Annotated in this window: 30 protein-coding genes and 10 tRNA genes; 16 read left to right on the top strand and 24 right to left on the bottom strand. The window is 38.0% G+C overall.

Going from position 1 to position 41,868, the window contains the following annotated elements; genetic code table 11:
- Nucleotides 1-622 precede the first annotated feature (622 nt).
- From H4J59_RS02220 to H4J59_RS02285, 14 genes are all read right to left on the bottom strand, one after another.
- Nucleotides 623-1,315, bottom strand: coding sequence for a glycerophosphodiester phosphodiesterase family protein (locus H4J59_RS02220; RefSeq protein ID WP_220469695.1), 693 nt, complete (start codon nt 1,313-1,315; stop codon nt 623-625).
- A 145-nt stretch (nt 1,316-1,460) separates the two neighbouring features.
- On the bottom strand, nt 1,461-3,440 hold the full coding sequence (locus H4J59_RS02225; protein WP_182236475.1) for a tetratricopeptide repeat-containing sulfotransferase family protein: 1,980 nt from the start codon (nt 3,438-3,440) through the stop codon (nt 1,461-1,463).
- Nucleotides 3,441-3,592: 152 nt separating this feature from the next.
- The gene (locus H4J59_RS02230; protein WP_182236476.1) at nt 3,593-5,992 is read right to left on the bottom strand and encodes a TonB-dependent receptor; all 2,400 of its coding nucleotides are present in this window, start codon (nt 5,990-5,992) and stop codon (nt 3,593-3,595) included.
- A 387-nt stretch (nt 5,993-6,379) separates the two neighbouring features.
- Entirely contained in the window at nt 6,380-7,729 is a 1,350-nt protein-coding gene (locus tag H4J59_RS02235; RefSeq protein ID WP_182236478.1) for an MFS transporter, read from the bottom strand.
- A 547-nt stretch (nt 7,730-8,276) separates the two neighbouring features.
- Nucleotides 8,277-8,363, bottom strand: a tRNA-Leu gene (locus H4J59_RS02240).
- 62 nt (nt 8,364-8,425) lie between these two features.
- Nucleotides 8,426-8,501, bottom strand: a tRNA-Gly gene (locus H4J59_RS02245).
- A 69-nt stretch (nt 8,502-8,570) separates the two neighbouring features.
- A tRNA-Gly gene (locus H4J59_RS02250) sits at nt 8,571-8,646 on the bottom strand.
- Between the two features lie 64 nt (nt 8,647-8,710).
- Nucleotides 8,711-8,797, bottom strand: a tRNA-Leu gene (locus H4J59_RS02255).
- Between the two features lie 4 nt (nt 8,798-8,801).
- Nucleotides 8,802-8,875: transfer RNA gene (locus H4J59_RS02260), tRNA-Cys, on the bottom strand.
- A 71-nt stretch (nt 8,876-8,946) separates the two neighbouring features.
- Nucleotides 8,947-9,022 (bottom strand) — tRNA-Gly (locus H4J59_RS02265).
- 142 nt (nt 9,023-9,164) lie between these two features.
- The gene (gene pgsA, locus H4J59_RS02270; protein ID WP_182234639.1) at nt 9,165-9,749 is read right to left on the bottom strand and encodes a CDP-diacylglycerol--glycerol-3-phosphate 3-phosphatidyltransferase; all 585 of its coding nucleotides are present in this window, start codon (nt 9,747-9,749) and stop codon (nt 9,165-9,167) included.
- 74 nt (nt 9,750-9,823) lie between these two features.
- Nucleotides 9,824-11,677 (bottom strand): excinuclease ABC subunit UvrC, encoded by a 1,854-nt coding sequence (uvrC, locus tag H4J59_RS02275; protein WP_259369357.1) that lies wholly within the window; start codon nt 11,675-11,677, stop codon nt 9,824-9,826.
- Nucleotides 11,678-11,679: 2 nt separating this feature from the next.
- Entirely contained in the window at nt 11,680-12,324 is a 645-nt protein-coding gene (gene uvrY, locus H4J59_RS02280; RefSeq protein WP_182188848.1) for a UvrY/SirA/GacA family response regulator transcription factor, read from the bottom strand.
- A gap of 136 nt (nt 12,325-12,460) precedes the next feature.
- A complete protein-coding gene (locus tag H4J59_RS02285) occupies nt 12,461-12,715 on the bottom strand; it encodes a hypothetical protein (protein WP_182236479.1) in 255 nt (84 codons plus the stop codon).
- Between the two features lie 176 nt (nt 12,716-12,891).
- On the opposite strand from H4J59_RS02285, the gene fabA reads away from it, so the two are divergent.
- A complete protein-coding gene (gene fabA, locus H4J59_RS02290) occupies nt 12,892-13,407 on the top strand; it encodes a 3-hydroxyacyl-[acyl-carrier-protein] dehydratase FabA (RefSeq protein WP_182137993.1) in 516 nt (171 codons plus the stop codon).
- Nucleotides 13,408-13,798: 391 nt separating this feature from the next.
- Here fabA and gltX read toward each other — a convergent pair whose 3' ends face one another.
- Nucleotides 13,799-15,211 carry a glutamate--tRNA ligase gene (gltX, locus tag H4J59_RS02295; RefSeq protein ID WP_182236481.1) on the bottom strand — a complete coding sequence of 471 codons (1,413 nt, stop codon included), beginning with the start codon at nt 15,209-15,211 and terminating at the stop codon, nt 13,799-13,801.
- A 278-nt stretch (nt 15,212-15,489) separates the two neighbouring features.
- Here gltX and H4J59_RS02300 point away from each other — a divergent pair.
- The 4 genes from H4J59_RS02300 to H4J59_RS02315 all read left to right on the top strand — a co-directional run bounded on the left by H4J59_RS02300 (nt 15,490) and on the right by H4J59_RS02315 (nt 15,914).
- Nucleotides 15,490-15,565 (top strand) — tRNA-Val (locus H4J59_RS02300).
- A gap of 57 nt (nt 15,566-15,622) precedes the next feature.
- Nucleotides 15,623-15,698, top strand: a tRNA-Val gene (locus H4J59_RS02305).
- A 32-nt stretch (nt 15,699-15,730) separates the two neighbouring features.
- Nucleotides 15,731-15,806: transfer RNA gene (locus tag H4J59_RS02310), tRNA-Val, on the top strand.
- A 32-nt stretch (nt 15,807-15,838) separates the two neighbouring features.
- Nucleotides 15,839-15,914: transfer RNA gene (locus H4J59_RS02315), tRNA-Val, on the top strand.
- A gap of 488 nt (nt 15,915-16,402) precedes the next feature.
- Here H4J59_RS02315 and H4J59_RS02320 read toward each other — a convergent pair.
- Nucleotides 16,403-17,974 (bottom strand): tetratricopeptide repeat-containing sulfotransferase family protein, encoded by a 1,572-nt coding sequence (locus tag H4J59_RS02320; protein WP_182236482.1) that lies wholly within the window; start codon nt 17,972-17,974, stop codon nt 16,403-16,405.
- A 389-nt stretch (nt 17,975-18,363) separates the two neighbouring features.
- Nucleotides 18,364-20,832 (bottom strand): TonB-dependent receptor domain-containing protein, encoded by a 2,469-nt coding sequence (locus H4J59_RS02325; protein WP_182236505.1) that lies wholly within the window; start codon nt 20,830-20,832, stop codon nt 18,364-18,366.
- 504 nt (nt 20,833-21,336) lie between these two features.
- Between H4J59_RS02325 and H4J59_RS02330 the strand changes: the two genes are divergently transcribed.
- Nucleotides 21,337-21,732 (top strand): RNA-binding S4 domain-containing protein, encoded by a 396-nt coding sequence (locus H4J59_RS02330; protein ID WP_182188853.1) that lies wholly within the window; start codon nt 21,337-21,339, stop codon nt 21,730-21,732.
- A gap of 352 nt (nt 21,733-22,084) precedes the next feature.
- Here the strand turns inward: H4J59_RS02330 and H4J59_RS02335 are convergent, their stop codons facing one another.
- Complete coding sequence (locus tag H4J59_RS02335; protein ID WP_182236484.1) at nt 22,085-24,979, bottom strand: TonB-dependent receptor domain-containing protein; 2,895 nt, start codon at nt 24,977-24,979, stop codon at nt 22,085-22,087.
- A gap of 401 nt (nt 24,980-25,380) precedes the next feature.
- Here H4J59_RS02335 and H4J59_RS02340 point away from each other — a divergent pair, with 401 nt between their 5' ends.
- From H4J59_RS02340 to H4J59_RS02370, 7 genes are all read left to right on the top strand, one after another.
- Nucleotides 25,381-26,463, top strand: coding sequence for a kelch repeat-containing protein (locus H4J59_RS02340; RefSeq protein WP_259369358.1), 1,083 nt, complete (start codon nt 25,381-25,383; stop codon nt 26,461-26,463).
- Between the two features lie 117 nt (nt 26,464-26,580).
- Nucleotides 26,581-28,290, top strand: a complete 1,710-nt coding sequence (locus tag H4J59_RS02345) for a proline--tRNA ligase (protein ID WP_182236486.1) — start codon at nt 26,581-26,583, stop codon at nt 28,288-28,290.
- Between the two features lie 647 nt (nt 28,291-28,937).
- Entirely contained in the window at nt 28,938-30,164 is a 1,227-nt protein-coding gene (locus H4J59_RS02350) for a pyridoxal phosphate-dependent aminotransferase (RefSeq protein ID WP_182236487.1), read from the top strand.
- 9 nt (nt 30,165-30,173) lie between these two features.
- Complete coding sequence (gene yfbR / locus H4J59_RS02355) at nt 30,174-30,779, top strand: 5'-deoxynucleotidase (RefSeq protein WP_182236489.1); 606 nt, start codon at nt 30,174-30,176, stop codon at nt 30,777-30,779.
- 87 nt (nt 30,780-30,866) lie between these two features.
- The gene (locus H4J59_RS02360; RefSeq protein WP_220469699.1) at nt 30,867-31,475 is read left to right on the top strand and encodes a paraquat-inducible protein A; all 609 of its coding nucleotides are present in this window, start codon (nt 30,867-30,869) and stop codon (nt 31,473-31,475) included.
- A gap of 69 nt (nt 31,476-31,544) precedes the next feature.
- Nucleotides 31,545-31,778 carry a DUF2789 domain-containing protein gene (locus H4J59_RS02365; RefSeq protein ID WP_182236490.1) on the top strand — a complete coding sequence of 78 codons (234 nt, stop codon included), beginning with the start codon at nt 31,545-31,547 and terminating at the stop codon, nt 31,776-31,778.
- Between the two features lie 479 nt (nt 31,779-32,257).
- On the top strand, nt 32,258-32,971 hold the full coding sequence (locus tag H4J59_RS02370; protein ID WP_182236491.1) for an ABC transporter substrate-binding protein: 714 nt from the start codon (nt 32,258-32,260) through the stop codon (nt 32,969-32,971).
- A 177-nt stretch (nt 32,972-33,148) separates the two neighbouring features.
- Here H4J59_RS02370 and H4J59_RS02375 read toward each other — a convergent pair whose 3' ends face one another.
- The 5 genes from H4J59_RS02375 to H4J59_RS02395 form a co-directional block, all read right to left on the bottom strand.
- Nucleotides 33,149-34,039, bottom strand: coding sequence for a cation diffusion facilitator family transporter (locus tag H4J59_RS02375; RefSeq protein WP_182236492.1), 891 nt, complete (start codon nt 34,037-34,039; stop codon nt 33,149-33,151).
- A 161-nt stretch (nt 34,040-34,200) separates the two neighbouring features.
- Complete coding sequence (locus H4J59_RS02380; RefSeq protein ID WP_182236493.1) at nt 34,201-35,505, bottom strand: inosine/guanosine kinase; 1,305 nt, start codon at nt 35,503-35,505, stop codon at nt 34,201-34,203.
- A gap of 211 nt (nt 35,506-35,716) precedes the next feature.
- Nucleotides 35,717-35,893, bottom strand: a complete 177-nt coding sequence (locus tag H4J59_RS02385) for a DUF3545 family protein (RefSeq protein ID WP_182236494.1) — start codon at nt 35,891-35,893, stop codon at nt 35,717-35,719.
- 817 nt (nt 35,894-36,710) lie between these two features.
- Nucleotides 36,711-37,208: an EF-hand domain-containing protein gene (locus H4J59_RS02390; protein ID WP_182236495.1), complete on the bottom strand. Its 498-nt coding sequence runs from the start codon at nt 37,206-37,208 to the stop codon at nt 36,711-36,713.
- A 477-nt stretch (nt 37,209-37,685) separates the two neighbouring features.
- Complete coding sequence (locus H4J59_RS02395) at nt 37,686-38,567, bottom strand: LysR substrate-binding domain-containing protein (RefSeq protein ID WP_182236496.1); 882 nt, start codon at nt 38,565-38,567, stop codon at nt 37,686-37,688.
- A gap of 142 nt (nt 38,568-38,709) precedes the next feature.
- Between H4J59_RS02395 and H4J59_RS02400 the strand changes: the two genes are divergently transcribed.
- Complete coding sequence (locus H4J59_RS02400) at nt 38,710-39,045, top strand: hypothetical protein (protein ID WP_182236497.1); 336 nt, start codon at nt 38,710-38,712, stop codon at nt 39,043-39,045.
- A gap of 823 nt (nt 39,046-39,868) precedes the next feature.
- On the opposite strand, the gene H4J59_RS02405 is transcribed toward H4J59_RS02400, so the two are convergent.
- Nucleotides 39,869-40,192 (bottom strand): ribonuclease E inhibitor RraB, encoded by a 324-nt coding sequence (locus tag H4J59_RS02405; protein WP_182198131.1) that lies wholly within the window; start codon nt 40,190-40,192, stop codon nt 39,869-39,871.
- Nucleotides 40,193-40,537: 345 nt separating this feature from the next.
- Between H4J59_RS02405 and H4J59_RS02410 the strand changes: the two genes are divergently transcribed.
- Entirely contained in the window at nt 40,538-41,146 is a 609-nt protein-coding gene (locus H4J59_RS02410) for a hypothetical protein (protein ID WP_182236498.1), read from the top strand.
- 30 nt (nt 41,147-41,176) lie between these two features.
- Nucleotides 41,177-41,868: IS256 family transposase (locus H4J59_RS02415; protein WP_182236500.1), on the top strand; the 692-nt coding region annotated here is incomplete at its 3' end.

A 41,868-nucleotide genomic window follows, 5' to 3' on the forward strand; every position in this document is an offset into this window, starting at 1 on the left:
ATATTTATTCAAATTAATATACATAACTTAATATTAACATTCAACACGTTAATTTTACTTTTTGAATATAGCGATGTAGAAAGACAGATTAAATCCCGCTTTATACATAAAAGCGGGATATGAAGGCATACTGTATGTATGTACAGTATTAATTTAAAATTAATACTGAATAATTACGAAATCTGAATTTCTCTCGCATTTCAAAGAAACTATGTGGACAGTATGCTTCGCCAAGTCGTAAAACCAACGAATATAGGTTTGTTGAATTATCATTTAAAAGTTTCGTACTTGCATGCAGTCAAGTAACTGTTGTCTGAGTGGTGTCATATAACTTGCCTCCAAAAAGGGTTGAGTAGCAAGTTAAGTGTGGCTGGAATACAGAGAAATTGCAGGAAGCTGCACTCCCCGCCAATCGGTTTAGTTCAACAGCTTATTATCGATACGTATCAACAACACACGCACCATGAGCAACATTTAATTAAATGTTAATTTCATGCTTTCAAAGCATTAGAAACTAGTAATGCTAACTCACATGTATATTAGGACGTGTTAATAAGACCTCTCAGTAATACACCCTGAAAAAAATAAAATAATTTAAATTCAGATAGTTAAGTGGCTTTGTTTATTGTAACCTTTCTGGAAAATTACAAAAAATACCATCAATATTCAGTTTTTCCATTTCGGCAATATCATCATAATCATTAACCGTATACACATAAACTTTTAAACCGTTGTTATGGGCGTGATTAACAAAGTCCTGGTTAATAAAATCTACACTTAAATTTATCGACTGCGCATTAAGTTGAACCGCACAATCGGAATAAGAAAGTGGTATGCCGTCAAGTAAGGCACCAATAGGTATTTGGGGAGCTAGCTGTTTAAATTTATTTAATTCATGATGATCGAATGAAGAAACCATAAAATCAAGCGCTGACCAAGCATGTTTTTTAATATATTTATCTATCACTTGATACGTTGCAATGGCTGTATTTCTTCCCTTTAGCTCTATGTTTACCATCACTCTTTTATCAACAAAGTCTAAAACCTCTTCGAGTGTTGGGATAAGTTCACCTTTACCGGCATCTAATTGTCTTAATTGTGCAAACGTTTTATCTTGGGTATAGCCAACACCATTAGTGGTTCTGTCTACTTTATCGTCATGGATAACGACAAGCTCACCTGTCTTGCATACGTATACATCTAACTCTATCGCATCAACATTTAATTCTATTGCTTTTTTAAAAGACCTTATGGTGTTTTCTGGCTCATGTCCCATTGCACCACGATGTCCAATTTTTAGTATTTTTTTAGCCAAGATTGATTCCTTTATATTTTAGATATGATGATAGTTAACGGGTGCTAAAAGCTGCTGGTTAATTGCAGACACCGCAGTGTCTTTATTGACCGTTAATGCCAATAAAGAAAATGCAGCGCTTACTTATTTAAGGCTTATTTGAGGCTTACTTAGCATTGCTTAATGCTTTTTTCAGTGGCCCTAGATGCGATTCATAGTTGCGCCACTGTTCAAGACCACTTTGATAAATAGGTTGGCGCACCTGCTCAGAGCTTGGTGTACGAACAGCACGTTTATTGGTGTGAAAATCAATACAGGCTTGTTCAAAAGGCAAGCCACAGTAGTCCAATATACGCCGAACTTGAGTGCCTAAATCAGCAACCACATCTTCATATTGTACCCGTAAAATTTTGCCTGGTAATACTTTGTCCCAGTGGTCCATTATTTCAACATAGTTGCGATAATAATTACCAATGTCCTCAAGATTATAAGAAAACTGTTGGCCTTCGCCAAATAGTTGTTTATAACCGCTAAAACAACAAGATAAGGCGTCACGTCTGGCATCAATAATTTTAGCGTTAGGGAGGATCAGATTGATAAGAGCGATATGTCTAAAATTGTTTGGCATCTTATCGATGAAAAAAATCGCTCCTTGGCGATGATGCTGAGTGTCTTCAATATAACGTTCGCCCATTTTAGTCAGCTCATCAGCTGATAACTCTTTTAGGATACTGGGATATCTCGGCTCATCCTCCTGCTTGGCTTGTCGTCCATTCAACCGGTGTGCTAAGCCGATGATATTAGCCAATTCCATCGTGCCATCAACCTGTGAGTGTGAAGCAAGAATTTGTTCTAAAAGTGTTGAACCCGCGCGTGGTAGTCCAACAATAAATATCGGATCAGGGGCAGAACAACCGGCCAGTTTATTACGTTCGAAAAACTCGGCATCAAAATTATTTTTCTGAAATTCAAACGATAATTCTAGAGATTTACTATCAAATTGGTCTTGTTCGCTTTTTAGCTTATTGCCGCGATGGTAAAAAAAGAAGGCTTCGTCAAAGTGTTCGCTATCTTCCAAATCTTTACCTAGGGCAAAGCAGAAATGAATTTTATCATTAATCGAGGTTGTCGGGCTTGCTTCTTGATCCCGCATTTGCTGACGTTCATTGGCAGTAAATCGGTAAGTTTTTAAATTGGCCAAACTCCAGAACGCATCGCCAAAATCAGGTTTGATACTATAGCTTTTACGGTACGCTGTAATAGCGTCGTCAACACGGCCCATTGTTTTTAAAGCATGGCCTAGGGTTAGGTAGATTGAATTATTGGTGGCGTTGTTATGCAGTACACTTTCAAAGGTGCTAATAGCCGCTTCAAAATCTCCGGTTGCCTGTTGCGCATTACCAAGACCAATTTTAAAGTTTGAATTTTTTGGGTCTGAATCTAACAGAATTTTTGCTTGCTCAAGTGCCTTTTGAAATTTTTGTCGCTTATGCAACACATGAACATAGTCCAAACGAGCCCTTTTATAGTTTGGTTCAAATTCAAGGCAGCTAGCTAATAAGAATTCTGCGTCGTCAAGAATTTGAAACTTTGTCCCTAACTCAGCCAGTAAGCGCATAGCTTCTGGTTGATGTGGATTGTCTTTGAGGAAGTGACGACAGAGCCATTCTGCGCGATGTAATTGTTTTTGGTATATTAGGCTAGAAACAGAAACTAATGCCGGTGGCAGGCTAGAGAGCCATTCAACACGCTGCTTAGCTTCTTCACGCATTGGATAGTCAGGCTCTGCAGCAAGTACACGCCAACTGCCAAACAATGCTGGGTTTAAGGTAACGGCTTTTTCAAAAGACGCTATGGCTTGGGTAGTGTTTGCCATTGCTTTGTGAATATAACCTTGCTCTTGATGAGCTCTGCCGTGCTCAGGCATTGTTACTAGAATTTGATCAAGACTCGCCATGGCTTGGCTATGCTTTTGTTGTTTACGCTGACAAACTGCAAGACAATAAACACCTTCAATATGTCCTGGATTTTCCACTAACATATCTTCAAGATTTGCAGATGCTTGGCTTAAGTGGCCTTTCTTAATCAAGAGTTGACACTGTTTAATCACTTGGTCAGGTTGGAGGTTTTTCAATTGATTTGGCAAAATAATCTCTCGCTAAATATCAAGATACCATTGATATTATCTATAAAGGTCCAGAATCTATAAAGGTCCAGAAAAAAATAGGTCGGCGTGATTAAACGCCGACCCTAACCTATCTTAAAATACTTTAAAATACTTTAAAATAATGTCAAATGCTAATAATCATAGCTTATTCTAAAGCCAATAGTACGAGGTCTTGTCGGTGAAACCCTATAAACATTATCGGCTGAACCTGCGGCAACTTGTCCAAGAGAGTCGGTAGCATTGTCAACAAAGAACGTTGCTTTCCAGTCATCTTTGCCAATAGAGGCTGACAGGTTAACCTGAGTATAAGACGGTAATTCAACACGGTCAGCATCAACTAGACTATTAAAACGTGAGTCTGTCCATTTGAATACGCCTTGGAAAACAGCAGAAAAATCACCGATTTCTTGATAGTAACGTCCGCCAATAACGCCTTCACTTTCTGGTGCGTAAGGCAGGTTTGACCCTACCGGTGTGATATTCACCAGCGTATTTGGAATATAGGTCAATTCTGAATCGATATAGCTAAATGAGCCAAAAAGATCAACATTATCAGTCGCAGCCCAATTAAGTTCAGATTCAAGACCATTGATTTCAGACGATCCAACATTGTCAAAGAATGAGTTGTTGGCGATACTAAGATCTAGAACACCTTGCTGCATATCACTGAAGTCAACATTATATATAGCGCCGTTAAAACGTAATGTATTGTCAAGCCAAGCTGTTTTCCAGCCAAATTCAACACTGACGACAGTATCGGTATCAAAGGTCGCTGGAATGCCACCCGTGCCAGCTGAACGATTGAATCCACCGCCTCTAAAGCCTTCTGAATACGTGCCATAAAACATCGCATCAGCATTCATTTTCCAGCGTATATTGGCTTTGTAAATAGTTCCTGATATCGTTGCAGGAGTCAAACCGGCCAGTCTTGAATCGACATTGGTTCCGTTAGCAGCTTCTGGTCCAGATGCTCTTTGGCCATTAGACGAATGTCCCATCAAGCCCATTTCAATCTCGTAGTGACGAGCACCTACGGTTACGGTGACATCGTCAGTAACATCGTAAGCAAGTTCACCAAATACCGATAGCTCTTCACGATCTGTTTGGTAATCATTGAAGTAGGTTACGCCAGGAGGTCGAGCACTACCATCTGTATTAGTAAAAGCGCCTGGTATCGGAAAGTTTGGTGAGAAACCTGCGGCAATAGACCCAGCATAGTTAAAGTCGGTTAAGGTGTTAAGTTGCTGATCATCATAGAAAACACCACCAATCGCTCGAAAACGATCTTCAGCATTGGTTGCAACACGAATTTCGTGCACAACACGCTCTGTTTCGAATTGTTCAGAAGTCGTCATCACAGGACTAAAACATTCATCATAACCTGGGTAACTACAAGTGTAGTAAGGCACATATGGGCCTATTTCAATATAAGCCGTATAATCAGTATTACCTTGGAACGTTCGGTTGGTGAACGAGCCGTTATAGATAACTTCAAGTCCGCCAAGCATACCATTTAGCGTCCATTGTGTGAGGTCGACCTTATCATCACCTTCAGTGGGAGAGAAAGTCGAAGCATTCAAGTCATCTTCAGTACTAATAGACGGGTCGTATTCGAAAGAGCCTTCAGTATCAAGCTGTTGGTTTGTGTGTTGTACTAACAAATCCCAATCGTTATTGATTTGCCATAATGCACTAACTCTCATGCCTCTATGTGTCGCTTCATTGTAATCATCTTTTGCAAGCGTAGCGTTACTTACCACTTGTCGAGATGAAGGAACGCCGCCACCTAATCCTGGATTAGTCAATGGTAATTGAGTCGTGCTAAGGGCATTATCAATAAAGCCAGCATCGGTAGAATTATAAGCCGCAATACGTAGTGCAAATGTATCGTCTACAATGGGTATATTAAGATAACCCTCAGTTTTATTACTGATGCCACCGCTCTTAGTAGATGACATACCTACCTCACCACCGGCCCTGAATTCGTCTAATACCGGTTTATTGGTAATAAGACGTACAGTGCCTGCCTGTGAACTAGCGCCAAATAATGTACCTTGAGGACCTTTTAAAACTTCAATGCGTTGTAAATCAACTGCATATAAATCTATATTACGACCAGGAGTAGTGATTGGTGCTTCGTCGAGATAAAAGGCGACACTTGGCTCGCCGCCAATGCCAGCAAGTCTGACATCAGAACGACCTGCTGATACACCACGGATATATGTTTCTTGTTTACCTGGCCCTTGACCTTCAGAACTAACACCTGGAAGCAATGCGATGTAGTCTTCAAAGCTATCAATGCCTAGTTCTTGAAGTTTTGCACCACTCATCGCCTGTACAGCCAAGGGTACAGTTTGTTGGTTCTCTGCTCTTCGAGTTGAAGTAACAACGATAGTTTCGATCTGACGTTCAGTCTCAACTTTTTTGTCTTCTACTGTACTATTTTCTTGAGCTTGTACTGTGCCATTGCTCAATGCGAGAGCGATCGCCATAGTCAATGCTGTTTTAGCGGGTCGGTTTATTTGATACATGTATATCCTCGTTAATTATCTTCGTTGATTATCTTCCTGCGACTTAGCCAATTTTAATTGCTACTAAGTAAATTAATATTTTAATTGTAAAGCAAGGCGCTTATCAACAGCGACATCCTTTTGCCTCTTAGCGACAAACCGTTAACAATAATTAGAAAACGACTATAGCCTAGAAATTATCTGTTTTATAACTTCATTATTTAATATGGCAGAAATTTTGACGCTATAGCATACTACAATGTTGAAAAGATTACTGGATATCAGGGAAATAAATAGTAATCTTCGGTGAAAAGGGGCTATTTAGAAGAAGTTGTTTTTGAACCACCCGCCAATATTACTGAGGCGGGTGGTGATAAAATTTTTATAAACATTAAAACAATTACGTGATCAGCGCTTAATTAACACTTCTCCTGACTTTGCCGCTTTATATTCTGCATGCATAAATGCCCAAACAGAGATAATACCAACCGCTGAAATCAATATAAGCATATTCATAAAACTGGACCAACCGCCCGCACTATCTGCCAATCTTCCACCAATAAAAGCAAATGTTGCACTGGCTGCAAAGCCAAAAGCATCAATGAAACTCACCAGTTTTGCACTATGGGGGCCACCATATTCGATGGAAAATATTGACATAGGTAAGTAATAAGCGGGAGAAATTGAAAACGCGAATAAGAAAATTGCACTCAAAGCCACTATGTAGTTCACCTCAACACTGAGATTAAACCAAGATAAATATTTCAAGGTCAGTACACTCAATAAACTCAGCGTCATCGCTATGGTTAATACTGTCCGGATGCCCTTTTTGGAAAAACGGTCGTAAAATGCGATCGAAGCTAACAGTCCAGCTAAAGAACCAACGGGAAATATAGTAGAAGCCATTGCTGCCTGTGAGGGTGATAATTGGTAAGTCTCCATAAGATAAACCGCAACAAAGTCTAAAAAGGCCATCATACAAGTAAGCATCATTAGCATAAGCACGACCAACCAAACTCTAGGGCTTTTAACAAATGCCTGCATACCCGCCAACATACTTGTGCCTTGAAGGGGGTGATTGTATTTGTTATCAATCGCCTGTTTTGATGCTTTCGCCAACTCTATACCTTCGACACTGGTGTCGGTATGATCACCTTCATTTTCTCTGAAGAAATTTGGGTTTTCAGGTTTTTCTTTCAGGAAAAAATAACAACCAATAAATATAACTAATGCGAAAGCCGCAGCGATGAAAGCTACTGAGCGCCAATGCATAAAGCTCAACAACCAACCAAAAAATAACGTCGCCAACACCACACTAAATCTAGAACTGGTGGAGATAATACTCCACACCCGTCCATAATGATGAGGGTGATACCATTCTCCAACCAGTTTAGTCATACCTGGCCAGCCGGAGGACTTTGTGCAGTAAAGCAAGAATGAAAAAACAGTAAAAGCCATTACATTAGGCGAAAGTCCAAAGGCGATAACAAACAGCGCGGTAAGAAAAATTCCAATTAAAAAAGTAAAGCGCCCACCAATCACATCAGCAAGAGGCCCCCAAATGAGTTTACCTACCAGTGCACCTAGGGTGCCATAAGCTGCAAAGTCTCCAATATTTGTTTTTGTTAAGCCTAAGGTATCATCGGCAAGCATGGCAGGGCTTAGAATAGTAATCATTTGACGGCAGATCATCATGGCGGCATAACCAAGATACATGGCGATAATAATATTTAATTGCTTTGGGGGTCGGATAGACATAATTTCTCTGTGAACTGTTGCAATATAGTTGACGGGGCTGCTATAAAACTAGGGCTCTGTTGGGGTTAATTGTTATTATTGTTTAGACGAGGCTATGTTGCTCAGTAGCTTACGTCAAATTAACGCATAAACAGTCAGCGTTGGATGATACTAGACTTAAGTAAAATAAGGAAATTTCTGTCAGTACTATTTCTATTAGTCAGATGTTGGTAAAAAGCTTAAATTTTTATTTAGGTGTTCGATAGGTAGCATTGAAGGCTTGTGATGAAAGTCATAATACAAGTATTAGTGAAACTTATGCGTGATGAATTTATACGGGTAAATTTATGTGGGTAATTTAAATAAAGGTTTAAGCCGTTAAAAGCATAAAAATTTTGAGACAATCTAAATATCAAGGCAAAACATCGAATCTAGTCAGCAACTATTACAGAGATATAATTAAAAATATTTATATCGACTACATTGGCAAGACTTTGATTATATTTGCAAGAATTTGAATTACTATAAGAATTTTTTAATTTACTCGACAGAATGTAAAGTAAAAAGATGGTACCCGAGGCCGGACTTGAACCGGCACACTCTTACGAGCGAGGGATTTTAAATCCCTTGTGTCTACCAATTCCACCACTCGGGCATCGAGAGTTTTTTTTATAGTAGAGATTGGGACCCTACTTTGACCGTAATAACTGTCATATTTGGAGCGGCTGACGAGACTCGAACTCGTGACATTCACGTTGGCAACGTGATGCTCTACCAGCTGAGCTACAGCCGCTTCATGGTCTTAATTTATAACTAGCAAATTTATAACTAGCAAAATAAAACTTTTAACACGTTTAAAATTTGGAGCGGCTGACGAGACTCGAACTCGTGACATTCACGTTGGCAACGTGATGCTCTACCAGCTGAGCTACAGCCGCCTCATTATTTTAAACTTACCCATACATACGCCAATATGTATTAAATCTTACTGCACCAATGAAATGGTACCCGAGGCCGGACTTGAACCGGCACACTCTTACAAGCGAGGGATTTTAAATCCCTTGTGTCTACCAATTCCACCACTCGGGCAATGTGGAGGCGGGTCCCGGAGTCGAACCGAGGTACACGGATTTGCAATCCGCTGCATAGCCACTCTGCCAACCCGCCATTTACATCAAAACTACTTTCATTTACTACCCATAAGGTAGTCTTCCCTGTACATTCTCTTAAAGAGAAATTGGAGCGGCTGACGAGACTCGAACTCGTGACATTCACGTTGGCAACGTGATGCTCTACCAGCTGAGCTACAGCCGCTTCATGTGCTGACTCCCTGTCAACTGGAAACGCATTCTACATTGAAAAAATTATGAGTCAACCCTTTAATATCAATTTTATTTTGACTGCTCAAAAAGCGACTAATGTGGTGTTTTTTTAACTAAAAACAAGCTATTTAACACTAATTAACCTTAGTTAACTCTGGCCAAGCCGCTTTGAAATAAATCACCATAGACCAAAAAGTAAGCACGGTGGCAATGGCATAAAAACTAAAAGCAGCAAAAAGTAATATTTCATGCGGAAATTCAAACAAAATTAATGGGATATCATAGGTTGGATACCAAATTAATCCCATGATGCCTAACATTTGTGTGGCAGTTTTATATTTACCCATTTGTGAAACAGCGATTATTTCTCGTTTACCTCGTGAAGACATAAACTCACGTAAAGCACTAATAAATATTTCGCGCGCGATCATTAATATCGCTGATATTGATATCCACCAAACTTGTAGGTCTTGAATCAAAATTACCAGCGCAGCAACCACCATTAACTTATCAGCAACGGGATCAATAAAAGCACCAAAGGCGGACGACTGATTAAGTTTTCTTGCTAAATAACCGTCAAGCGCATCACTCACAGCGGCAAACCAAAAAACAACAAAGGCACCAAAATGATTCCACGACACGGGCAAATAAAACACCACGATAAAAACCGGGATTAAAACAATTCTAAATAAAGTAATTTGGTTGGGGATTGTCCACATAATATGTCTTATATTCTTATCGTTAACTAATTAAAATTGTATCGAAGTAAAATACATTTTACACAGATTGTGAGTTAATTGTCATGCAAGGCGTCATAAATATTTTCTGCCAATACTTTACTGATACCTGGCACTTTTTCTAGCGCGGTTCTGTCGGCCTTTAATACTTCTTGTAAGCCACCTAAATATTGTAAAAGCGCTTGTCTTTTCTTAGCCCCTATTCCTGGGATATCTTCTAATGTAGATTTTTTACTGGCTTTTTGTCGTTTCGCTCTGTGGCCTGTGATGGCAAACCGATGCGACTCATCTCGTATATGTTGCACAAGGTGCAGTGCCGGTGACGTGGCAGGCAACGATATTAGTTGATGACTACCGGCTAATATTAAGGTTTCTAGCCCTGGCTTTCTTGACTCACCTTTTGCAACCCCGACCAATAACGGAGTTTTTACTTTATCTACGCCAGCAAAAAATTCTTCCGCTTTTGCTAACTGCCCTTTACCACCATCGATAAAAATAATGTCTGGCATTTTTTCTTCACTGGTGACTTTGCTATAACGTTTGTCTAAAGCAAATGCCATAGCGGCATAGTCATCACCTGGCGTAATGCCATGCACGTTGTAACGTCGATAGTCACTTTTTAATGGCCCCTCTTGATTAAACACCACATTTGACGCTACGGTTTGTTGTCCCATCGTATGGCTAATATCAAAACATTCAATGCGTGATATGCCATTGGTTAGTTCAAACACTTCATTTAATGCGACAAATCGTGCCTGCATTGATTCTTTATGAGAGTTTCTTGTCATTAAAGCCGTTGCAGCATTAGTGCAAGCTAATTTAAGGTATTGCGCGCGCTCGGTGCGAACATTATGTGATATTTTTACTTCATGCTCTGCTTGGGCGCTAATGACCTGAACGATGTCCTGCTGGTTATCAATAGCCTCAGGGATAATAATTTCTTTTGGGATAGCACCTAAGTTAAGTTCATTACCAATATAATGTTGGCTAATAAAAGCCGCCATTATTTCCGCATCACTGGTATCAACTGGCACAGTTGGAAAATAACTTTTACTGCCTAATATTTTATGTTCTCGAACAAATAATAAGTGAATACAAGCTTGAGACTTATGACGATGAAGCCCGATAACATCCATTTCCGCGGCAGAGCCACTGACAAACTGTTGCTGCTGAACTTTTCTTAAGGTCGCAATTTGATCTCGGTATTTTGCCGCATGTTCAAAATTGAGCGTTTTACTGGCGTTTTCCATATTCTCTACTAGGTGTTCAATCACAATAGAGCTTTTGCCCTTAAGAAACAATTTGGCTAACTGCACTTGCTTTTGATAATCCGCTGGCGATATTTTATCTACACAAGGTGCAGAACATCGGCCTAATTGGTGCTGTAAACATGGTCGACTTCGGGCCCGATAGTAGCTGTCTTCACATTGTCTTAGTGGAAAAATTTTTTGCATTAAGCGCAAACTCTCCCAGACAGCACCTACCGTCGGGTATGGCCCAAAGTAATCACCTTTAACTTTTTTTCCGCCACGGTGTAAACCTAATTTTGGATGTTTGTGATCTGTGATCAGTAAGTAGGGATAGGTTTTATCGTCGCGCAGTAAAATATTATATTTTGGTTGATACTTTTTAATATAATTGTTTTCGAGGATCAGCGCTTCGCCTTCCGTATGGGTTACGGTAACGTCAATAGCAGAAATTTGTTTAACCAGTGCGCGAGTTTTATTACTGCCCACATCTTTGCGAAAATAACTCGCTAAACGTTTTTTTAGTTGCTTAGCTTTACCAACATAGATCACCGTTTGGGCTATGTTGTACATGCGATAAACGCCAGCTTGTTCAGAAACGGCCGCTAGGAAGGCTTTATGATCAAATGAGCTTTCATCATTTGATAAAATTTTATCAGACAATGCTATAGCACTTCAGTTTTTAACATACCATGGCGAATAGCCAAATGCGTTAACTCAACGTCATTACCGACATTAAGCTTATCAAACATCCGATAGCGGTAGCTATTAATGGTTTTAGTACTTAGCACTAATTGTTGTGAGATATCAGGTACTTTTTCGCCACGCGTGATCATTAACATGATTTGCAATTCACGTTCAGACAAACTACTGAACGGATTTTCATCTGGGGATTTGAATTGGCTTAACGCCATTTGCTGGGCAATCTCTGGTGTTATATAACGTTGGCCGCTATGAACAGCACGAATCGCATTGATCATTTCATCAGGACCGGCACCTTTGGTTAAATAACCTGCCGCGCCAATCTGCATAACTTTTGTCGGAATGGGGTCAGTGCAATAAACGGTTAACACAATAACTTTTACATCAGGTGCATAACGAATAATTTTTTTTGTTGCCTCTAAGCCGCCAATGCCTGGCATGTTCATGTCCATAAGGACAACATCAGGCTCAACTTTACGACAAAATTGCACGGCTTCTTCGCCTGTTTTAGCTTCACCAATCACCTTAAGTCCTTTTACTTCGTCTAGGATTTTTCGTATTCCAGTACGAACCAACTCATGGTCATCAACTAACAAAACATTTATCAACGTAGAATTACCTTATTATCACTTTATAAAAAGCAGCAGAATTAATAAAAAGAATATAGCGAATTGGTCTCTAACACAATATAAATTCTTGCTTTTTCTTTAATTCATGACTTAATCAAGGTCGTTTAAGTCATGATTACAGCTCGTTTTTATTTAGCCAGTTATTTAACAAGTTAATTTGGCCATTTTTATATGCCGCATAAGTCAAACGCACTGCATTACTTAAAATGATACTGTCATTCCATTTTGTTTGCTCGGCAATCAGTTCGTAACATTTTTGCGCTTCTGGTGTCAGATAACCCCGCATTTCTTTTTTACCGCTAACTTTTTGCCGTTCACGATAACGTTTTTGTTTTTCCGCATTAGTTAATGCTTTCTTTTTTATATTCATCAATACCTTACCTATTAAAAGTTTAAAACCTTAGTAGTTATGTATAACCAATTCTTACAAAATATTTTGAATTTGTTAAGTCATATATAAATTTATTTAACTGTTCGGAGTTGTTTAGCGTACAAGTGTTAGCTAAAGTAACGTCTTTGAAATTATTAATAAACGTAAGTGATGACATGGAACAACAAAATTCGTTCTCAAAAGAAGACCTAGTAAAAGCAGGTACTGGTGAAATGTTTGGCCCTGGCAACAGCCAGTTACCATCTGACAATATGTTAATGATGGATAGAATTGTTAGCATTAATGATGATGGCGGCGAACATGGCAAAGGCGAAATTATCGCTGAATTAGACATAAATCCAGATCTTTGGTTTTTTGATTGTCATTTCAAAGGTGACCCTGTTATGCCGGGTTGCCTTGGCTTAGATGCAATGTGGCAATTAACAGGTTTTTTCTTAGCATGGTCAGGTGGTCCAGGTCATGGTAGAGCTTTAGGTGTGGGTGAAGTTAAATTTACTGGCCAAATTTTGCCAACAGCAAAAAAAGTTACTTATAAAATCACCTTAAAGCGCGTTATTAAGCGTAAGTTATTTATGGGTATTGCTGATGGTACGGTTTCTGTTGATGGTCGTGTTATCTACACAGCAAAAGATTTAAAAGTTGGCTTGTTTACCGATACCACTAAGTTTTAATCACTATTTAACTAAGTGGTATTTAGCTAAGTGTTATCGGTAACATCGTCCTGAACATAAAAAGCCAGCAATTACGCTGGCTTTTGTTTATCTACTATTATCAATACTCTTAAACCTTGCCCAAAACTCACTATCCTTAAGTATTCACTCCTTCTTTTCTCATTCTCTCCTCCTAGTAAAAAATAATAAAATAACTTACAGGAAGAAAAAAAGGAGGACTACAGGAGGTAAAATCTGGATGGTAAAATTTCTTAAATCCCTTTCATTTACAGCTAAAATACTCAGCGGTAACATACGTTGAGGGACAATTTTGAGAAAACCCTAAACAAAAAAGCCAGCAATTACGCTGACTTTTGTTTATTCTTTTTTCACAAATAATTAATTTTATAAATTAACTATTTGCAATACGCGCATCAACCACGGCAATAGCTTGATCAATTCTAGCTAAAACTTTTTGCTGATCTAACAATGCTAAGGTAATGTCTAATGAGGGTGAATTGCCACCACCTGTGGCAGCAACACGCAAAGGCATGCCCACTTTACCCATGCCGACTTCAAGCTCTGTTGCTGTGTCGTTAATCGCGGCATGAATAGGTGCAACTGACCAATCAGTCAAAGCTGCTAATTTCTCTTTTACTAACAACAGGGGTGCTTTTACTACCGGGCGTAAATGTTTTTTCACCGCACCCGCATCAAGTTCAGTAAAATCTTCATAAAAGTATCGGCTAATTTGTGCCATTTCTTTTAATGTTTTTACCCGGTCAGCTTGTATTTTTACAATTTCTTCAAGTGCTGGACCATTTTCAACATTGATACCCTGCTCTTTCATATGCCAAGCAAGATGAGTGGCAACATAAGCGGGATCGAGTGTTTTCATGTAATGCTGATTAACCCAGATAAGTTTGTCAGTATTAAAGCCTGAAGCTGCTCGGTTACAATCCTTAAGATCAAATAACTCAATCATTTCTTCACGAGAAAAAATTTCTTTATCACCATGTGACCAGCCTAAACGCACTAAATAATTCAATAGTGCTTCTGGTAAGAAACCGTCATCTCGATATTGCATTACACCCACAGCGCCATGACGTTTTGATAAACGTTTACCGTCATCACCTAATATCATCGGGATATGAGCATATTCAGGTACGGTTGCGCCTAATGCTTTTAAGATATTAATTTGTTTTGGCGTATTGCTGATGTGGTCATCACCACGAACTACATGTGATACTTTCATATCCCAGTCATCAACAACAACTGTTAGGTTATAAGTGGGTGTACCATCTGAGCGAGCAATAATTAAATCATCCAGTTGCTCATTACTAATAGTAATATCGCCCTTAACCATATCTTTGATAACAACATCGCCGCCTAATGGATTTTTAAAACGAATCGCATAAGGCTTATCTGCTGGATAGTCAGTGCGTTCACGCCATAAACCATTGTATTTTTCAATTTCACCTTTCTCTTTCGCTTCTGCACGCATAGCGTCAACTTCTTCAGCAGTGCTGTAACAACGATAAGCGTTACCAGAAGTTAGTAGTTGCTCAATCACTTCTTTGTAACGATCAAAGCGTTGCGTTTGAAAATAAGGCCCATGAGTCCATGGTAGGTTTAACCAATTCATGCCGTCCATAATGGCGTCGACTGATGCCTGTGTTGAACGCTCTAAATCCGTGTCTTCTATTCTAAGAATAAAGTCACCGCCATTTTTTTGCGCATAGAGCCAACTATATAAAGCAGTACGAGCACCACCAACATGTAAATATCCCGTAGGGCTAGGGGCGAATCGAGTTGTTAAAGTCATAAAAGTCTCAATGAAATATCTATTTGCTTATGTCAGCAAATAAAACAAAGGTTATTAAAAAAAGTTGCGCCATTTTATCAGGCAAGTGCATGAAATACACCTTTTAGCGCGTTAAATTTCCTGACAATCTGAGATAACAAATAAAAATAAAGTTCACAAAACCATCAGTCTGTCGAAATTTAAAGCATTAAAGCTCAATAGTGAAAAAAAATATAAATAATTACTGAGTTTTGGTTGACAGCTTTTATGATCTCCCTATAATACGCCCCCACAGAGAAGGACGATTAGCTCAGTTGGGAGAGCACCGCCCTTACAAGGCGGGGGTCACTGGTTCAAGCCCAGTATCGTCCACCACTTCTCTGTTAGTACTGTATAAATATTATATTTAAATAGTATGTGTAAATTTATATCGGACGATTAGCTCAGTTGGGAGAGCACCGCCCTTACAAGGCGGGGGTCACTGGTTCAAGCCCAGTATCGTCCACCACTTCTTTTACCATAAAGAAGTAAAACTAAAATGGACGATTAGCTCAGTTGGGAGAGCACCGCCCTTACAAGGCGGGGGTCACTGGTTCAAGCCCAGTATCGTCCACCACTTCTTTTGCCATAAAGAAGTAAAACTAAAATGGACGATTAGCTCAGTTGGGAGAGCACCGCCCTTACAAGGCGGGGGTCACTGGTTCAAGCCCAGTATCGTCCACCATCTTTATTTCCAGTTAAAATTTCCATATAATTAATACTCATCTTAAAGTAAAACTAAAAGAATCTTCACCTCTTTATTATCCGCGCCAAATAATTAGTTCAAGCACAGTATCGTCCATCACCTTTATTTCCTGTTGAAATTTCCATATAATTAATACCCCTCTTAAAGTAAAACTAAAAGTACCTTCACCTCTTTGTTACTTGCGCCGGATCACGGGTTCAAGCCAAGTATCATCCACCATCTTTATTGCTTATTTAATTTCCTTATTATTAATATGAATATTAAAGTCATCTCTGCTCTTTTTAATTATCACCTTCATCGTTAGCCAAGATGGCTCAAGAGAGACTTTAGGCTGATATTCAGCTATCGACACAAAGTGATTGATCGATCAAAAACATGTGTTTTTTCTAGCTTTAGTGCTAATACATACGATTAATTTCTTTTACAAATTCGCCAGAGTTTTCTAAAAATCAATCTAGATGAAAATACTAAGTTTGCTCTCTGCTGGCTAATATCGCTTTTACGCCATCTAGATAAGCGTCATATTTTTTCCAGTTACCCACTGAGCTATTATTAATTGGACTACGAACTTGCATTGCACTGGCTGTAGCGACAGGCGCAGAATTTTGGTCAATATCAACACATTGTTCTTGCCAAGAAAGATCACAAAATTCAATCAGCTGTTTGGCTTCATTGACTGGGTCATTAACCAACTTCTCATAATTAATCAAATAAAAGTTTTCTGGAAAAAGTGCTAACCATAACGCCGTTAACTGTTTAAATAGTAAATAAAATTCTGTCGTGCTTTCTAAATCATATGAATAACTATAATAGGATTGATTAACCGCAAAAAGCTGTCGAAAATTACTCACAATGGTATCCAGTGGATTTCTATCTAAGCAGATAATTTTAGCTTTGGGTAATGCTTTTAAAATAAAGCCAACATAAAGTACATTGAGTGGCATTTTATCAACAAACTTTGCTGTTTTTCCGGTTATTGCCCGCGTACTTTCAATATAATCTTCACCTAAATTGGCAAAATTTATATTTTCTGTCGCTGCTATTGTTTCTGCATCAATCACACGCTTGCTGGTGGTTTTAGCCATTTTTTTAAGTAACAAACCAAAGTGCTGCAGTTCACCGGCACTCGTTACTTCGCTGTGCTGTGAAATAATTCGTTCAACCAGCGTTGTGCCTGATCTTGGCATACCAACGACAAATATTGGCTCATCAGTGTCGAAACCTTGAGCCTTTGAGCTATCAACGTTTTTAAAGTGACTTTCAATACAGCTAAACAGCGCTTTATCTTCATCAAAATCGTAGTTAAATTGTTTGAGTTTACATTTTTTTGCCGTATCTAAGTAGAAAAAGGCTTTATCAAAATCTTTCAGTGCTTCATATTCTCGGGCAAGAGCATGGCCGATATATAAGCTGTCGTCTGCATGTTGCGTTTGTGAAAACAATTGTTCAAGTAGAGGTATATGGTTTGATGTTGCCGATATGCCGCCTAAACCCGTTAACACGGCATGAGCTTTGTAATGATTTGGAGCCATTGCAATAGTTTTTTCGTAGGCTTTTTTAGCGCCGTCAAAATCACCAACAAACTTGAGTGCTGCGCCTAAATTAAAGAAGTAATTAGGATTTTTATCGTTAATGGCCACGGCTTGTTGAAAAAAAACCACCGCTTTTTCGTGTAAGCCAATTTTACTATAGGCCACACCAAGCGTATCTAGCGTTAATGATGATTTTGGGGCAAGTTGAGCCGTAAGTTCAGCAAAGTACACCGCCTGCACATGATTATTTTCCAGTGCATAGTGCTTGGCCAGTTGTGATAAGTATTCGGCATTGTTAGGAGCAAGCTTGTTGGCCTGTTTAATTAACTCAATAGCTTTAAGAAAATTATGATGCGCACTAGCAATCATGGCTAGCAAAAAATAAGCATCCGCAAAATATTTATCTTGTTGTAAAATAGCGATTAGTTTTTGATGGGCTTGTTGATACAAACCTTGATTTAAAGCTTGTTGCGCCTGCTGATGCAATATTTTTGTTGTGTTAGACATACTTCAACTACTCAAATTTAGTTATTTTAAATCACACTTGTTGATATACTTTGCCAGTTTTTATCACAAAAACAATATCTACAAGGGTATTAATTCTTTCTATTGGATTATCATTAACCACAATAATATCCACAAAATTGCCCGTTTTTATTTATGCCACTTTTTTTGCCCATTTAATCATCGCGCACTGTTAATAAGTCACTGCTTGCCTCGCTTGTAATGGTGTCATAACAAACTGTGTTATACAGTTTAAAGCTTCGGCGTTGGCGTTATAGGGATAAATCGCTAAAAAAAATGCTAAAAAGGCACAGTATCATTTAAACGTTTAAATGATACTGTGCCTTTGTTTTTTTATACTTTTTATTTAAGTAAAAATTATACTTAACTAATTACAAATCGAATAAATATTCGAAACGTACTCCTACTTTGCGTGGCGTGATTAAGTAATGTCCATAATTACGTTGAAGGCTCGCATCGTTCGAGTTCATCACAGGAAACTTTGCTAAGCCAATATCACCTTGATCACGACGTACCGAACTATAGGCATATTTATCAAACATATTATCAACGTATAAGGTGACCGACCAAGCACCTTCTGTTAATTTTGCTGACACATTACTTATCGCATAGCCGGCTAAAGCCTCACCATCAGCGCGTAAACCGACCTTAGAGTAAACATCACTTTGATAAGTTAAGCCGTAATTGATATCTAAACCTGTGCTACCAAAAATCTCGGTAGAATAGCTTGCGCCTAATGAAAACTGCTGTTCAGGTGAGCCGGGTAAACGATCACCATTTTTACCATCATAAAAACTTTGCTCTACACCTGCATCAAGCTGATCTTCACTTAAAACTTGAAATAGAAAAGGGGCGTCACTGGTTAATTCTGCATTGGTATAAGCGTAAGTAGCATAGGCGGTAATATTATCACTTAGCATGGCGCGAGTTGATATTTCAACCCCTTTTGATTCTGCTGCTGCGGCATTGCTGGTAATAGGTTGCTGACCATAAAAAGTAGCACCCGCGACTTGAGCATTGTCCCACTCAACCATAAATACCGCGGCATTAAAATGTAATTGGTTACTCAACCAAGTACTCTTAAAACCTAATTCATAGTTAGTTGTGGTATCTGCTTCGTAAAGAGCTTCATCGGGTAAGGCACAAACATTTTGAAAGCCCGATTCTTCGACGTCATCAGGGCAGGCAGCAACACCATTAGAGCCACCAATTCTAAAGCCTTCACTTACCGTGGCATAGGCCATCACATCATCACTAAATTGATAACTAGCATTCACTTTCAATAAGTTGCCATCACCGTCAGCAGGCGGAGTGCTTTCAAGATCTAGATTGATTTCATTGGGTGCATAATTATCAAATAAGGTGTTATACAAGGGTAAGTCTACTGCTGAAGACGAGTTAACTTCATAGTCATAAAAACGAGCACCCATCATCAGCGTTAATTTATCGGTTACGCTATAAGTTAGCTCACCAAACAAAGCTGATTCAGTGATGTCAGTATTACCCACCGAAATATACTCTAATGAATCAGGACGTAATTGATTGCCACCCCAGTTATCAACAGCATATTGATCGAAGCCAGGCGCATATTCACGGCTATCACCAAAACTTTCGAATTGGTTGTAATAAGCACCTACAATCCAAGAAAGTGCTGAATCTCCTGTTGATACTAAACGAATTTCTTGGGTAAAGTTTTCAGCCTCATCCACTTCTCGAGTAAAAGTGGAAAAACCTGGAAATTCTTCATAGCTGTAATCTAAACGGATAAGTAAGTCGGTTTGATCACGTTGCCCCAGTGCTTCAAATTCTGAATAACCGGTAGCAGAAGTCAGTTCAGCAAAACCTAAATCAAGGGTGATTTCTAAACTCAGTAAAGTGTCTTCTTTTTCTCTTGGTTCTTGATAGCGATAACCTGAGTCATATTCTCCTATAACTGTCGTTAAAGGATTTGTCTCGCTTAAGCTACTGTTATGCACAATAGAGCGACCACCAATGTCTTGTTTTTGATAAAAATACGACAAGGTTGCATCAAAAACTTCATTCGGCTGCCAGCGGATCATCGCTTTAGCTGTACTGGTTTTTTCATCGTTAGCATCTTTCACCTGTTTTAGGTTAGCGTTAACTGCATCAGTATCTGACCAATCTGGATCAGGTAATGAAACACCTCCCTCGCGCACCACATAATTGTAATCAATATAGCCAGGTTCATTTAAATAATTAAAGGCAAAACGCACGGCTAATTCATCTTCAATTAATGGCGTGTTAAAAACAAAACCTGCTTCACCACCGGTATCATCACTTTCAGATAAAGTGAAAATGTCACCATAGAGCGAACCAGAGGTTACATCAAGCACAGGTTTATTCGGTAAATAGCGAATAGCGCCACCTAAAGTGCCTGCACCATATAAGGTCCCTTGTGGACCAATTAATATTTCAACTCGTTCAACATCAATGAGTTTCATGTCAACGACTAGGGGAATTTCACCAATGTAAGTGGCCACAGTGCCACCATCAGAGCCAGGGCCTGATGAGTTAGTATTTAAACCGCGGACAACAATCGGGGAGCCAGTACGACCGCCTTGATCAGCAACACTTAAACCTGGTACCCAACGAGCAACATCTGATAATTGTGTAATGTTTTGATCTTTCATCACATCACTATCAAGTGCAGTGATATTTAAAGGAGCGTCTTGCACAGTCGATGCACGACGTGAGGCCGTCACTTGAATGCGTTCAATGCCTTCAACAGCAAGTTTTCCAGCAGCTGCCTCAGCGTAACTATAGGTGGTTATAGATAATGCTGAACTGAGTGCTAAACATAAAACAGATTTTTTAAAGATTTGTGAATTTTTTACATACATGGGTGGGTTCTCTTCCTCAGAGTTATTTATATAGCTCGTTACTATTTTTATATTAAATTTTTTATATTCAGAATTTTTATTCGTTCAAATATCGTTATTCATAAGTTATAAAGCTTTACCATTAATGTTTTGATAAAAATTAACCACCAAACTTGTCAAATGAAAATATCGTTTAAAATGAAAAAAACTAATATTTTAATGTCTTACAGAATTTAGGCAACAAAAAAGCGGACAACAGCCCGCTTGCTTACATTAATAAATGCAATACTACTTTAATTTAACCATTAATGCATTTATTGCCGCTGTGGTTAATGCTGGTGAAATAATGGTTGCTAACGTGGTTTTATCCTATTATCTAAGCATTGATAATTGACGCTACTCTAGTTATTAACTTTACTTGCCGTTCTCGCCAATACGACAACGACATCACAAAACAACTAAGATATAATCAGTTTTTTCGTTAACTACAAGAATAGACCTTACATGCCTTCAAATTTTCCGCTTATTGATGTTTCTATACAACCTATTGAACTTTGCAAATTATTAAAAATAGCGAATATGGTCAGTGGTGGCGGTGAAGCTAAAATAGTGATCAGTGAGGGATATGTGTTATTGAATAACGAAGTAGAATTTCAAAAGCGCAAAAAAGTTTATCACGCCGATATTATAGAATTTAACAGTGAAATTATTCAGGTTAATGTGGTTAAACTCGGTAAAGACGAATTACCCCTAACAACAAAAAAACAAGCAGAAGCCACCTTAACTAAACAGAACGCGTTTAAAAAAGCTAAAAAGAAAAAATCCAGTAATAATGATAAAGCACAAAGTGTTCAAGTCACTGACAAAGCTAGATCAAAGCGTAAACCAATTTCTTTTTAGTTTTGCTTAGTATGCGATTGTCGCCAGTAAGCGTGTAAACTGAACCTAGTCTGTTAAATTGACTACATAAAGTTAACTACATAAATTCCATCCTACAGGTAATATTGTGCCTAGAAACGTCTTTACTCATTCAAGTACTTAGCGCAAAACGCTATAACTTAATTTTATATCCGTTGGTCGCCAAAAATTTAGCAAGCCAAACGGTATTAAACAAATGAATAAATTGATTATCTTTACATCATCTAAATTTTTTTTGATAGCCTAAATTAAATTACTCAAAAAAAAAGCAATAATACCTAAGTATTATTGCTTTTATAATAAATTGGCTATGTGCCAATTTATTAGTCAGTTATTAGAATCTTACGTTAACACCGGCAAATGCTCTACGACCAACTAAGTCATAAATAGCGTTTGCTGTATAACCTGGCGCTAATTTGTCTGTTAGATTTCGAATACCGGCACTTACTGATACGTTATTATTTACTAAGTAATTAAATGATACGTCATGTGTCGTTATAGAACCAATATACGCAGGAGATGTGTCTTCTGCTGTGTCGCCAGTAGGCGAAATATCTAACGTAAAACTACGCTCGATAAAACGAGTTGACCAGCTTACCACTAAATCATCAATTTCATAATCTAAACCAAAGCGCAGTTGAAGTCCTGGATCACCTACTTCACCATCTTCAACATTTATTTCGTCTGGACGGTCTTGAAATTCAAATTGTTCCAACTCTAGTAACTTACTCACCATTAGGTTAGTTTTTAACTCACCAGGAAGCTCAAAAGCACTTAGGTCTGTGGTATATCTAAACACAGCTTCAACACCTTTAGTGTTTAACGCTGCAGCATTTAAATAACCAGAACGGACAAGTTCAATGTCATTTGTAGTTGGGTTACGATCGATTTGACTACAAAAACCTGCGTCAGGGCCACCCGTTGCATCTACACAGTTATCAGCAACATTTTGTGCTGCAACGAATGTAATGGCGTCAGTGATTTCAATATCATAATAATCAACTGTAACAGAGAAGTCCTCAACAAACGAAGGAGTCCAAACAAAACCAACAGTCATAGACTCTGAGTCTTCCGATTGTAAATCCGAATTACCACCTGAAAGTAGATCTACCGATACATTATCGTTTGCTTGAAAATCAGCAGGAACACCCAAAGCAGCACAGTTTCCTGCGCGATCTGGATCATCTGAAATATTATCAGCATCACATGGATCGCTTACGCGTGCAAAGCCAGGAGAAACTGGATCAAATGCTTCAGCAATATTTGGAGCACGTACCGCTTCACCAATTGTACCGCGAATACGTAAATCTTCGAATGGTGCATACATTAAACCAACTTTCCATGCTTCTGCTTTACCAGCATGAGAATAGTCAGCGGTACGAAACGCTGCATCTACAGTGAGTTCATGTGCGAATTTCATACCAGCAAGTAGAGGTAAACTTACTTCAACAAAAAATTCACTTACATCGTATTCACCGTATGAGTCTGGTGAAGCAGCACTCGTTAAAAAACCGCGCTGAGTGAATTCATCAGTAACTGACTCTGAAGATTCTTCTCGGTATTCAAAGCCCGCAGCAAAACCGATACCACCACCTTGTAATTCCATAAACTCTGCTGTATCAAACGAGATTGCACCACCAACAAATTCTTGCTTAATAGTATCCGATATCGTTACATCTGCAGATACATAGTCACGAGCTTCTTGTGAAGAACTTTGACCAAATGGATTGAATGCAACACAATTATTACCATTTACAGAGGCTGGATCTTCGTAATCATCACCTTGAGCACTAGCTACTTGGCTACGACATGCTGCTTGGCCAGTATCAGGATCAATGACTGAGTCAACAGCTGCAAAAAAGTTATCTGGTATTAAGTCATTGAGTGTTTTACGTTCGTTAGTTGTTTCACCGTTAACGTAATACAATTCCCAATCCATGGCAGTGTTACTAACTGAAAACTGCCCTTCAAAACCTGCAGTATATCTAAATAAATCACGACGGTTAGCTGCAGAGCGGTTACCAAGCTCATCGAAAAATTTAGCCATACTTACATCAGTTTGACCTGCACCTAATAATGTTTGACGTAAACCTGCATCTAAAAATGCATTTTCTTCTACATCAATATCAATGTCACCAAATAGAAATGAAGGTTGGAATTGCTGTACTACATCTGAACGAACGTATTTAAAATCACTGTTAAAAGAAATATTATCGGTAAGATCAAATCTTAATGTTGAACCTACGTTAATTTTTTTAACACCTGGTGAATAGTTTTCGTAATCTTCACCATTGAAACAGTACTGACAGCCGTCAGGAAAATTACCAAAAGCAAAACTGTTACTAAATTCACGATCAGTTTGAACTACAGGGGAACCTGCATTGTCAAAAACAAAACGTCCCGCAGCCCCCCCAAATGGGTTAATAACACCATTTGCATGGATCATTTCTGATGATACGTTACGCTTTCTCAATCGGTCAGGAATACCATCATCCTCCCCAGTGTCGTCTGGGTTTGCTACTGTACCCCAACCTTCAAATTGGCGAATATCTGCAGACATCACCTCACCAACACGCTGAATACCAGTAAAGAATGTTAAGTTGCCTTTACCATCGGCAAAGTCTGTACCCGCTAAAATGTTAAAGGTGTGATTTCTGTCATTCACACCTTCAGTAGATTTTGTTCCGGTTAAGTTTGCCGAAAAACCCTCAAAATCTTTTTTCAATATAACGTTAATTACACCCGAAACAGCATCTGAACCATAGATAGCAGAAGCACCACCCGTGATAATTTCAACTCGTTGAATAAGCGCAGCAGGAATTGTTGATAAATCAACCGTTGATTCTCCAGGAGTACCAGCTACATGGCGTTTACCATCGATTAAAACTAATGTTCTAGCTGAACCCAAACGACGTAAATCTGCAGAGCTTGTTCCTGCAGCGTCATTACTATTATTGTTACCAATTAAGGTATCTGTTGAGCCAATAGCCGGTAATTCACTTAAAATACTACCTAAATCTGGTGAACCAAACTTAGCGATATCTTTAGCGTCAAGTACGATAATTGGCGTTGGTTGGGAAAGCTCTGAACGAGCAATACGTGAACCTGTAACCGCAATACGCTCTACTTCACTGACTGCTTGCTCTTCAAAAGCTACAGCAGGCATGGTAATTATGCTACCAAAAATAGCTAGTGAAATAGCTTTTTTTATTTTTGTAAATTCTCTCATTGTTCTCTCTCTGGTTTAAAAAGCTAACCTTCAAATTTATTAGTGTGTTTAAATGAAGGACTAAAAAATATTAATATAAATCAGCATGAAACTGATGATTTATATTAAAGTTGCTAGAGATAATAGCATCAGAATTAACACTTTTAAAACCTTTAATTACAACTTATTCACATAAAAATTACAAATGATAATCTCACCTACTTACAACAAACTGATAATGGTACTCTAAGTCACATTTGATAAAGTAATATCAATTAATTAGTTACCCCGCACAAAGAAATAAAACGGCTAAGTAATTGTAAAATATTTAAATTTTTGATGTGGCAAGAAGTATTACTGCTCATTATATTCCATGGTAAGATTACTGATTAAATCGCTTAAATTAATTCCATGAGTCACCCATGCCAAAAGTACGACCTTTTACCTTGTTAGCCTTGTGTTTTGCCCTGCCTACTGTGATTTTTCAAGGAATAGCCAAAGCCAATGAACATAGCCAACTGCCGCAAGCCGTTAGTAATAATGCCGTTGCGCAAGTAAAAATTAATAATAAAGACTACATTATTTCGTTTTCCGGGTTAGCAAACGGCAAAGGCTACCAAGATATTCATAATCGCAGCTTTGTTTATAATGTGACTAAAAATCAATGGCGTGAGAAATCTGCTGTTCCAATACAAGAAACAGTCAATGGCTTGATTGGTCGCTTAGCAAGTGTTGCTACTGCCATTAATGAGGTCGCCTATGTTTTTGGTGGTTATACCGTTGCTAAAGATCATAGTGAAGTGTCGGTGCCTGACGTTTATGCTTATCATGTTTTAGAAGATCACTATCAAGCATTAACCCCTATGCCCGTGCCAGTTGATGACAGTATTGCGCTGCCTTATCAAAGCCGTTATATCTACTTAATCAGTGGTTGGCATAATGACGGTAACGTTAATTTAGTGCAATTGTATGATACAAAAACCAACCAATGGCAGCAGGCATCACCCTTTCCAGGTAAAGCGGTATTTGGCCAAGCCGGTGGTATTATTGATAATAAAATACTGGTTTGCGATGGTGTTGGCATTGATGTTCACTTTAATAAACGTCGAAGCTATGCGGCACAAAGTGCCTGCTATCGCGGGGAAATAAACCCGCAAAGTCCAAGTAAAATTTCGTGGTTTAAAGTCAAGCACCCAACGGGGCAGTCACGATACCGTATGGCGGCAAAAGGCACGATAAATACCACATTGAACACAAAAGAAATTGTTTTTATTGGTGGGAGTAATAATCCTTATAATTACAACGGCATAGGTTATAACGGCGAACCATCAAAGCCAAGCAATGAAGTCTGGCGCTATAATCTCGACACAGATAAATGGCAAGTTACCTATAGCAAAACCGCCACTATGGACCATCGTGGCCTATTAGAACTCAATGGAAAATTACTGACCATTGGCGGTATGGGCGAAAACCAACAAGTACTTAAGAGTATTAACTACTATTAATCTTCATTTATAGGCAAATTTTATCTATTGGCGCGATTTAAACCTTTTGTGGCTGAAACTGCCCTGCTAGAATAAGCATCATATTTTATACTTGTTTATTAATGGAATTTTTTCTCAATGCGTACAAGCCAATATTTACTTTCAACTTTGAAAGAAACCCCTGCTAGTGCTGAAGTTATCAGTCATCAATTAATGTTACGTGCTGGTTTAGTGCGTAATGTCGCATCAGGTTTATATACTTGGTTGCCGACAGGCTTAAAGGTACTTCGTAAAGTTGAAAACATTGTGCGTGAAGAAATGGAACGAGCAGGCGCATTAGAAGTACTCATGCCTATGGTTCAGCCGGCTGATTTATGGGAAGAGTCGGGCCGCTGGGAAGATTACGGCCCGGAGTTATTACGTTTAAATGACCGCCATAATCGTGCTTTTGTTTTAGGCCCAACGCATGAAGAAGTGATCACTAAGCTGGTTAGTAACGAAATTAGTAGTTATAAACAACTGCCATTAAACTTGTTTCAAATTCAAACAAAATTCCGTGATGAAATTCGTCCTCGTTTTGGCGTAATGCGTGGGCGTGAATTTTTAATGAAAGATGCTTACTCTTTTCATTTAGGCGAAGAGTGTTTAAAGAAAACATATCAGGCAATGTTCGATGCCTATTGTCGTATTTTCGACCGTTTAGGCCTAGATTACCGCCCAGTTATTGCTGATACCGGCTCTATTGGTGGTGAAGCGTCGCATGAATTTCACGTTTTAGCCGACTCAGGCGAAGATGACATCGCCTTTAGTGATGTTAGCGATTTCGCTGCTAATGTTGAAAAAGCAGAAGCGCTAGCGCCAACGGGTGAACGACCTGCAGCAACACAAAGTTTAGCAAAGGTTTCAACCCCTAACGTGCGTACAATAGAAGATCTTGCCAAGTGCTTATCTGTTGATGCCAGCCATACTGTTAAAACATTATTGATTGCTGGCGTAGCGACAAAAGAAAATAAAGCCCCTATTGTTGCTTTAGTCTTGCGCGGCGATCATCAGTTAAATGAAGTTAAAGCTGAAAATTTAGCACAAATTGCCTCACCATTAACTTTTGCTACTGACGAACAAATTTTAGCCACCGCTGGTTGTAATGCAGGCTCAATTGGTCCGGTTGGTTTAAGTATTGAGGTTATTATTGACCGAAGTGCGGCGCATTTAGCTGACTTTGTTTGTGGCGCAAATACAAATGATATGCACTTAACCGGCGTAAACTGGGATCGTGACGCACAAAACTATAGCGTTGCCGACTTACGTAATGTAGTAGCGGGTGACCCTAGCCCTTGTGGTCAAGGTAGCATTGTTATTAAACGTGGTATTGAAGTAGGTCATATTTTCCAACTGGGTGACAAGTATGCACAAACAATGAACTGTGGCGTGTTAACGGAAAATGGTAAAAATCAAATTTTGACTATGGGTTGTTACGGTATTGGTGTTTCACGCATTGTTGCCGCTGCCATTGAACAAAACCACGATAAATATGGTATTAAATGGCCGGCAGCGATTGCACCTTATCAAGTTGCCATTGTACCCATGAACATGGCAAAGTCAGCTCGTGTTAAAGAAACTGCCGAGGCCTTATACCAACAATTACAAACCGCGGGAATAGAAGTTATTTTTGATGATCGCAAAGAGCGCCCTGGGGTTATGTTTGCCGATCATGAATTAATTGGCACACCATTATTACTTATTATTGGTGAACGTAATCTCGACAACCAAGAAATTGAAGTAAAAAATCGTATTTCTGGTGAAAAGTCTCTGTTGGCAATAAGCGATGTTATGTCTTTGTTTGCCTAATCACGGCTCTTTGCAAGTTTGGTCCTAAAGGTCAAACGAAGCTAAATATAATAACGGCTTTGCAGTTTATGCACAGCCGTTTTTTTATCTCATTTTTTATCTCATTATGTTACTTACTATGCCACAAACAATGGTAATTATCCCATCCCAATAAAGCACTCGGTCAACCTATTGGCTAATTCTTCTGAGCAAAACTTATTATACTAAGTTGATTAAATTGTTGAGCAATCAATCATAATAACAAGATGATATAGTTATTAGCGATTTATTATAAAAAAGTTGCAAGTAACTGTTTCAAAGTTAAGCAATATTAGCAACAATGGACGCAAGCAAATTAATGTAATACCACTGCCATTAAGTTTGTGAACTTGTTGTGTGCAGAAAAATAAATTAAGGTACGGCGCTCGATTGATCCATCACGAGCTATTGGGGTTAGGACACAGGTTTTTAGTGCAAGACAACACCTAACCACTCACATTCATGTGAGCAGTACCTTAAGCTATTTTAACTAGCGAAAGTGGGCAATAACTGAATAAAATTATTATGAAATACGCTCACACAATGACTATAGCTTTATGCTTAGCTTAATTTTCTTTTAACGATGACGATAACGTTAATTCACTTTTATCATTTATAAGACTGCCATTATGAAAACTATCACCAAATCTTCAAAATTAAAAAATGTCTACTACGAAATTCGTGGACAAGTTGCCGCAGAAGCCAAACGTTTAGAAGATGAAGGCTATAAAATTTTAAAACTTAATATTGGCAACCCGGCTCCCTTTGGCTTTGAAGCGCCTGATGATATTTTAAAAGATGTTATTCGTAACCTACCAACAGCTCAGGGTTACTGTGAGTCAAAAGGGATCTACCCTGCACGCGTAGCCGTAATGCAGTATTTTCAACAACAAGGCATTTTAGATGTCAGTGTTGACGATATTTATATCGGTAACGGTGTTAGCGAACTTATTGTTATGGCGATGCAAGGCTTGTTAGATAATGGCGATGAAGTGCTCATTCCAGCACCTGATTACCCATTATGGACTGCAGCTGTTGCTCTGTCTGGCGGCAAGCCTGTGCATTATCGTTGTGATGAAGAAAACCAGTGGTTTCCAGATCTGGAGGATATTGCCAGCAAAATATCGTCAAAAACCAAAGCTCTTGTTTTGATCAACCCTAATAATCCTACGGGTGCCGTTTATAGCGAAGAAGTGCTTCAGGGTATTATCACACTTGCCCGTGAACATAACTTGATCATATTCAGTGATGAAATATACGATAAAATTCTTTATGACCAAGCACAACATATTCCAACAGCGAGATTAGCAAACGATGTTTTAATCATTACTATGGGTGGTTTGTCTAAAAACTATCGTATCGCCGGCTTTCGTGCTGGTTGGATGGTGATTACTGGCCCTAAAATACATGCCGAAGATTATTTAAAAGGCTTAGATATTCTCTCTTCAATGCGCTTGTGTGCCAATGTGCCTGCCCAACATGCTATTCAAACCGCACTCGGTGGTTATCAAAGTATTAATGAATTAATTAAAAATGATGGCCGTTTATTAAAGCAGCGTAATCTTGCGCATAAAATGATCAACAATATTGATGGTTTGTCATGCAACCCCGCTATGGGCGCTTTATATTTGTTTGTTAAAGTAGACCAAGAAAAATTTAACATCCATGATGATGAAAAAATGGTTTTAGACTTACTCAAGCAAGAGAAAATACTCTTGGTGCACGGTCGCGCCTTTAATATTAAGCAAGACAATTACTTTCGCTTAGTGTTTCTTCCGCATGTCGACGAATTAAAACCTGCATTGGAAAAACTAGGCAAATTTTTCCGTACTTACCGTCAGTCAACAAGTGAATAAGGTTATATAATGCAAAGTACTTTTCTCGCCTGGATGTTCAGAATGCCACTGATTAAACGTTGGTCGTTGATGTTTTGTGTTAAACCAGAAAATGTTGCTGAGCATTCTCACCAAGTGGCTATTGTCGCTCACTTGCTAGCGGTGATTAGAAATCAAAAATTTGCGGGCAACATTAATGCGGATAAAGTAGCTACTGTTGCACTTTATCATGAAGCCAGTGAAACCCGTTTTGGTGATATTGTTAGCCCAACAAAATATGCGAATCCTGAAATTGCTCGAGAGTTTAAAAAAATTGAATATATAGCTGAAAAGCAATGTCTTCAGTCTTTACCTGAAGAGTTTCAAGCCATGTTTTCTGATATTATTGTGCAAGATAACGTGGATGAACAATATAAAAAAATTGTCAAAGCGGCTGATATTTTAGTAGCTTATATTAAAGCGCTTGATGAATTAAATCATCAAAACCATGAGTTTGACCATGTCAAAGAACGCTTAGAATTGAAGCTAGACACCATTAAACAGCAAATGCCTGAAGTTGGCTATTTTATGGATGTTTTTCTGCAATCATGCTCAGCAACTGTTGATAAACTGACCGAAGTTCAAGTTAAAAAATAGTGGTAGATCACCAGCGATGCTTGCGAGAAATATCGCTAACAAAATTATATACCTGCTCGACTTCATTTTGGAAAATTTTATAACATGATGATTAAAAAACATTTAGGTTTTTTCTTTAACCTTATTGCCATCGCATTATTTATTCCGGGTATATTATTGCCAATGTTTTCTCTCAATATGGCCATGACAGCTAATGTGAGTGGTGCAAAAATCACTAATACAATCATTGATAAAAACTTGTCATTATTGCAAACCATACAAGAGCTTTGGCAAGATGATCGCCTGTTAGTGGCGTTATTAATTTTTGCTTTTTCTATTTCAATACCGGTATTGAAATTTATTTTACTCAGTATTGCTTATGCAAATAAAAACTCTAGATTAGAGATTACCGTTTATAAATTTATTAGCCAAATTGGCAAATGGTCAATGGCTGACGTTTTTGTTGTCGCCATTTTTCTTGCGGTACTATCAACCAATCACGCTGAAACCGCAGCACAACAACAATTAGTGTTATTTGGTTTTAAGTTAGATTTTATTGTCAGCAGTGAAACATTGTCCGCATTAGGACCAGGCTTTTATTTCTTTACTGGCTATTGCCTATTATCTTTATTAGGGTCAAGTATTAGTAACAGTAGTATTAACACCAAGACCAAAAAGCTATCACCACCAACATCCGCTAACACTATGATAGATTAAAACTATTGATAATATAGAGTAAGTTCTTCTATAGTTACTATACTTAAGCACTTAATAAGGGAGTATTTTATGGATCTTTCAAAACACAATATGACAAGTTTGTTCGCTCAATTGGGTCTTAAGAATAGTGATGAGGAAATAGAACGTTTTATTGCGTCTAACCGTGGTATCCCAGTAAATCAGGCACTTGCTGATGCTGATTTTTGGAGCAATGGCCAAGCGCAATTTTTACAAGAAGCTATTGTACTTGATTCTGATTGGAGTGAAGTGGTTGATAGCTTAGACGCCTTATTAAGAGACTAAACAATTAAAAAAGGCTTAGGTTCTTCTAAGCCGATACGTTAAAAAAATGCCTGTTATAATTCTTCGACAGTCTCTTATAATACATGAATAATTTATGAATAATTTATTAACAATTTGTTAATAAATTATTTGTTATAGCACTTGCATTTATCTTACTGGACCTTAGCTCTCTATTTATTAAGCTTAACTAACAATGACTTATATAAGTTATCTAGGTTATATCCATTAACTGAATCTGATATTGTCCTATACTTTTTATTTTAAAATATATAACATCAGTTAGTTTATTTAATAGTTATTTGAACTAAGTACGTGATTGAACTAAGTACCTGATTAAATTATGTCATATAAAAATTGATCATGTCATAAAGAGCATTATGATATCCTAGTGGTCAACTAGTTAATTGGGTAACTTAGTCATGATGAAAAAACTTCTTGTAAGCAATCACATGTTAAGTCTGATTTTTTTAGTGCTAACAATGACAAATAATTTGTCTTACGCTAACGATAAAACCCTGAGCATTAGCCTACCACCTTTTCCACCATTTGACAGTTTTTCTCCGGATACAACATGCACAGGCGTAGGGGTTATTGCAATACAAGAGGTAACCAAAAATCTCAAGGTAAAACTGGCATTAGCCTCTTACCCATACGCTAGAATTATGCACTCTTTGAAAACGGGCGAACTCGATTTAGCCCTTATTTTCAAAAACAATATTATTGCCAATGATGTTGAATATATTGGTCCTCTCTCGCTATCGAAAGTGCTTGTACTCACTAAAAATAATATTACCATCAAACATTACAATGAGTTATATAAACTTAACAGTATTGGCGTGATCAGGAGTGCACATTTTAATGAAAAGTTTGACCAAGATAATTTATTAAATAAAGTAAGCGTTAACAGTTATAGCCAAGCTATTCGTTTACTCAAACTTGATCGTATTAGTAGTGTTGTTGGCTCAAGAATAGGTCTTGAATACGCCTTACGTCAGCAAAACATGGATGAAGCGCTAATAACTAACGCTTTTAAACTTGGCTATAAAGAATGGGGCTTACACCTGTCAAAAAAATCTCCTTTCATGGCTGAGCTAGCTTTATTAAGAACTGCGGTTAAAAGTAGCTATAAAAAAGATCTTATTTATCGTCTCTATCAACGCCAGATCAGCCATTGTTCACTCGCTAAAAGTTAACCATGTTTTTTCAAACATTGATTTACTTTGGCATGTATTACACCATAAATATTATTTCAAAGAGAACACGCGGTTATGACAAGCGATTATCAAACCTAATAAGTAGATTTATATCGTAAGCTTTAAATCAATGTAAACTGTTATTAATAGCGTAATTAAAACAGAGTTAACAGCTGATTAACTGTGCTTACAACCACTGGCTTCAATTTGCAGTACGCTGGTATTAACATCGAATTGTTCTTTTAGCACACGCTCGACTTGAAAGCGGCATACTTCATCGTGCTTTTCTAAAGTACATTGGTATTTTAGCACGATATGAGCACCCACCACTACTTGGCCGTTGTCACTTTTAACAATTAAATTGTGCACATTGTCTATGTGCTCTAAACCTTGCAGGGCATTTTCAATTTTCTTCAATGCCGGTAAGCGAACGCCATTAAAAAATAAACCTTTAATACATTTATAAAGTAGTTTAGAGCCCGTATAAAGTACAAATACAGAAATAAGTATGCTCGACAACGAATCGACAATTGTCGAGCCCGTAACATGGATGACAATGCTTGTAACGAATGTGACTATGGTAGATAGCAGATCAAAAAAAGTATGTAAAAATACCGCATAAACGTTAACACTATCTTTACGGCCTTTATATAAAACATAAGCTGACGCGCCGTGAAATAGAAAACCTAACGAGGCAACTGCCGACATAACAAAGGTGTTTATTTCATGTTCATCATGATGCTCGTGGCCAAATAATCGCTCGGCTCCTTGCAGTAAAATCCAACAACTGATCAGTAAATATAAGGTACCGTTGATCAAACCACCTGAAAGCTCTAAACGACGATAACCATCACTAAACGTTCGACCAAATTTTATCGCTAAGGTCGACGCTATTAAGGCAATAAATAGTGAACTGTTATGCACAAACAAGTGCCCTGCATCTGCATATACCGCCAAAGAATTTGCATAGGTGGCGCCAATAAGCTGCAGCAACATAAATACACTGGTAATAGCCAGTGCAATCAGTAAACGACGTTGTGAAGATTTATGTGTAGTTAGAGTAGTCATGCAAAAAAGTAATGTCTCATTAAAGTAATTAAGTAGTATGTACCATGTGCTTTCATCAGTTAGAAAAGCGTCGTTATTGTAGTTTTGATTTAGCTAATTAAATAGTTGCCACCATAACAATGGCAAACGCTACTGGATTTTATCCGCAGGTTTACAGTTAACTACTGCGACCAATAGGCTTGGTCTAAACTGTCTTCTCGCTCAGGTAAACCACGCGACAAACGCGGAGAGTGTTGTACTAACACCTCATAACTGACTCTGTTGGCATACTTACTCATTTGCGATAACGACGAGTAAGTTAAGGCTAATTGCTCATGCTTACTTGAGTTTGCCACAGTATTTTTATGATAAACATTGGCACTTAAGTCATGTAATATAGCGGCAAGCGCCGCGTCTCCAGCGCCATTGGTATTTTTTATACTTTCGGGCCCTCCCATATAAGGTGCCGAATGGGTATATATTCGCATCGGTTGATGGCAATCTTTCAATAACATGGGACGAGAATATTCATAACGATTAAACTCATCTATCTCACCCGATAATAATGGGTATTCACTTTCTCGTTTAAAGGTTTCATCAACATAGCCCGCCATATATAAACCGTGTTTACCGGCGGTGCAAATAACCATATCAACCCAATCCAAGCATTTATTCGCCGCGAGTAGTGGTGCTTCAATACCCGTTATAGCTAATGCTTCTTCTTCGTTCATGGTCAATATGTTGACATGCTTTTGGACAAAATCACGCCAAAATTCAGGCTCTTCTTCAATTAAAAACTTAGTGCCTAAGGTCAGTACCACAGGTACGCCAGCAGCATTTGCACATTTTACCGCTTTAATTGCTGCTTCGGTCATGGTGTCGCCAGCTTGTGTGCGCATCAAATAAGAGCTAATAACCAGTGCTGAAGCCCCTGTAATTAATGACTCGTCAATAGAGTCAGGATGTAGACGATTAATTAAGCCGGCATTAATACCAAAAGTGCGCTCACCGTGATCATCAATTAAGGTAAAGCAACGACCAATAGGGCCGTCGACAGGCTGAAGATAGTTAAGATCAACACGTGAAGAGGTGTTACTTATAAACCGGTAAGCATAGTCACCAACATGTATGTTTTTGGACATTACACCCAGTAAAACTGAACGGTCATCCGCTAGTACAGAGTAATTATGCATGGTATTACCAATAGTGCCGCCGGCAAATTCGTAATTGATTAGCGATTCATCTTTCAAACGCTGATAAAGGCGCTGAGTAACTTCGTCTGAGATAACCTGTGACATACCAAGTTTTAAATCAAATTCATTCAAAAATGCTTGATCAACTTTAGCTTCAATATCCACTAAAACCTGATCTATACCAACAATATAGTTTTGAGCCGCTTGAGCGCTAGGACTTACTTGGTTTGTTAATGGGTTTTTATGGTCGACAGGAAAATAATGTCGATGTTGACGGCGTCCGGGAAACTTCATGAAGTAATACACGGTTAATGACAAAAAACGGATTATAGCGCAATGCCCTTTGGTTTGACCAGAACCATCACCTAAATTGTGGAGAAATGTCTATAATCGCTGGTTTGAATATCATGACCAGTACAAATGAAATTAAAGAGCGCAAACTACGACAACAAAATGTCAATCATTTACGCTCTAACATAATATGGCTGAGTATTCACATTCCATATTAATGTGTTACATAATCATCATAAGACGCCATTTCTCGCTGCATTCTTTTTTTTTCCTTAAAAGCCTCTATTTCTTGCCACTTACGCTTAGCCTGTTTACTATTTTTTTTCTTCTGATTATCGAAGTAAGCATCGATATCATTAAGGTTTTCTTCTTGCCATTCTTTAGATTGCATCACAAATACTCCTATTAATAGTTTCCTCTAAATTAATCAATTTATATGACAGTTAGTTGAATGAAATATGACAGTTTGGTTAACTCTATAGTTTAACTGGTTCGTATTATTTGATAGCAACAAAAGCTTAGCAGCTTGCACTTAAGTATGGCCCAGTGCTGCTAGTCATTTTATTGTCTACTTAGGTGTAAAGCTTTAAAACAACTTTTAATCAAGACAGTTATGACATTACTAATACTTGTCACCTGTTCATCACAAAAATTTTGCTAAATGACCATCATGTTGTTCTAGCATCATATTTATCTGAACTATTTTGTCAGATAAATTAGCTAGTTTTACACAGACTAATACAGGGAAGAAACATGAAAACTTACCGCTGGAAACATCTTGGGTTCAATCGTTTTAACCGTTTCAGTTCTTCAAGTAGGTTGTAACAATAATGACGTTAGCGCTGTTGAAGCCCCAGAATCAAGTGTAATAATTGAGACTAGCGCAGTAGCTAAAGTAGGAGTAAAACTGTTATTTTTAATTAATAAAATACAAATTAATAATGAAGCCTTCTTTGAGTTGAATACCTATTAAATTATACTGAAAAAAGAAATAAATCCCACCCCCCCAAGGTAGTGGCTTTTAGAAGCGCTTATCAGCAACAACATAAAAATAACCAGCCGTTACTTATTGTGTTATTTACACTAGTGAAGTGCATTAGTGAAGTGTAATAAAATTTATTTTTATTACACTGTTAACTTAGCTAAATTATTTAGCCCATGTCATTAAAAATTCAACTAGGGTATATACCCCACCCTAGTGTCAGTATTTACTTTTTCATCATTTTTTGTCGTTGATTAACATGATACTGAGCAAACTCTTCCGACAATATTTTTCCGTTACCATCGCTGTCAATATCTTCAAAGCTGGGGGCATTAGCGAGATTGCGCATAGGATAGCCTTGTTTGACACCTGCTTTTTTTCTTGCGGCTCTAGCATCAGAGAATTCCTGTTTTAAGATAACACCATCGCCATTTAAATCGAATTTGGTGAAGCTAGCCATCTTTCTGCCTTTACTCTTACCTTCTGCTTTTTTGCGCCCTGGTTCCATCCTATAACCTTGACCTTTGCCAGCTTTTTTCACTGCCATACGATCACTTCTAACTTGGTTAAACTCTTGCTCACTAATGAACCCGTCACCATTACTATCATAGATAGCAAAAGTAATAGGGCCGTGTACTGGTAAGTCAGCTGAGAGCGAAGATAGCGATATAACACTCAAAAAAGGGACTAAAATTAGGGGCATTACCTTGAATAGTTTTTTCATTATTATTTTCCTATAGATTGCCAATAAACTGATTAAAACTCTAATTTGTTAAAAGTATAATAGACCAATTACACAGGAAAAACTAATCTAAATTAAGCCTTATAGTACATTTAATATCCGTGTAAATAGCCTGGTTTTCGTAAGCAATATTAGTTTGAATTTAAATTTTTCATTGAGCTACTTCAACTCAATAAGTCTTAGAAAACTTAATTAACAGGCATTACAGATAATCATGAAAACAACAATATAGTACCTTGATTATGTCCTAACTTTGAGTATTTAACACTAAGCTACTTAGCAAACTTGATACTACTTTGTAAGCAGTTACTAACTACAGGTAAATTGCTTTTACTTTCAAAGCCGACAACAACCACACACTTTAGCCGGCTCTATTAAGACTATGAATAAAATGATGGTGATAAAGCGGCTAAATTATTGTCTCGTTGAAGATATACAAAGGTGTAAACTGGCTGTTTTTTATGAGACAAACAAGGCCTTAGCCCATTGTTCAAAACGTTGCACTTTTGGCCAGTTAAAATGGTGCTCAGGCGCAACTAAAAACAAAGCACGTGAGCTAGCATAAGCGTAATCAAAAACATTGACTAACTGACCCATTTTAATGTTGTGATTAACTAAAGCCCGACTAACAAACGCAATGCCCTGACCTGCTAGCACATTTTGAATAATAGGTAATGCATCTGTTGTTCGTATGCTGCTGCGCAATTCAGCTTTATTAATGTGAAATTGTTTACAGCAGTCATTAATCGCCTCTTGAATATCACTACTGGTATCTTCAAGTAAAGGTAGCGTAAAAATTTCAGTCGGATCTTGGCTATCCACTCCAACTAATAAAGGGCTAGCAACTAAGATAATTTCATCATCGGTGAGTTTACGACTGCCTAACCCCTGATATTCACCAAAACCACGACGGATCGCAACATCTACGCCATTTTGCATAAATGACTCTAGGTTATTATTTGGTGCAAATTGCACACATATTTCGCTATTTTCTTCCTGAAAAATATTAATGTTTGGTAACAACAATAGCGAGGTAACAGAATGTAACGCGCTAACTTTTAATTCATTAGCATTAGGCTCACCCTTAACCGCATTTACTCCCAGTTTTATCTGTTCAAAGGCATTTTCAATAAATGGGAATAATCGCAAACCTTGAGCATTGAGCTGTGTTTGCTTGTTCTCACGTATAAACAAAGGCGTGGCAAAATAGCTTTCTAAAATTCTAATTTGCTGGCTAATCGCCGCTTGAGTGACAAATAACTCTTCAGCAGCCGCCTTAAAGCTCTTGTGCCTAGCGGCAGATAAAAATACCTGTAATGATTTCAGTGGCGGCATACGCATAATATTTTTACCTGTTTATTTCGACCTAACACCAACAATGACATTAGAAAATCTTAAGTGTTGTTAAGTTTATATCGTTTGTAGCTTGCTAATACAAGGAGTAATTTTATTGCTATCACTCACTACCTACATTGAGAACGTTATGAATATATTTAACTCAAGATTAATAGTTATTGCATTAGTATCAATTATTTCAATTTCAGCCAATGCAGAAAAATCAAAAACTACAAGTTATGAAAAATTAACCTCTGCTATGGGATATCCATACAAGCTACTTATCAACCGCTCTGATTCAGTTAAGATTATCTACAGTGAAAGTAGCGATAACATTAACTGCAAAGTTGTCATTAACTGGAATGAACAAGAAGTGAAAACGGTGTCAAAACAAGTAACTAAAGAAAAGTTTAACGACAAACCATTAGCGAGTTGTTTAGCGCGAAAAGAAGCAAAAGTAATACTGGCACGCACTTTTGAGTAATAATTAACTTTAAAACAGCAATCAGAGAGCGGGTTGTTTCAACCTATCTTTGGCTACTGTCGGCACAGCGGCAATGTAGTATATTCAAAATTTAAAAGCTTTGAGTTTATATTTCAGCGTTGCAGTGGCGACAACACCAGAGAGGGTTGCACGCTGCTCATATTAAACTCGGCCTCTGGACTCCCTACTCCCGCTCCATGGCGCCCTACTCAGCAAACACTCCAACTGACTTTTCTTTAAACATAAGTGGCACGAAGTTTATCCCTGCCGAAAATAGTTTCTTCACACGGCAGTCTCCGCCATCCCTGGCTCTGATAAACATCGCACTTATCTAAATTAAGTTTCTGTTGCTGAGATGGGATCAGGAGTTTTTGAGTTCTATGGTGTGGTTATTTAGCAAACTTATTTATTGAAATATTAAAGAATAAACTCAAGAAAAGAACCAAACACCAAGTCTGCTTCATTAAACGCCGGAATGATGACTAATATTCACATATCACTGGCATGGATATCAGTGAAAGCGCGGTGCTATGGATGGCAAGAAACGCAGTGCCATCAGCGCTGGTGCCTCGAAGAATATTGGACATCATAGAGGAAACACGTTTAATTCAGCAGTGCCGAGGGAGTCCAGAGCCAAAGAAGTATGAACGGCGCTAGTCTCCCTAATCTTTTCTGGGTGTCGTCGGTACCCCCGACGCCAAACCAGTAAACACACTCCAAGCTATTAATTTAAAACCAAGAACCACCTAATCCCTAGTTTGCTAACCTAAATATGACAAAATTATTATGGGTGACTTGATAAGTTAGCTAAAACATGAGTAATTTAAGCTTCAATTCCCCAGCCATCCGTATAACCATTAAACTGAGTTACTATTTGTTCAAACTGAGCTTCTTGAGCAATAATTGCATCATAAAGAGGGATAACTTTTATTGCACAATCTAAATCCCATGCTTTTGGATCTTCATTAATGTGAACATCACAAATAATATCAGGTGCTATTTCAGCAAGATGAGCTGCCATAGCCTCTGCTTGTTCTTGTGTTTCAAATAAGTGAAAAAAAACAATAGTATGCATAACGGTTAAATCGATACCCGCTTTTTGCATTTCAAACAATACTTTACCGGTTTCATCTTTTGGGAAGTTCATATTACTCTTCAAAGCTATAAAATTAATGCGGCATTATAAACGGCAATGTTTTAAATAAATAGAATAGAAATAAACAAAAGTAAATGAAATCTATTTAATGGTTGTAACGAGACCAATATAAGCCTAATTGTAAACTCGACAGCATTTGTTGTTTATTTTAGATTGGTCCTTAACGGCTTGGCGCTCTGTTGTCTTCTTGGCGTCGCCGTGGCGACAACACCCAGAGGGGCGTTACACTCCAACTCAATTTAGGTGTGATGTTTATCCCAAAAATAAGTCTCAATAAAATTGAAAATTTAGGTAATCCACCATATGATAAACACTTATAAAAAATAAGGATATTTAATGACTAATACAATAGGTATTGGCTATATAAAATATAGTGGTAAAGGTGTAAACAAAGGAATAATGGATACAAAAAAACAAGCTATAGCTCTAATTGGAATAGACTTCGCTTTACGTTCATGCATTAATAAACAGTCTCCTGATTTACAAAAATTCGATTACGAAATTCCAATCAAAATCCAAGAAGGTTCTTGGGAAGCACTTATTCCTGACTCTACAGCACAATGGGTTCTTGCAACAGCTAGTGCACTTGGCTTTACATATGCAAAAAAAGCTATTGAAAAAATGGCAGAAAATGATTTTGGAGATATTGGATTTAAAGATGTTATAAAAAAATCTGTAGATGCAATAAAGTGGTTTGCGAAAATAGCTATTCACGTAGGCGATACAACAACAAAATTATTCCACAATGTAAAATTTTTGGATAATAATAGTAAAATTGGTATTAGAAATAATGCTAGTGAATACTTATATGTCCCAAAGTACATATTAGATATGTATGTTATGAGCAATCCTAATCTACTAGAAAAATTAGCGGAAAACATATCAAAAGATAAAGATCTCAAAATAGGACCCTGTAACAATATCTGTGTAACTGCCTATTATTAATACCCATGTAGGGTTAAGGATAGGCAGACTATGAATAAGAAAGAACTCGAAGCGTTCGGTAAGCAAGCGGCTAAATCAATTAAGACGGAAGCAGACTTAACTGACTTTCGTAGAATGTTAACCAAGATAACGGTTGAAGCAGCACTTAATGCTGAACTAGACGAACATCTTGGTTACGCTCGCCATGAACAATCCCAGCAAAATAACTACCGTAATGGTTATTCATCGAAGACCATCAGAACCGAAGATGGTCAAGTCGATTTAGATGCACCACGCGATAGAGATTCAAGCTTTGAACCTCAACTTGTGAAGAAAAACCAAACTCGTTTCACCTCGATGGACGACAAAATTTTATACCTGTATTCCAAGGGTATGACCACGCGTGATATCGTCGCTACCTTCAAAGAAATGTACGATGCTGATGTGTCACCCTCGCTTATTTCTCGCGTAACAAACGCCGTTATCGAGCAAGTGATTGAATGGCAAGCCAGGCCACTCGATGCAGTTTATCCCATTGTTTATTTAGACTGTTTGGTGGTTAAAATCAGGCAAGACAAACGCGTGATTAATAAAGCGGTTTATCTCGCCTTAGGCGTTAATATTGAAGGCCATAAAGAATTGCTCGGCATGTGGATATCCGAAAATGAAGGGGCTAAGTTCTGGCTCAACGTGTTAACTGAACTTCAAAACCGAGGGGTAAAAGATATTCTCATCGCCTGTGT

The organism is Colwellia sp. MB02u-10, from assembly GCF_014077185.1.
GTDB lineage: Bacteria > Pseudomonadota > Gammaproteobacteria > Enterobacterales > Alteromonadaceae > Cognaticolwellia.

Bases quoted from the DNA above. Each gene is read 5' to 3' on its own strand.
- H4J59_RS02230 (WP_182236476.1), bottom strand. From the start codon at position 5,992: ATGTATCAAATAAACCGACCCGCTAAAACAGCATTGACTATGGCGATC.
- H4J59_RS02235 (WP_182236478.1), bottom strand. From the start codon at position 7,729: ATGTCTATCCGACCCCCAAAGCAATTAAATATTATTATCGCCATGTAT.
- pgsA (WP_182234639.1), bottom strand. From the start codon at position 9,749: ATGTGGACAATCCCCAACCAAATTACTTTATTTAGAATTGTTTTAATC.
- H4J59_RS02285 (WP_182236479.1), bottom strand. From the start codon at position 12,715: ATGAATATAAAAAAGAAAGCATTAACTAATGCGGAAAAACAAAAACGT.
- fabA (WP_182137993.1), top strand. From the start codon at position 12,892: ATGGAACAACAAAATTCGTTCTCAAAAGAAGACCTAGTAAAAGCAGGT.
- gltX (WP_182236481.1), bottom strand. From the start codon at position 15,211: ATGACTTTAACAACTCGATTCGCCCCTAGCCCTACGGGATATTTACAT.
- H4J59_RS02320 (WP_182236482.1), bottom strand. From the start codon at position 17,974: ATGTCTAACACAACAAAAATATTGCATCAGCAGGCGCAACAAGCTTTA.
- H4J59_RS02330 (WP_182188853.1), top strand. From the start codon at position 21,337: ATGCCTTCAAATTTTCCGCTTATTGATGTTTCTATACAACCTATTGAA.
- H4J59_RS02335 (WP_182236484.1), bottom strand. From the start codon at position 24,979: ATGAGAGAATTTACAAAAATAAAAAAAGCTATTTCACTAGCTATTTTT.
- H4J59_RS02340 (WP_259369358.1), top strand. From the start codon at position 25,381: ATGCCAAAAGTACGACCTTTTACCTTGTTAGCCTTGTGTTTTGCCCTG.
- H4J59_RS02345 (WP_182236486.1), top strand. From the start codon at position 26,581: ATGCGTACAAGCCAATATTTACTTTCAACTTTGAAAGAAACCCCTGCT.
- H4J59_RS02350 (WP_182236487.1), top strand. From the start codon at position 28,938: ATGAAAACTATCACCAAATCTTCAAAATTAAAAAATGTCTACTACGAA.
- yfbR (WP_182236489.1), top strand. From the start codon at position 30,174: ATGCAAAGTACTTTTCTCGCCTGGATGTTCAGAATGCCACTGATTAAA.
- H4J59_RS02360 (WP_220469699.1), top strand. From the start codon at position 30,867: ATGATTAAAAAACATTTAGGTTTTTTCTTTAACCTTATTGCCATCGCA.
- H4J59_RS02365 (WP_182236490.1), top strand. From the start codon at position 31,545: ATGGATCTTTCAAAACACAATATGACAAGTTTGTTCGCTCAATTGGGT.
- H4J59_RS02370 (WP_182236491.1), top strand. From the start codon at position 32,258: ATGACAAATAATTTGTCTTACGCTAACGATAAAACCCTGAGCATTAGC.
- H4J59_RS02375 (WP_182236492.1), bottom strand. From the start codon at position 34,039: ATGACTACTCTAACTACACATAAATCTTCACAACGTCGTTTACTGATT.
- H4J59_RS02380 (WP_182236493.1), bottom strand. From the start codon at position 35,505: ATGAAGTTTCCCGGACGCCGTCAACATCGACATTATTTTCCTGTCGAC.
- H4J59_RS02385 (WP_182236494.1), bottom strand. From the start codon at position 35,893: ATGCAATCTAAAGAATGGCAAGAAGAAAACCTTAATGATATCGATGCT.
- H4J59_RS02390 (WP_182236495.1), bottom strand. From the start codon at position 37,208: ATGAAAAAACTATTCAAGGTAATGCCCCTAATTTTAGTCCCTTTTTTG.
- H4J59_RS02395 (WP_182236496.1), bottom strand. From the start codon at position 38,567: ATGCGTATGCCGCCACTGAAATCATTACAGGTATTTTTATCTGCCGCT.
- H4J59_RS02400 (WP_182236497.1), top strand. From the start codon at position 38,710: ATGAATATATTTAACTCAAGATTAATAGTTATTGCATTAGTATCAATT.
- H4J59_RS02405 (WP_182198131.1), bottom strand. From the start codon at position 40,192: ATGAACTTCCCAAAAGATGAAACCGGTAAAGTATTGTTTGAAATGCAA.
- H4J59_RS02410 (WP_182236498.1), top strand. From the start codon at position 40,538: ATGACTAATACAATAGGTATTGGCTATATAAAATATAGTGGTAAAGGT.